The 57,671-nt window shown below is 69.6% G+C and carries 48 protein-coding genes and 2 pseudogenes (1 of these 50 running past the window's edge); 29 read left to right on the top strand and 21 right to left on the bottom strand.

The features are described from left to right. From AB0K35_RS15355 to AB0K35_RS15335, 5 genes are all read left to right on the top strand, one after another. Positions 1 to 583, top strand: partial view of a mandelate racemase/muconate lactonizing enzyme family protein gene (locus AB0K35_RS15355; protein ID WP_238666852.1) — the final stretch only. It extends 641 nt beyond the left edge of the window; the window shows 583 of its 1,224 coding nt (coding positions 642-1,224); its start codon lies off the left edge, out of view; its stop codon occupies positions 581 to 583. A gap of 106 nt (positions 584 to 689) precedes the next feature. Beyond that, a complete protein-coding gene (locus tag AB0K35_RS15350) occupies positions 690 to 1,715 on the top strand; it encodes an alcohol dehydrogenase catalytic domain-containing protein (protein ID WP_363885775.1) in 1,026 nt (341 codons plus the stop codon). Continuing rightward, a complete protein-coding gene (gene kduD / locus AB0K35_RS15345) occupies positions 1,712 to 2,473 on the top strand; it encodes a 2-dehydro-3-deoxy-D-gluconate 5-dehydrogenase KduD (RefSeq protein WP_357366962.1) in 762 nt (253 codons plus the stop codon). The genes AB0K35_RS15350 and kduD overlap by 4 nt, the downstream gene beginning before the upstream one ends. Further along, complete coding sequence (locus tag AB0K35_RS15340) at positions 2,470 to 3,348, top strand: amidohydrolase family protein (protein ID WP_363885773.1); 879 nt, start codon at positions 2,470 to 2,472, stop codon at positions 3,346 to 3,348. Before kduD ends, AB0K35_RS15340 begins: the two co-directional genes overlap by 4 nt. Further along, entirely contained in the window at positions 3,345 to 4,337 is a 993-nt protein-coding gene (locus AB0K35_RS15335; protein ID WP_238666856.1) for an aldo/keto reductase, read from the top strand. The genes AB0K35_RS15340 and AB0K35_RS15335 overlap by 4 nt, the downstream gene beginning before the upstream one ends. 88 nt (positions 4,338 to 4,425) lie before the next feature. On the opposite strand, the gene AB0K35_RS15330 is transcribed toward AB0K35_RS15335, so the two are convergent. Continuing rightward, positions 4,426 to 7,974 (bottom strand): ThuA domain-containing protein, encoded by a 3,549-nt coding sequence (locus tag AB0K35_RS15330; protein WP_363885771.1) that lies wholly within the window; start codon positions 7,972 to 7,974, stop codon positions 4,426 to 4,428. 508 nt (positions 7,975 to 8,482) lie between these two features. Here AB0K35_RS15330 and AB0K35_RS15325 point away from each other — a divergent pair. The 6 genes from AB0K35_RS15325 to AB0K35_RS15300 all read left to right on the top strand — a co-directional run bounded on the left by AB0K35_RS15325 (position 8,483) and on the right by AB0K35_RS15300 (position 16,612). Then, positions 8,483 to 10,009, top strand: coding sequence for a sugar ABC transporter ATP-binding protein (locus AB0K35_RS15325; RefSeq protein WP_238666858.1), 1,527 nt, complete (start codon positions 8,483 to 8,485; stop codon positions 10,007 to 10,009). A 114-nt stretch (positions 10,010 to 10,123) separates the two neighbouring features. Beyond that, entirely contained in the window at positions 10,124 to 11,095 is a 972-nt protein-coding gene (locus tag AB0K35_RS15320) for an ABC transporter permease (protein ID WP_238666859.1), read from the top strand. A 2-nt stretch (positions 11,096 to 11,097) separates the two neighbouring features. Then, a complete protein-coding gene (locus AB0K35_RS15315) occupies positions 11,098 to 12,081 on the top strand; it encodes an ABC transporter permease (RefSeq protein ID WP_238666860.1) in 984 nt (327 codons plus the stop codon). Positions 12,082 to 12,094: 13 nt separating this feature from the next. Then, positions 12,095 to 13,279, top strand: coding sequence for a substrate-binding domain-containing protein (locus AB0K35_RS15310; protein ID WP_238666861.1), 1,185 nt, complete (start codon positions 12,095 to 12,097; stop codon positions 13,277 to 13,279). A 7-nt stretch (positions 13,280 to 13,286) separates the two neighbouring features. Continuing rightward, complete coding sequence (locus AB0K35_RS15305; protein ID WP_238666862.1) at positions 13,287 to 14,138, top strand: sugar phosphate isomerase/epimerase family protein; 852 nt, start codon at positions 13,287 to 13,289, stop codon at positions 14,136 to 14,138. A gap of 80 nt (positions 14,139 to 14,218) precedes the next feature. Beyond that, positions 14,219 to 16,612: an RICIN domain-containing protein gene (locus tag AB0K35_RS15300; RefSeq protein WP_238666863.1), complete on the top strand. Its 2,394-nt coding sequence runs from the start codon at positions 14,219 to 14,221 to the stop codon at positions 16,610 to 16,612. Between the two features lie 65 nt (positions 16,613 to 16,677). On the opposite strand, the pseudogene AB0K35_RS15295 reads toward AB0K35_RS15300, so the two are convergent. Further along, positions 16,678 to 17,652 (bottom strand): annotated as a pseudogene (locus AB0K35_RS15295) (family 43 glycosylhydrolase); the annotation flags it as partial. Between the two features lie 55 nt (positions 17,653 to 17,707). Further along, positions 17,708 to 18,733, bottom strand: a complete 1,026-nt coding sequence (locus tag AB0K35_RS15290) for a LacI family DNA-binding transcriptional regulator (protein WP_238666865.1) — start codon at positions 18,731 to 18,733, stop codon at positions 17,708 to 17,710. Between the two features lie 411 nt (positions 18,734 to 19,144). Between AB0K35_RS15290 and AB0K35_RS15285 the strand changes: the two genes are divergently transcribed. From AB0K35_RS15285 to AB0K35_RS15250, 8 genes are all read left to right on the top strand, one after another. Beyond that, positions 19,145 to 20,461, top strand: a complete 1,317-nt coding sequence (locus AB0K35_RS15285) for an extracellular solute-binding protein (RefSeq protein WP_363885767.1) — start codon at positions 19,145 to 19,147, stop codon at positions 20,459 to 20,461. Then, positions 20,458 to 21,411 carry a sugar ABC transporter permease gene (locus tag AB0K35_RS15280; protein ID WP_238666867.1) on the top strand — a complete coding sequence of 318 codons (954 nt, stop codon included), beginning with the start codon at positions 20,458 to 20,460 and terminating at the stop codon, positions 21,409 to 21,411. Before AB0K35_RS15285 ends, AB0K35_RS15280 begins: the two co-directional genes overlap by 4 nt. Next, positions 21,408 to 22,232, top strand: a complete 825-nt coding sequence (locus AB0K35_RS15275) for a carbohydrate ABC transporter permease (RefSeq protein ID WP_238666868.1) — start codon at positions 21,408 to 21,410, stop codon at positions 22,230 to 22,232. The genes AB0K35_RS15280 and AB0K35_RS15275 overlap by 4 nt, the downstream gene beginning before the upstream one ends. 3 nt (positions 22,233 to 22,235) lie before the next feature. Then, complete coding sequence (locus AB0K35_RS15270) at positions 22,236 to 23,390, top strand: serine hydrolase domain-containing protein (protein ID WP_363885764.1); 1,155 nt, start codon at positions 22,236 to 22,238, stop codon at positions 23,388 to 23,390. A gap of 285 nt (positions 23,391 to 23,675) precedes the next feature. Continuing rightward, the gene (locus tag AB0K35_RS15265; protein ID WP_363885762.1) at positions 23,676 to 26,141 is read left to right on the top strand and encodes a glycoside hydrolase 43 family protein; all 2,466 of its coding nucleotides are present in this window, start codon (positions 23,676 to 23,678) and stop codon (positions 26,139 to 26,141) included. Between the two features lie 204 nt (positions 26,142 to 26,345). Continuing rightward, complete coding sequence (locus tag AB0K35_RS15260; protein ID WP_238668994.1) at positions 26,346 to 28,766, top strand: family 43 glycosylhydrolase; 2,421 nt, start codon at positions 26,346 to 26,348, stop codon at positions 28,764 to 28,766. Positions 28,767 to 28,794: 28 nt separating this feature from the next. Continuing rightward, positions 28,795 to 29,427: a hypothetical protein gene (locus AB0K35_RS15255; protein WP_238668993.1), complete on the top strand. Its 633-nt coding sequence runs from the start codon at positions 28,795 to 28,797 to the stop codon at positions 29,425 to 29,427. A 59-nt stretch (positions 29,428 to 29,486) separates the two neighbouring features. After that, a complete protein-coding gene (locus AB0K35_RS15250) occupies positions 29,487 to 30,566 on the top strand; it encodes a hypothetical protein (RefSeq protein WP_238668992.1) in 1,080 nt (359 codons plus the stop codon). A gap of 61 nt (positions 30,567 to 30,627) precedes the next feature. Here the strand turns inward: AB0K35_RS15250 and AB0K35_RS15245 are convergent, their stop codons facing one another. Next, positions 30,628 to 31,941, bottom strand: a complete 1,314-nt coding sequence (locus AB0K35_RS15245; protein ID WP_363885760.1) for a hypothetical protein — start codon at positions 31,939 to 31,941, stop codon at positions 30,628 to 30,630. 414 nt (positions 31,942 to 32,355) lie between these two features. Here AB0K35_RS15245 and AB0K35_RS15240 point away from each other — a divergent pair, with 414 nt between their 5' ends. Beyond that, entirely contained in the window at positions 32,356 to 33,909 is a 1,554-nt protein-coding gene (locus AB0K35_RS15240) for a polysaccharide lyase family 1 protein (RefSeq protein WP_238668990.1), read from the top strand. Positions 33,910 to 34,060: 151 nt separating this feature from the next. On the opposite strand, the gene AB0K35_RS15235 is transcribed toward AB0K35_RS15240, so the two are convergent. The 5 genes from AB0K35_RS15235 to AB0K35_RS15215 form a co-directional block, all read right to left on the bottom strand. After that, positions 34,061 to 35,371, bottom strand: a complete 1,311-nt coding sequence (locus tag AB0K35_RS15235; protein ID WP_238668989.1) for a radical SAM protein — start codon at positions 35,369 to 35,371, stop codon at positions 34,061 to 34,063. A 61-nt stretch (positions 35,372 to 35,432) separates the two neighbouring features. Further along, on the bottom strand, positions 35,433 to 35,837 hold the full coding sequence (gene sodN, locus AB0K35_RS15230) for a superoxide dismutase, Ni (RefSeq protein ID WP_238668997.1): 405 nt from the start codon (positions 35,835 to 35,837) through the stop codon (positions 35,433 to 35,435). 99 nt (positions 35,838 to 35,936) lie between these two features. Continuing rightward, complete coding sequence (locus tag AB0K35_RS15225) at positions 35,937 to 36,749, bottom strand: inositol monophosphatase family protein (RefSeq protein ID WP_363885757.1); 813 nt, start codon at positions 36,747 to 36,749, stop codon at positions 35,937 to 35,939. A gap of 70 nt (positions 36,750 to 36,819) precedes the next feature. After that, entirely contained in the window at positions 36,820 to 37,335 is a 516-nt protein-coding gene (locus tag AB0K35_RS15220) for a hypothetical protein (RefSeq protein ID WP_363885756.1), read from the bottom strand. Between the two features lie 119 nt (positions 37,336 to 37,454). Next, positions 37,455 to 37,901: a hypothetical protein gene (locus AB0K35_RS15215; RefSeq protein WP_363885754.1), complete on the bottom strand. Its 447-nt coding sequence runs from the start codon at positions 37,899 to 37,901 to the stop codon at positions 37,455 to 37,457. 207 nt (positions 37,902 to 38,108) lie between these two features. On the opposite strand from AB0K35_RS15215, the gene AB0K35_RS15210 reads away from it, so the two are divergent. Next, entirely contained in the window at positions 38,109 to 38,870 is a 762-nt protein-coding gene (locus AB0K35_RS15210) for a GNAT family N-acetyltransferase (protein WP_238668985.1), read from the top strand. Positions 38,871 to 38,914: 44 nt separating this feature from the next. After that, positions 38,915 to 39,634, top strand: coding sequence for a tetratricopeptide repeat protein (locus AB0K35_RS15205; protein WP_363885752.1), 720 nt, complete (start codon positions 38,915 to 38,917; stop codon positions 39,632 to 39,634). Here AB0K35_RS15205 and AB0K35_RS15200 read toward each other — a convergent pair. Genes AB0K35_RS15200 through AB0K35_RS15190 form a run of 3 tightly spaced genes read right to left on the bottom strand, consistent with a single transcriptional unit; the run spans position 39,631 to position 42,446 of the window. After that, positions 39,631 to 40,347: an NAD(P)-binding domain-containing protein gene (locus AB0K35_RS15200; RefSeq protein ID WP_363885750.1), complete on the bottom strand. Its 717-nt coding sequence runs from the start codon at positions 40,345 to 40,347 to the stop codon at positions 39,631 to 39,633. The genes AB0K35_RS15205 and AB0K35_RS15200 overlap by 4 nt on opposite strands. Before the next feature lie 28 nt (positions 40,348 to 40,375). After that, positions 40,376 to 41,404 (bottom strand): LLM class flavin-dependent oxidoreductase, encoded by a 1,029-nt coding sequence (locus tag AB0K35_RS15195; protein WP_238668982.1) that lies wholly within the window; start codon positions 41,402 to 41,404, stop codon positions 40,376 to 40,378. Then, on the bottom strand, positions 41,397 to 42,446 hold the full coding sequence (locus tag AB0K35_RS15190) for an LLM class flavin-dependent oxidoreductase (RefSeq protein ID WP_363885748.1): 1,050 nt from the start codon (positions 42,444 to 42,446) through the stop codon (positions 41,397 to 41,399). Before AB0K35_RS15190 ends, AB0K35_RS15195 begins: the two co-directional genes overlap by 8 nt. A gap of 108 nt (positions 42,447 to 42,554) precedes the next feature. Here AB0K35_RS15190 and AB0K35_RS15185 point away from each other — a divergent pair, with 108 nt between their 5' ends. From AB0K35_RS15185 to AB0K35_RS15170, 4 genes are all read left to right on the top strand, one after another. Next, complete coding sequence (locus AB0K35_RS15185) at positions 42,555 to 43,046, top strand: MarR family transcriptional regulator (RefSeq protein ID WP_238668980.1); 492 nt, start codon at positions 42,555 to 42,557, stop codon at positions 43,044 to 43,046. A 249-nt stretch (positions 43,047 to 43,295) separates the two neighbouring features. Continuing rightward, the gene (locus AB0K35_RS15180; RefSeq protein WP_238668996.1) at positions 43,296 to 45,164 is read left to right on the top strand and encodes an ABC transporter ATP-binding protein; all 1,869 of its coding nucleotides are present in this window, start codon (positions 43,296 to 43,298) and stop codon (positions 45,162 to 45,164) included. Between the two features lie 53 nt (positions 45,165 to 45,217). Then, the gene (locus AB0K35_RS15175) at positions 45,218 to 46,351 is read left to right on the top strand and encodes a sensor histidine kinase (RefSeq protein WP_363885746.1); all 1,134 of its coding nucleotides are present in this window, start codon (positions 45,218 to 45,220) and stop codon (positions 46,349 to 46,351) included. Further along, complete coding sequence (locus AB0K35_RS15170; RefSeq protein WP_363885744.1) at positions 46,348 to 47,010, top strand: response regulator transcription factor; 663 nt, start codon at positions 46,348 to 46,350, stop codon at positions 47,008 to 47,010. The genes AB0K35_RS15175 and AB0K35_RS15170 overlap by 4 nt, the downstream gene beginning before the upstream one ends. Before the next feature lie 85 nt (positions 47,011 to 47,095). Here the strand turns inward: AB0K35_RS15170 and AB0K35_RS15165 are convergent, their stop codons facing one another. The 3 genes from AB0K35_RS15165 to AB0K35_RS15155 all read right to left on the bottom strand — a co-directional run bounded on the left by AB0K35_RS15165 (position 47,096) and on the right by AB0K35_RS15155 (position 49,108). Next, complete coding sequence (locus AB0K35_RS15165) at positions 47,096 to 47,530, bottom strand: DUF6223 family protein (RefSeq protein ID WP_363885742.1); 435 nt, start codon at positions 47,528 to 47,530, stop codon at positions 47,096 to 47,098. Positions 47,531 to 47,684: 154 nt separating this feature from the next. Then, the gene (locus AB0K35_RS15160; RefSeq protein WP_363885740.1) at positions 47,685 to 48,173 is read right to left on the bottom strand and encodes a nitroreductase/quinone reductase family protein; all 489 of its coding nucleotides are present in this window, start codon (positions 48,171 to 48,173) and stop codon (positions 47,685 to 47,687) included. Between the two features lie 179 nt (positions 48,174 to 48,352). Continuing rightward, positions 48,353 to 49,108: a hypothetical protein gene (locus AB0K35_RS15155; protein ID WP_363885738.1), complete on the bottom strand. Its 756-nt coding sequence runs from the start codon at positions 49,106 to 49,108 to the stop codon at positions 48,353 to 48,355. Positions 49,109 to 49,262: 154 nt separating this feature from the next. Between AB0K35_RS15155 and AB0K35_RS15150 the strand changes: the two are divergent. Next, positions 49,263 to 49,364, top strand: a pseudogene (locus tag AB0K35_RS15150) (DALR anticodon-binding domain-containing protein); the annotation flags it as partial. 21 nt (positions 49,365 to 49,385) lie between these two features. On the opposite strand, the gene AB0K35_RS15145 reads toward AB0K35_RS15150, so the two are convergent. The 4 genes from AB0K35_RS15145 to AB0K35_RS15130 all read right to left on the bottom strand — a co-directional run bounded on the left by AB0K35_RS15145 (position 49,386) and on the right by AB0K35_RS15130 (position 53,957). Beyond that, on the bottom strand, positions 49,386 to 49,727 hold the full coding sequence (locus tag AB0K35_RS15145; protein ID WP_112585316.1) for a metalloregulator ArsR/SmtB family transcription factor: 342 nt from the start codon (positions 49,725 to 49,727) through the stop codon (positions 49,386 to 49,388). 189 nt (positions 49,728 to 49,916) lie between these two features. Further along, positions 49,917 to 51,110, bottom strand: a complete 1,194-nt coding sequence (locus tag AB0K35_RS15140) for an endo-1,4-beta-xylanase (protein ID WP_363885736.1) — start codon at positions 51,108 to 51,110, stop codon at positions 49,917 to 49,919. Between the two features lie 340 nt (positions 51,111 to 51,450). After that, positions 51,451 to 52,281 (bottom strand): PIG-L family deacetylase, encoded by an 831-nt coding sequence (locus AB0K35_RS15135; protein ID WP_238668973.1) that lies wholly within the window; start codon positions 52,279 to 52,281, stop codon positions 51,451 to 51,453. 23 nt (positions 52,282 to 52,304) lie between these two features. Beyond that, positions 52,305 to 53,957, bottom strand: coding sequence for an immunoglobulin-like domain-containing protein (locus AB0K35_RS15130; RefSeq protein ID WP_363885734.1), 1,653 nt, complete (start codon positions 53,955 to 53,957; stop codon positions 52,305 to 52,307). 162 nt (positions 53,958 to 54,119) lie between these two features. Here AB0K35_RS15130 and AB0K35_RS15125 point away from each other — a divergent pair, with 162 nt between their 5' ends. After that, positions 54,120 to 55,025, top strand: a complete 906-nt coding sequence (locus AB0K35_RS15125) for an alpha/beta hydrolase (protein ID WP_238668971.1) — start codon at positions 54,120 to 54,122, stop codon at positions 55,023 to 55,025. A gap of 4 nt (positions 55,026 to 55,029) precedes the next feature. Here the strand turns inward: AB0K35_RS15125 and prfH are convergent, their stop codons facing one another. Both prfH and AB0K35_RS15115 read right to left on the bottom strand, forming a co-directional pair. Beyond that, on the bottom strand, positions 55,030 to 55,659 hold the full coding sequence (gene prfH, locus AB0K35_RS15120; protein WP_363885732.1) for a peptide chain release factor H: 630 nt from the start codon (positions 55,657 to 55,659) through the stop codon (positions 55,030 to 55,032). Further along, positions 55,656 to 56,843, bottom strand: coding sequence for an RNA ligase RtcB family protein (locus tag AB0K35_RS15115; RefSeq protein WP_363885730.1), 1,188 nt, complete (start codon positions 56,841 to 56,843; stop codon positions 55,656 to 55,658). The genes prfH and AB0K35_RS15115 overlap by 4 nt, the downstream gene beginning before the upstream one ends. Positions 56,844 to 57,015: 172 nt before the next feature. Here AB0K35_RS15115 and AB0K35_RS15110 point away from each other — a divergent pair, with 172 nt between their 5' ends. Next, entirely contained in the window at positions 57,016 to 57,546 is a 531-nt protein-coding gene (locus AB0K35_RS15110; protein WP_238668968.1) for an adenylate kinase, read from the top strand. Positions 57,547 to 57,671: the final 125 nt, after the last annotated feature.

Here is a 57,671-nt window from a genome sequence, read left to right as displayed (position 1 = left end):
CATCTGGATCGAGGAGCCGGTCCGACGCTGGGACGCCGAGGGTCTGGCCGCGGTCAGCCGAGGCGTGTCCGCGTCGGTCGCCACCGGTGAGAATCTGACCGGGCTCGAACAGTACCGTCCGCTGATCGCGGCGGGCGCGGTCGACATCGTCCAGATGGCGGCCGTCTGGGGGGTCACCCACTTCCTGCGGGCGTCTGCGCTGGCCCACGCCCACGACCTGCCGGTCAGCCCGATCGGCAACAGCCCGGTCGGGCTGCTGCACGCCGCGACCTCGGTGCCGAACCACCTGACCAGCGAGTTGCAGGACCTGCACACACCAGTTGGTGTCTCCATCGACCTGCACGTCGAGGATGGCGCCTTCATCCTCGGCGACGCACCCGGGCTTGGGGTCCGGGTGGACGAGGAGCGGATCCGGGCGGTCAACCGCCGCCCGCAGGCGCAGATGGCCGACAGCCCCAATGTTCGGCCGGAGCGGGCCGGACGTCGGCTGCTGGCCGGAGTCGACGGGGTGATCCCCACCCGCCAGGTGCCTGTCGTGGCGCTGAACTCCCGCAACGAGGTGTCGCCGACCGTACGGCACTGAGCTGACCATTGGAACAGGAAGGGCGTGGGTGCATCGCGACGGCGGTGCACCCACGACCATGCCCGGTCGGCACGACCGACGTACCGACCGTCGAGACGGAGGAACGATGAAGGCAGTCGTCTACCGGGGAGCGCGAGACCTCGGAATCGAGAACCGCGACCCGGAGCCACCGGGCCCCGGCCAGGTACGGATCGAGGTGGCGTACACCGGGATCTGCGGTACGGATCTGCACATCTACCACGGGGACATGGACGCCCGGGTCGGTGACTCCGCGATCATCGGGCACGAGATGTCCGGTCGGATCGCGGCCGTCGGCGAGGGCGTGACCGGCTGGGACGTCGGTCAGGCCGTCACCGTGATGCCGACCCGACCCTGCGGACGGTGCGCCGCCTGCCAGCGGGGCAACTCCCACGTCTGCCACGCCATGAACTTCCTCGGCATCGACTCACCGGGTGCCATGCAGTCCTCCTGGACCGTGCCGGTGGAGCTGGTTCTGCCGCTTCCGGAGGAACTGCCCCTCGACCACGCGGCGCTCGTCGAGCCGGTGGCGGTGGCCGTGCACGACGTACGCCGGGGGAACGTGAGCGCCGACGACCAGGTGGTGGTGGTCGGTGGTGGACCGGTCGGCGTCCTGATCGCCACCGTCGCGCGGGGCCGTGGCGCGCGGGTACTCCTCGTCGAGCCGGACCCGTTCCGACGCGAGGTTGCCGAGGGGATCGGGATCGAGGCCGTCGATCCGCGAGCGACCGACGTGGTGGCGCTGGTGAATGACCGTACCGATGGCGCGGGCGCCGACATCGCCTTCGAGGTGTCCGGCTCCCCGGCCGGCGTCACCACGGCGGTGGACGTCCTCACCACTCGCGGGCGGCTGGTCATGGTGGCGATCCACCCTCAGCCCCGCGAGGTCAACCTGCACCGGTTCTTCTGGCGTGAGCTGGAACTCCTGGGTGCCCGGCTGTATCAGCGCGACGACATGGTGGAGGCGATCCGGTTGGTCGCCTCGGGTGCGATCCCGGCACAGCAGCTGATCTCCCGGGTCGAGCCGGTCGAGGCGGCCAGCGCGGCCTTCGAGGCGCTGGAGGGTGGCGGCGTCATGAAGGTGCTGCTCGATGTGCGGGAGGGTAACAAGTGACGGCCCTGTTCGACCTGTCCGGTCAGACCGCTGTCGTGACCGGGGCCCGGCGTGGCATCGGCCTCGCCATGGCCGAGGCCCTGGCCCTGGCCGGCGCCGACATCGTGGGCGTCTCCGCTCAACTCGAAGCGGAGGGTAGCGAGGTCGAACGCCGGGTGCGCGCCACCGGCCGCCGGTTCACCGCGCTGCGGGCGGACCTCGGCGACCGGGCGGCAGTGCACCGGTTGGCCAGCGACATCACCGCCCTCGGGCCGGTCGACATCCTGGTGAACAACGGCGGCACGATCGCCCGGACCCCGGCCGCGGAGCACCCGGACGAGATGTGGGACCACGTGATCGAGGTGAACCTCAGCAGCCAGTTCATCCTCAGTCGGGAGATCGGCCGGACGATGGTCGAGCGCGGCCGAGGGAAGATCATCTTCACCGCGTCGCTGTTGAGTTTCCAGGGCGGCATCACCGTCCCCGGCTACGCCGCGTCGAAGTCGGGCGTGGCCGGCCTCACCAAGGCCTTGGCGAACGAGTGGGCGGCCCGCGGGGTGAACGTCAACGCCATCGCGCCCGGTTACATCGCCACCGACAACACCCAGGCGCTGCGTGACGACCCCGACCGCAACGAGGCGATCCTCGGCCGGATCCCGGCCGGGCGGTGGGGCCGGGCCGACGATCTCGGCGGCGCCACAGTGTTCCTGGCGTCGACAGCGTCGGACTACGTCAACGGCGTCGTGCTGCCCGTCGACGGCGGGTGGCTGGGCCGATGACTGGCGCACAGGAGCCCGGGCGCAGCGGGATCGTCGACGCGCACCACCACCTCTGGGTCCGCGCCCGGCACCCGCAGCCGTGGATCGACCCGGTGACCATGGCGGCCATCGACGCCGACTTCGAACCCGCCGATCTCGCGCCGCCGGCCCGGGCCGCCGGGGTCACCGCGACAGTGGTGGTGCAGTCCGTCGCCTCCGACGCGGAGACGGTCGACCTGCTGGGGGTGGCGGCCGAGGACACAGTGGTCCGTGGGGTCGTCGGCTGGGTGGACCTGACCGCCGAGGACGTTGCGGACCGCCTCGACGGCCTGCGGGCAGCCCGAGGCGGGGAACGCCTCGTCGGCATCCGCCACCTCGTGCAGTCCGAGACCGACCCGGCGTACCTCGACCGTCCCGACGTCCGTCGGGGGATCGCGGCGGTGGGCGCCGCCGGCCTCGTCTTCGACCTGCTGGTACGCCAACACCAGCTGCCCATGGCCGCGCGTCTCACGCGCGACCTGCCCGAGGTGAGCTTCGTCCTCGACCACCTGGGCAAGCCCGCGCTCGGCAGCCCGGAGATGGCCGAGTGGAGGCGGGACCTGCTGTCGTTGGCGGCCTCACCCAACACGACGGCGAAGCTCTCCGGGCTGGTGACGGAGGTGCCGCTCGCGCACTGGACGCCGGCTGACCTTCAACCCGCCGTCGAGGACGCCCTCGACGCGTTCGGGCCGGACCGACTGATGTTCGGCTCGGACTGGCCGGTCTGTCTGCTCGCCAGTTCGTACCAGCGGTGGGTCGACACCCTGGCGGAGCTGCTGGAGGGCCAGGACGGTCCCGGCCGGGCGTCGGTCTGGGGCGGGACGGCACGCCGCGTCTACGGGCTGGGGCCCTCATGATGGCGCGCGCACTGCCGCGCCGCCCGCAGCTACGGCTCACCGAGCTGGGCTTCGGCGCGGCCCAGGGGGGCAACCTGTACCGGACGACGACGGACGAGGAGTTCGCCTCGGCGGTCGACGCCGCGTGGGAGGCGGGCCTCCGGTACTTCGACACCGCGCCGCACTACGGTCTCGGGCTGTCCGAGCGCCGCCTCGGTGCCGCGCTGCGCCAACGGCCGCGCGACGAGTACGTGGTATCGACCAAGGTCGGGCGACTCCTGGTGCCGACGCCTCAGGACGCGCACCGGCGCGACTCCGACGGGTTCGACGTGCCAGCGACCCACCGGCGGGTGTGGGACTTCAGCCGCGACGGCGTGCTCCGCTCCATCGAGGCCAGCCTGGAGCGGACCGGGCTGGACCGGATCGACATCGTCTACCTGCACGACCCGGACGACCACTGGGAGCAGGCCGCGCACGAGGCCGTACCCGCCCTGATCGACCTGCGGGACCAGGGCGTCGTGGGTGCCATCGGCGCCGGCATGAACCAGTCGGCGATGCTGGCGCGGTTCGTCCGGGAGACCGACGTCGATGTGATGATGTGCGCCGGGCGGTACACCCTGCTCGAACAGGGCGCGGCCACAGACCTGCTGCCGGCCGCCGAGAACCGGGGGGTGGGCGTGGTCATCGCGGGCGTCTACAACTCGGGGCTGCTCTCGCGGGACCGGCCGCCGGCCGACGCCGTCTACAACTACCAGCAGGCCCCGGCGGCGCTGATCGAGCGGGCGCGGCGCATCGCCACGGTCTGCGAGACGTACGGGGTGACCCTGCCGCAGGCGGCCCTCGCCTTCGTCCGCCGGCACCCGGCCGTGGTGTCGACGGTGGTCGGCGTCCGCGACGAGGCACAGGCGGTCGAGACGGTGCGACGCTCCGGGATCGTCGTGCCGGAGGAGCTGTGGGACGACCTGGCGGCGGCCGGGCTGCTCGCCGCGCCGCCCGGTCAGCCTGCCTGATCGACGACGACGTCCCGGCCGGGACCGGCTCCGACTTCCGGACACCGGTCCCGACCGGGACGTCATCTGTTACCGCGACAGCCGCAGATCAGAGTGCGGTGAAGCGCCACTGCTGGTTGGCCGCGTTGCTGCAGGTCCACTGCAACACCCGGGCGCCGTCGGCCGTGGAAGCACCGTTGACGTCCAGGCAGAGCCCGCTCAGCACACTCTTCACCGTGTACACGCCGGAGGTTCCCGTCGCGGTGGCGGTGAACTTCTGCTGGTTGCCGTTGTTGCAGGTGGCCTGCTGGAGGAAGGCACCCGCCGTGGTCGAACTGCCGACCACCTCAACGCACTTGCCGCTGTGCACCGCCTTGAGGTAGAGCGCGCCGTTACCGGCGTCGACGGCCTGCCACCGCTGGTTGTTGCCGCCGGTCGACGCCCACTGGGTGATCTGGGCGCCGTCGGCGGTGGAGACCCCGCTGACGTCCATCAGCTTGTTGCTGTGCTGCGCGGTGACCGTGTAGGTCTTGCCCGCCAACCCGGTGCCGGTGCCGGTGCCGGGTGTCCCGACGCCGTTCCCGCCGAAGGTGTGCGAGTCCAGGTCGAACGAGTTGTTGGCGTTCTTGAACACCATGTAGAGCGTCTGTGCCCCACTGCTGGCGGCGACGCTCACCGGTGTCGTGGACTGGTAGTTGTCCCAGCCACCGGTACTGGGCACCGTGGTGGTGGCCAGCAGCGTCCCGGTCGGCGAGCCGGACCGCAGTTCGATCGAACCGCCGCCGGAGGGCGACGACACCCGGTAGCTCACTGTGGAGATACCGGACAGGTTCATCGGGCTGAACGCGATCCAGTCGTTCGAGGAGATGTCACCGATGCGCTTGGTGCTCTCCGCCGCGGCCTGGTCGATGACCCGGATGCCGGACTGGCTGCTGAAGTACTCGGACTGCTTGTGCTTCGGCTGCAGGATCGCTTGTGCGGTGCCGGTGAGCGGGGACCCGCCGCCCGAGCCGCCGTTGTCGGTGTACCGCGCGTTCAGCACGTAGAACAGGTTGGCGCCATCGGGGTGCCCGCCGAGCAGGTCGGTGGAGATGGTGCCCGAGCAGCCCGGATACTCGGTGGTCTCGTGCGCGTGGTCGTCGTGACCCAGCGCCGGGTTGAGGAACACCTTCGAGCAGTCGACCGTTCCGCCGTCCGGATCGGTCACGGTGATCTGGTACGACACCTTGTCACCGAAGGTCAGCATGCCGCCGTTGCCCGGTGTGGTGATGGTGACCACCGGGGCGCTGTTGCCGACGGTGATCGGCACGTTGGCGAAGCCGGTCTTGCCGGTGCTGTCGGTGACCTTCAACTGGGCGGTGTAGTTGCCGTTGGAGGTGTACACCTTCGACGGGTTGGCCGCCGTCGAGGTGGTGCCGTCGCCGAACGTCCACAGGTAGCTCAGCGTGTTGCCGTCCGGGTCGGACGTGCCAGCGCTGCTGAACTGGACCGTCAGCGGCGCGCTGCCGCTGGTGGGCGTGCCGGTGGCCTTGACGATCGGGGACCGGCCGCCCCGGATGTAGTCGATCCGGTAGAGCCCGGAGTCGCTGTTGCCGCCGCCGAAGTTGGTGCCCCACTCCAGCAGGTAGAGCGAACCGTCCTTGCCGAACTCCATGTCCATCGGCTTGTTGAAGCCAGTGCCGGACAGGAACGGGTTGGTGCGGGTGACCGCCGAGGAGGAGTCGAAGTGCACCTCCTTGATGTAGTTGCGCGCCCACTCGTAGAAGAAGTGCACCCCGTCGTAGTAGGGCGGGAACTTCGTCGCGGACGGGTTCGACGCGTCGTACCGGTAGACCGGGCCGCCCATCGGCGCCGAGCCGCCGGAGCCGAGCTCCGGGAAGGTCGTCGAGGCCGGGTAGCCGTACCAGATGTTCGGCATGACGACCGGCTTCAGGCTGGTCAGACCGGTGTTGTTCGGCGAGTTGTTGACCGGTGCCGAGCAGTTGAACTTCGCGCCGACCACGCCGGTGTCCGGGTTGTACGGCGCGTACGGCTGGTTGTTGCCGTGGCAGAACGGCCAGCCGTAGTTGCCGGGCGTCTTGATGACGTTGAGCTCGACCAGGCCCTCCGGACCCCGGTTGGTGGTGGGCGGGTTGCGGTCCGGCCCGTAGTCGGCCAGGTAGACCCAGCCGTTGGCCGGGTCGATCGAGAAGCGGAACGGGTTGCGGAAGCCCATCGCGTAGATTTCCGGCTTGGTCTGGGCCGTGCCCTGCGGGTAGAGGTTGCCGCTCGGGATGGTGTAGCTGCCGCTGGCCCCGGGCCGGATGCGCAGCAGCTTGCCGCGCAGGTCGTTCGTGTTACCCGCGCTGCGGGCGGCGTCCAGGTTGGACTTGCCCGAGCGCCAGTCCAGCGGGGCGTAGCCCTGCCAGTTGGGGTCGAGGTTCGGCGGCGTGTCGTCGCCGGTGCCGATGTAGAGGTTGCCGTCCGGACCGAACTTGATGTAGCCGCCGGTGTGGCCGGGCTCGGGGAACGTCCGGTCCCGGTACGCCGGGATGTCGATGATCGTCACACCGCTCGACGTGTTCAGCGTGTCACCGCTGACCGTGTAACGGGAGACCCGGTTGACGTCGGTGCTGCTGCTCGCCGGCGAGTGGTACAGGTAGATGTACCCGTTCGTGGCGAAGTTGGGGTCCAACGCCATGCCGGTGAGGCCGTCCTCGCCACCGGTGTAGACGCTGAGGGTGCCGGCGGTGACGGTGCTGTTGGTGGAGGGCTTGAAGATCTTCACCTGGCCGCCGCGCTGGACGTAGAAGACGCGGCCGTCCGGGGCCACGCCCATCGCCATCGGGTCGACGGTGTTGTCGTCGAGGGTGCGCTTCTCGAAGTTGCCCCACACGGTGCCGCCGCAGTCTCCGGCGGCGTTACCGGCCGCCCACTTGATGCCGCCGAGCACGTGGTTCTGGAAGTTCGCCTCGCTGTAGGAGGCGATAGCGTGGCCCATCGCCGTGGCCCACACCCGCCCGCCGCCGGTGTCGCGGCACCAGGAGATCGGGTGGTCGTTGCCCATCGCCCGGGATCCCGGGTTGTAGGTGCGCTCGTCGGCGGTCACCAGCACGTGCACCTTGCCGCGCGGGTTGGCGTCGAAGTTGTACCACTCCTCGCTGCGGGTCCACCGGTCCGGCAGGCTGGCCGTCGACGGGTGCTTCTTGTCGGCGACGATGGCGGTGCCCTGGAGCACGCCGGGGGAATGCTCGGGCATGTGGGCGCCGGCGTTGATGGTCTGGTCCCACCACGGGTACTCGGACTCGATGCCCATGTCGAGGGCGTTGTGGATGGCTACGATGCCCTTGCCGCTGGCGAGGTAACCCTCCACCGCCTGGCGCTGCGCCGCCGAGGTCCAGACCATGCCGGAGGTCTGGAGCATGACGATCACGTCGAAGGTCGCCAGGTTGGCGGCGGTGAAGACGCTCGAGTCCTCGGTCGCCACCATCTCGAAGTTGTTCGCGGAGGCCTGCTGCTGGAGCATGCTGATCCCAGCCGGGATCGAGTCGTGCCGGTAGCCGGTGGTCTTGCTGAACACCAGGGCCCGGAAGGCCGGGGCCGCCGAAGCGGGTGGAGCGAGTCCGAGCGCCAGCAACAGGCCGGCGATCACTGAGATGAGCAATGTGTTGCGACGCATGCCGTCTCCTAGGTTGGGCGGGCGTAGGGATTGCGACCACGGGGCCCTACCACGCGTCAGGTTGACCCTGGACACGTGCGGGGACACGGGCGCGCTGGTCTGTCCTCATGCCGTTCGCCGCAACGGCAGTCAGACCTGCGAGACGTCACACAGCGTGATGGTGGCTGTGGTTCTCGTCCCGTGGTCCATGAGGTCAGGATGAGCCAGAGATCGATGGCTGTCAATCAACAAAGTAACGTCCGACGTCCTGCCCGGTGAACGACGTCCGTGCTCGGCTCCCTTGCTGCGGCGCCGCCTGTCGATCCCGGCCCGACCTGGCAGTCGGACTTGATCGAGGATTGCGGACCCGCATCCAAACATCTATCTTCATACGTGTGATGTTTCGTCGGTGTCAAGGGAATGTTTGCACCGCAAGAACGTAAGTCGTGGTTGTTGCCACGAAAGCTTGATGTTCAGCGCCTTGAAGCCGCCGTAGTGTGGCATCCAAATATATCTATCATTACTGTCTGTGAGGGCCTTCGGGATGTCAGATCCGCCGCCGACGCCGCTTCTCACCCTTCGGGGCATCGGCAAGTCCTTCCTCGGAGTCCGCGTTCTCGATGGTGTCGACCTCGATGTCGCGCCGGGCGAGGTGCACGCCGTCGTCGGTGAGAACGGTGCCGGGAAGTCGACCCTCATGAAGATCGTCTCGGGCGGGCACGCCCCGGACGGCGGCACTGTCGAGTTCGCCGGTGCGACGCGTACGTTCCGTGGTCCACGCGACGCGCAGCGGGCCGGCATCGGCATCATCCACCAGGAGTTCAACCTTCTCCCGGAGCGCACCGTCGCGGAGAACGTCTACCTGGGGCACGAGCCGGTCCGACGCGGGCTCGTCGATCGTCGCGGAATGCTCGACCGCACCACGCGGCTGCTGGCCTCGATCGGTGAGACCACGTTGCCGGCCGACGCCCGGGTGGGGCAGTTGGGCGTCGCACAGCAGCAGGTCGTCGAGATCGCCAAGGCCCTCGCCCTGGACGCGCGGCTGCTCATCATGGACGAACCGACCGCCGCGCTCGCCGACCACGAGGTCGAGTTGCTCTACGGGCTGGTGCGCCGACTCCAGGAGCGGGGCATCGGTTTGCTGTACGTCTCGCACCGGCTCGCCGAGGTCTTCGACCTGTCCGGTCGGATCACAGTGCTCAAGGACGGCCGCCGGGTCACCACTGTGGACACCGCGAGCACCACCGCAGACGAGTTGGTGCGGCACATGGTCGGCCGGGAACTGTCCAGCTACTACCCGGACCGGGCCGCTCCCGAGGACCGGGGCCCGGTGCGGCTCAACCTCCGCGACGCTGGCAACCGGAAGCTGCGCGACGTCAACCTCCAGTTGCGCGCCGGTGAGGTGCTCGGCATCGGCGGCCTCCAGGGCTCCGGACGCTCGGCGCTGGCCCGCGCGATCTTCGGGGTGTCGCCGTTCACGACCGGCGACGTCACGCTCGACGACCGGCCGGTCCGACTGCGCTCACCCCGCACCGCCATGCGGGCCGGCATCGCCTACGTCACCGAGGACCGCAAGGGCGAGGGGATCGTCCCCCGGCAGTCGGTACTGGACAACGCGCTGCTCGCCAGCCGGGCCGTCTTCGCCGCCCGGTCGGGCAGGGCCGCGAGGACCGCCCGCGTACGCGAGTTGCTGGCCGCCGTGGAGATCCGCGGCGCCGGCGACGACCAGGAGATCCGCTTTCTGTCCGGCGGCAACCAGCAGAAGGTCGTGCTGGCCCGATGGCTCGCGCTCAACCCGCGGATCCTGCTCTTCGACGAGCCGACCCGGGGCATCGACGTGGGCGCGAAGTCAGCCATTCACGACCTCGTCCGCCGCCTCGCCCGTGACGGCGCGGCCGTGCTGATGATCTCGTCCGATCTACCGGAGCTGCTGGGGATGAGTGACCGGATCGTCGTCATGCGGGACGGCCACGTCGCGGGCGAGCTGCCCGCCGGCGCGACCGAGGAGGAGGTCGTCGCGTTGGCGGTCGGCACCGTACGGGAGAAGGCCCAGTGAGCGCGAGGAGTGAGCCGGGTTTGCGAGCCCCGCAGTCGCGAACCGAGGTGGCCCAGTGAGCGCGAGGAGTGAGTCGGGTTTGCGAGCCCCGCAGTCGCGAACCGAGGTGGCCCAGTGAGCGCTCTGTCGCTGTTGCCGGCCCGGCGTTCGGTACCGGGCGTGTTCGTGGCCCTGACCCTGACCCTGGCGATCGGCTGGCTGGTCGTCCTGCTCGACGGTGGTCAGCTCTTCAACCAGTCGACGACTGTGAGCCTGCTGCACGTCGCCGCCGGCCTCGGGTTGGTCGCGGTGGGGCAGACCCTGGTCATCCTGGGGGGCTCGCTCGACCTCTCGGTGGCGTACGTGATCAGCCTCAGCACCCTCGTCGCGGCCGAGACGATGAACGGCAGCGACGGCGCGGTGCTGCCGGCGATCGGCCTGGTGCTCGTCGTCAGCGCCGGTGTCGGGCTGCTCAACGGGCTCCTCGTGACCAGGTTCCGGGTCAACGCGTTCATCGCGACTCTCGGCGTCGGGCTGCTGCTCAAGGGCTACCTCGACAACGGCTACGACGGCCCGGCCGGCACCACGGCACCCTCGCTGGTGCAGGCGCTCGGTTACCAGCGCGTCGGGCCGGTGCCGGTGTCGTTCCTGCTGCTGATAGCTGTCACCGCGGCGGCCTGGTTCGCGCTCTCGCGGACCCGCTTCGGTCACCACCTGGTCGCCGTCGGCGGGGATCCGGAGGTGGCCCGGCTCTCCGGCGTCCGCAACGACCGGGTCCTCGTCACCGCCCACGTGCTGTGCTCGATGTGCGCGGGGCTCGCCGGCATCTACCTCGCCAGTCGGCTCGGCTCGGGCGCCCCGCGCGTCGGCACCGAGGGCCTCTACGACCTGGAGTCGATCGCCGCTGTGGTGATCGGCGGTACCGCCCTCGCCGGTGGGCGTGGCGGTGTCATCGGCACTGTCGGTGGCGTGGTGCTGCTGGCCAGCATCGACGCCATCTTCAACCAGCTTGAGGTCGACGCCTTCTTCAAGCAGGTGATCCGGGGCGTCATCATCATCGCCGCGGTCGCCGTCTACGCCCGCCGGGCCATGCGAAAGGCGGCCTAGCCATGCAGACCGTCCAGCCCCGTTCCCTGCCGCTGCGTCTGCCGCGGATGCGTCCCGGTGGTGTCCTGCCGATCCTCGCGATCCTCGCGGTGCTGTTGGTGCTCGTCGGCATCCGGCAGCCCGACTTCCTGGCCCCGCAGTCGCTGATGTCCTTCCTCGGTCGTTCGGCGCCGATCATCCTGCTCGCCGCCGGCCAGTACTTCGTGATCGTGTCCGGCGAGTTCGACCTCTCGGTCGGTTCCCTGGTCACCGCTCAGGTGGTGGTCGCCGCCCGGCTGATCGACAGCGACCCGTCGCGTACCTGGCCGGTGGTGCTGCTCCTGCTCGCCTTCGGGGCACTGGTCGGGTTGGTCAACGGTCTGATCACGACACGGCTGCGGGTGCCGTCGTTCATCACCACCCTCGGCATGTTCCTGATCCTCGTCGGCGCTGTCTACCTGTGGTCCGACGGCGCACCGAAGGGCGGGCTCTCCGAGGAGTTCCGACGGTTCGGCCGGCGGGCCTTCGAGGACGTGCCTTTGCTGGGCCGTGTGCCGTACGCGCTGCTGGTCCTGGTGGTCCTGGCGGTGGCGGCCGTGCTGCTGATGCGTTCCGACTTCGGCCGGACGCTGGTCGCCGTCGGCGACAACCCGCGCACCGCCGAGCTCAGCGGTGTACGCGTGTGGCGTACCCGGACCTTCGCCTTCATCCTCAGCGGGCTCGCGGCGGCGGTGGCGGCGATTCTGCTGGGCGGCTACAGCGGCGTGTCGTTCCAGGCCGGCGCGGGTCTGGAGTTCGGCGCGATCACCGCTGTCGTCCTCGGTGGGGTGGCCCTCGGCGGGGGTCGCGGCGCTGTCGTCGGGGCGATGCTCGGCGCGCTGACCCTCGAACTGCTGTTCGCCCTCATGAATTTCTACGGCGTCTCCGGCGCCCTCAGATCGACCGTCCAGGGCGGGATCATCCTGCTCGCGGTGGCGGTCTCGGCAACGCGTTCTTCTTCGAGATAAAGGGGAAACCATAGTGCGACGTTCCATGGCGGCGATTGCCGCTGTCACAGTGCTGTCCCTCGCCGCCTGTGCCACCGACGAGCCGGCCGCCGGCCCGTCGGGAAGTGCATCCGCCGCCACTGGCTCCGGCACCGGGGACCAGTCGAAGTTCTTCGTGCAGGCCGACTACGACGCCGAGTTGGCGCTGCTGGACGCGGCACCGACGGGCCCTGCCGACAAGCCGTGGGAGCAGGTGCTCAACCCCACGATGGTCGACACCGCCAAGTTCAAGAAGGCCGGTCCACACAAGATCTGCTTCTCGAACGCGGCGCTGAACAACCCCTGGCGGCAGGTCGGCTTCAAGACCATGCAGGCAGAGGTCGAGGCGCAGAAGAGCCGGATCAAGGAGTTCGTGCACGTCGACGCCGAGGGCAAGGACCAGAAGCAGATCGCGGACATCAACGATCTGCTCGGTAAGGGCTGCGACGCGCTCATCGTCTCGCCGAACACCACCGCCACCCTCACCCCGGCCGTCGAGGCAGCCTGCAAGGCCGGGCTGCCGGTCGTCGTCTTCGACCGTGGGGTCGACACGAAGTGCCCGGTGACGTTCATCAACCCCATCGGCGGTTACGGGTTCGGCCACGTCGGGGCCGAGTTCGTCAGTCAGAAGATGAAGCCCGGCGGCAAGGTCCTCGCCCTGCGGATCCTGCCCGGCGTCGACGTCCTGGAGACCCGCTGGTCGGCGGCGAAGGTGGCGTTCGACAAGGCGAAGGTCGACGTCGTCGGTGTCGAGTTCACCGATGGTGACCCGGCCAAGACCAAGAAGATCGTCGACGACTACATCCAGCGGTACGGCACCATCGACGGGGTCTGGATGGACGCCGGAGCGGTGGCCGTCGCCGCGGTCGAGGCGTTCCAGGACGCGGGCAAGCCGGTTCCTCCGATGAACGGCGAGGACCAGCTCGACTTCCTGAAGATCTGGAAGGACAAGAAGCTCACGGCGATCGCGCCGACCTACCCGACCTACCAGTGGCGTACGCCGATCATCGCGGCGCTGCGGATCCTCGACGGTCAGCAGGTTTCCAACCCGTGGAAGCTGCCGCAGCCGACCGTCACCCAGGACAACCTCGACCAGTACCTCGACGCGGGCATGCCGCCGCTGCACTACGCAATGTGCGGCTGCACCGACCTGCCCGGTTACCCGCAGCGCTGGAAGTAGGAGTCCGATGTACGCCATCGGCGTCAACCCCTGGGTCTGGGCCTCGCCGGTCGACGACGAGGCCCTGGCCGAGCTGATTCCGCGGATCGCCGCGTTCGGCTTCGACGCGGTCGAGTTGCCGATCGAGCAGCCCGGCGACTGGGACCCGATCCGTACCCGGGACCTGTTGGCGGCGCACGGCCTCGTCGCCGCCGGTGTCTGCGCGGTCACCCCGCCGGGGCGGGAACTGGTCGACGCCGCACCGGCGGTCGTCGAGTCGACGGTGGCGTACCTCAAGGGCTGCGTGGCGAGCGCGGCGGCCGTCGGCGCTGGTTGCGTCGGCGGCCCCGCGTACGCCTCGGTCGGCCGCACCTGGCGGATGTCGGCGGCGGCCCGCGCGGCCTGCTACGCGGATTTCCGGCGGGCCCTGGCGCCGGTAGCCGAGCAGGCCGGCGAGGTGGGCGTGAGCATCGGTGTCGAGGCGTTGAACCGCTACGAGACGAGCGTCGTCAACACCATCGAGCAGACGATCGAGTTGATCGACGGGCTACCGCCGAACGTCGGCATCATGATCGATACGTACCACATGAACATCGAGGAGGCGGACCCCTACGCGGCCCTCGCGGTCGCCGGCCCGCACATCAAGCACGTCCAGGTCAGCGGCACCAACCGGGGCGCTCCCGGCGCTGACCACTTCGACTGGCCCCGCTTCTTCGCCGTCCTGCGGGACACCGGCTACCAGGGCGCGATCTGCATCGAGTCGTTCACGGCGGAGAACGATGCCATCGCCACCGCCGCGGCGATCTGGCGTCCATTGGCCCCCTCGCAGGACCGTCTCGCCACGGACGGCCTGCGTTATCTCCGGGAGATCCTCGGATGACCGCCTCGACCGGCCACCCCCGCGCCGGTCGAGGCCGTTCCACCACCCCCACCCCGTTCTCACGTCAGGAGCACCGTCCCGTGTCCTCGTCCCTTTCGTCGCTGCGCCGACTGCTGGCCGGCGCCGCCGCGACAGCGGTGACCGCAGTGGTCGCGGTGACCGCCTCGGCCTCCCCGGCCCTCGCGGCCACCACCACCCTCTACGCGTCGCCCTCCGGCACCGGCACCACGTGTTCCGCCAGCCAACCGTGTTCGTTGGGCGCCGCCCAGACCGCGGTGCGGGCGATCAACAGCGCGATGTCCGGTGACATCGTCGTCGAGTTGGCGAACGGCGCCTACCGGCTCTCGTCGCCGCTGCGGTTCACCGCTGCCGACTCGGGCAACAACGGCTATCAGGTGATCTGGCGGGCGGCCTCCGGCGCACGTCCGACGATCACCGGCGCCCGGGCGGTCACCGGCTGGTCGCTCGTCGACTCCGGCAAGAACATCTGGCGGGCCAACGTTCCCGCCGGGCTCGACTCCCGTCAGCTCTACGTCAACGGGGTCGTCGCCACCCGGGCACGCACGGCCGTGAACCGTTCCGACTTCACCTTCACCACGTCCGGCATGCGGTTCACCAACAGCGCGCTCAACTACCTCAACAACCTCGGCAACCAGAACCGGGTCGAGGTGGAGAGCGTCGGCTCGTTCACCGACCGGTACTCGCCGGTGCAGAGCATCAGCGGCAACTTCCTGACGATGCAGCAGCCCGCCTGGAACAACAACACCTTCGGCTTCGACACGCTGTCGCGCCCGCACCGGGCGGGCCCGTTCTACCTGGCCAACGCGTACGAGTTCCTGGACTCGGCGGGGGAGTGGTATCTCAACCCGACCAACGGCCAGCTCAACTACATTCCGCTCAGCGGACAGAACATGAGCTCGGTCAGCGTGGAGCTGCCGCAGTTGCAGTCCCTGGTGAACGTCGGCGGCACCTACGACGCGCCCGCGCACCACATCTCGTTCAGCGGGATCACCTTCACCGGCACCAGCTGGCTCGGCCCGAGTAGCAGCAACGGCTTCGCCGACCAGCAGACCGGCGCGCACATCGTCGGTTCCTGGGCCCGCCCGTCGGACGCGCTGACCTCCTGCCAGGAGGGTTGCCCGCTGTTCGAGGCCACCCGCCCGAGCTGGGCGCAGATGCCGGCCGCGGTGCAGGTCTCCGCCGCCAACACCATCAGCTTCAGTGACTCCCAGTTCGTCAACCTCGGGCAGACGGCCATCGGCATCGGCAACGACGCCAACGCCCACGCCAGCGGCGTCGGGCTGGGGGCCAACAACATCACCGTCACCCGCTCGGAGATCGCCCGCAACTCCGCCGGTGGCGTCGTGGTCGGGGGCGTACGCGCCGACGCCCACCACCCCAGCGACCAGCGGATGGTCAACCGCAACGTGACCATCAGCAACAACAAGGTGCACGATCTCGGTCTGGAGTACCGGGGTGTCGTCTCGATCCTGACGACCTACGTGAGCACCTCGCTGGTCTCGCACAACGAGGTCTACAACATGCCGTACACCGGTCTGTCGGTCGGCTACGGCTGGGGCGCCAACGACGCCGGAGGCAGCCAGCACTACGCCAACCGTGGCCTGTACAACTACCAGCCGCGGTACACGACGGCGACCACCGCTGCCAACAACCAGGTCGTCGGCAACTACGTGCACGACGTCATGCAGCAGATGACAGACGGTGGGTGCATCTACACGCTGTCGGCGAACCCCGGTGGGTCCATCACCCAGAACTACTGCCTGCGGACCAACGGCTGGTTCGGGCTCTACTTCGACGAGGGCTCGCGTTACTACACCGCCCGCAACAACGTGTTCTCCTCCACCGGCACCTGGGCGACCGCCAACTACTACTACGCCGAGAACATGGGCAACTTCACCGTTACCAACAACTGGTCGACCAACGGCAGCACGAACGTGACGAACGGCGACCGCGGCAACGTGGTCAACAGCAACGTCACTGTCAGCAACGGCAGTTGGCCGTCGGGCGCGCAGACGGTGATCAACACGGCTGGCGTGCAGAGCGGCGGCAGCACCAACCCGACGAACGTGCAGATCGTGGGCGCCCAGTCGGGCCGCTGCGCCGAGATCGGCAACTCCAGCACGACCAACGGCACGCAGGCCCAGATCTGGGACTGCATCAGCAACGTCGCCAACCAGCGGTGGACCCACACCGCGAGCCGGCAGCTCATGGTCTACGGCACCAAGTGCCTGGACGCCTCCGGCCAGGGAACCACCAATGGCACCGCAGTGGTGATCTGGGACTGCAACGGCGGCACCAACCAGCAGTGGAACGTCAACGCCAACGGCACGATCACGGGAGTGCAGTCGGGTCTCTGCCTGGACGCCAACGGCGCCGCTACGGCGAACGGCACGAAGTTGATCCTCTGGGCCTGCAGCGGCGGCACCAACCAGCAGTGGCAGCTGCGCAGTTGATCCAGTAGCTGGACACCGACGGGTCCGGGCCGGGGGCGTGACGCCTCCGCCCGGCCCCGTCCGGTTCAGCGCGCCACGTTCGCCCTCGCCGGGTCCACCGTCAACCCGGTGGTGGCCTCGTAGCGGACCGGGATGGGATCGGTGAGTTCCCCGACGAACGTTTCGTCGACGTGGTCGAGGAAGCCGATGAGGGACCAGCCGTCGGCGGGTCCGGGGACCAGCCGGGGCGCGTACAGGTGCGGGTGGGCGAACGGCTGGGCGGACGCGATGTCCCACGGCCCGAGGGTGGTCTCGCCGGTCGCCACCCAGATCCGGTGGTCGTCGTGCCGAGCGCTGCCGGTGGCCTCGGCGGAGAAGAGCAGCAGCGGCTGCCCGTCGAGGACCGCCACCTGGGGCACCTCCAGGTGACCGAAGCCGGCCGGAGTCGACAGCGGCGGCGCGACGGTCCAGGTGACGAGGTCGGTGGAGGTGGCGTGGCCGACGACGCCACGGGTGTTCGCCGGACCGGTGTTGGCGCGGGCGGTGATGAGCATGTGCCACCCCTCGCCGTCGGGGTCGGGAAACACCCACGGGTCACGCCACGCCTGCTCGTACCACAGCTCCTTGTCCAGCAGCTCGTACCAGGTGGGGTCGGCCTGGACGACCGGTTCGGTGCCGTGCCGGTGCCAGGTCATGAGGTCGTCGGAGACAGCCAGTCCGATGCGTTGGACGAGCCCGTCCTCCGCACGACTGACCCCGGTGTAGAACAGGTACCACCGTCCGTCCGGCCCGCGGACCGTGCAGCCCGTCCAGGTCGCCAGGTCGTCCCAGCTGGGCGCGTCGGCGGGGACCACGGCGTCGGCGACCAGGCGCCACGAGCGCAGGTCCGTCGAGACGGCGTGGCCGATGCCGGCCCGGCGGTGGCGGCGGTGCGGGTCGTGCAGGGCGCGGGACGCGCGCAGGAAGAACACGTGCCAGAGGCCGTTGTCGTCCCGCGCGTACCAGCTGTCCCACACCCAGTGGTCGGGTAGACGAAGCATGGACGGAAACCTAGCACTAAACCGTTTTAGCGTCGGTCAAAGCCCAAGCCGTCGGCACGGATCGGAGGGCCGGTGGTCAGCCGGCCGGTGGCGCGAGGGACCGGCGTCGGCGCAGGGGCATCGGAACGAGCGAGGGTTCGGCGGCACCCCCGTCCAGGAGTAGCTCGACAGCTCGCCGCCCCATCTGCTCGTGCGGTAGCGCGGTGGTGGCCAGGCTGGGACGCAACCAGGCGGCGATCGGGTCGTCGTCGAACGAGATGACCGAGATGTCCTCCGGGACGGTCAGCCCCGCCTCGCCGAGTGCCTGGTAGGCGCCGAAGGCCAGCCGGTCGTTCATGCAGATGATCGCGCTGGGTCGCTTCGGCTTGCTCAGCAGGCTGCGCATGGCCGCGTACCCGTGCTCGGGCAACCACTCGGTGCAGAAACACTCGGCCAGGAGGCGGACCTTCGCCTCGTCCAGCGTCTGTTGGATGCCGTGCAGGCGGGCGCGGGCGGCGAGCGAGACCTCCGGGTCGTCCTCCTTGAGTCGGTTGCGCCCGATGAGCGCGATCGCGTCGCGGTGGCCGAGCTCCAGCAGGGCGCTGGCGACGGAGCGTCCGGCCCCCTCGTCGTCGGGGACCACGCTGGGCAGGCCGTCGGGGCTGGTGGCGTTGAGCAGCACCACCGGGCCGCCGAGGATGGCCGCGGGCACCGTCAGCCGTCGGGTCGCCATCGCCGCGTAGATCACCCCGTCGACCTGCCGGTCCAGGACGGCCTCGATGGCGTACTGCTCGAAGGTGGCGTCCCCCTGCGTCTCGGTGATGAGCAGGACGTGGTCCCGTTCGCGGGCCGCGTCGAGGGCGCCGCGGATGAGGTCGCCGGCGAACCGGGTGGTGGCCACGATGTCGGAGACGAACGCGATGGTGGCCGTCTTGCGGGTGCGCAGGCTGCGCGCGGCGAGGTTGGGCCGGTAGCCGAGTTCCTCGGCGGCGGCGAACACCCGCTGGTGCGCCTCGGCCGAGAGCCGGGTGCCCTCCCTGCCGTTGAGCACCATCGACGCGGCGGTCTTGGACAGCCCGGCTCTGCGCGCGACGTCGGCGAGTGTTGCTCTGTTGCGGCCCATCAGTCCTCCGAATCAGGCGCGGTGCCACAGGCGCCGCTCCCGCCCATCATGATGCGTCGCCGTCCGGGAACGAGCGCCGGTCACGTCGGCGCGGTGTGAACCCGACGTTTCCGCACCGTTGCCAAGTTGTCCTTGACAGCTCCCCGCGCCACGCGCATGCTCTGCTAAATCAGTTTAGCGACCACTTCTGGTGCATCCAGAGGCGCCTTCGGTGGCCGTGCCGGGTTCTTTTCTGCTGACGGTACGGGTGCTGCGCCCGGGCGACAGGTCACGGCGTACGTGTCGTGGCGGCCACCCGGTCGCGGTGGTCCCGGTGGAGCCGTCGCGCGGCCATGGGTCGCGGGACGCGTGGAGATGTCAAGGAGTCATGAAATGACAGAATTGCTGACAAAGTTTCCGCGACGGAGAACTGTGCTCCTCGCGTCGCTGCTCGCGGTCGGGATGACCGCGACGGCCTGCAGCGCGCCGGGCGAGGACCGGTCGTCGACCCAGAAGTCCGATGCCGCCGTCAAGACGGAGCTGGGCACCGACCCGATCACCCTGGACATGTACGCCGAGACCGGCTTCCCGCTGGCCAAGGCGTTGGCCGACGAGTTCTCCAAGCAGCACTCGAACGTCAAGTTCAACATCCGTGAGGACCAGTTCACGGTGATCGTGGAGAACGCGCCCCGGGTGATGGCCTCGGACAACTCGCCCGACATCATCCGGCTCCCGACCATGGTCGACCTGGTCAAGGACGACCTGCTCAAGAACCTCGACCCGTACTTCACCGCGTACGGCTGGGACAAGTTCCCCGCCTCGCAGCTCATGCAGCTGCGCGTCGGCGAGAACACCCGGGGCACCGGCTCGCTGTACGGCATGGGGCTCGGCTACAGCGTCACCGGCGTCTTCTACAACAAGAAGCTGGCCAGTCAGATCGGCATGACCCAGCCGCCGACCACTGTCGCCGAGTTCGAGGAGCTGCTGGCCAAGGCGAAGACCGGCGGGGTCCAGCCGATCATGCAGTTCAACAAGAACACCGCGGGCATCAACTTCCCGCACCAGGCGCTACAGAACCAGTTCGGCGACCCGACCCAGGTCGCCGACTGGATCTTCCAGAAGCCGGGGGCCACGTTCGACACCCCGGCCGCCCTGAAGGCCACCCAGACCATCCAGAAGTGGGCCCAGGCCGGTTACTTCACCAAGGACGCCAACGCCCTTGACTACGCGGGCATGGTGGGGGAGTTCCAGAAGGGCAACGGCCTGTTCATGTTCAACGGCGACTGGGAGTCGGCCAACCTCGACAAGTCGATGCCCGGCAACGTCGGCTTCTTCCTCTTCCCCACCGAGTCTCCCGGTGGGAAGCACGTGGCGATGTCCGCCCCCAACACCTTCGGCGTCTCCGCCAAGGCCAAGAACCCGGACGCCGCCGCGTACTTCCTGAACTGGGTGCACACCAACGCCAAGGCCCGCGAGATCTCGGTGACCGTCGGCGGCTCCAGCCCCGGCGGCCCGAGTGACCTGCCGGTGCCGAGCGCCGCCCCGAACACGGTGCTGGCCGAGACCCTGAAGGCGTCGCAGCAACTCGGCGCGGAGAACGGCGCTGTGGACTTCACGGCGAACGCGACCGGCGGCATCTTCGCCGCCGCTATCACGCCGGAGATGCAGAAGCTGATCGCCGGTCAGCAGACGCCCGAGGGGTACGTGAAGGCGGTCCAGGCCGAGTATCAGAAGGAACTGTCCCGATGACGTCTGCCCTCGGCAGCGCACCAACCGGGCGTGACGATCGTCGCGCCCGCCCCACCCCCGCGCGGGCCCACCGATTCCGGTGGGCCCGCGCGGCCGGGACGGGCTGGTTGTACGTCCTGCCCGCCCTGGTGATGTACGCGGTGTTCGTGCTGCGCCCGCTCGTCCTGACGCTTCAGTACTCGCTCTACGACTGGAACGGCATCGGGGTGGCCCGCTGGGTGGGCCTTGACAACTACCTCACCGTCTTCACCGACAGCGACCTGCTGAAAATCATCGGCAACGCGATAGTGCTGATCGTCTTCTTCAGTTTCATTCCCGTAGCGCTCGGGCTGTTGGTGGCGAGCATGGTTCGCCGGATCACCACCGGCGCGTTCGGCACCGTCGTCCGGACCATCCTGTTCCTGCCGCAGGTCATTCCCCTGGTGGCGGCGGGCATCGCGTGGAGCTGGCTGCTCTCGTCGAACGGTCTGGTCAACCAGGCGCTGCGCGCGGTCGGGCTGGGTGGCGTCGCTCGTGCCTGGCTCGGCGACTTCGACACGGCGCTGCCTGCCGTCGGCGTCATCGGGGCCTGGGTCCTGCTCGGCCTCTGCACGATTCTGCTGGTCACCGGCATGAGCAAGATCGATCCGGCGTTGTACGAGGCCGCCCGCCTCGACGGTGCCGGTCCGGTCCGCGAGTTCCTCGCTGTGACCCTGCCCAGCCTGCGCCAGGAGATCGGCGTCTGCCTCACCGTCACGATCATCGCGGCGCTGGCGAGCTTCGACATCGTCTACATCTCCACCAGCGGTGGCCCCGGCCTCCAGACCACAGTGCCGGGCCTGGAGATCTACCGGCTGGCCTTCTCGCAGCGGCAGGTGGGGCTCGCCTCGGCGCTCGCTGTAGTGCTCATGCTGCTCGTGCTGGCGTGTGTGCTGCCGATCCAGCGCCTGAGCCGAGGGGAGAAGCCGTGAACCTGAGCCGACGCGAACAGCTGACCGGCCGGGTCTTCCTGATCGCCCTGATCGTCGTCACCCTGCTGCCGTTCGTGAGCATGCTCTCGGCGGCGTTGCAGCCCCGGGGCACAGTGCCCAGCGGCCTGGAGTGGCCGTCGGACCCACAGTGGGGGAACTTCGCCGACGCCTTCACCGCCGCGAACATGGGCGCCCTGCTCCGCTCCAGCCTGCTCATCGTGGCCGGTGTCGTACCGGTGTCGGTGCTCATCGCGACCATGGCCGGCTTCGGGCTCGGTCAGCTGCGGGTCCCCGGTGGCCGACTCGTCTTCGGTCTCTTCCTGCTGGGTCTGACCCTGCCGTTCGAGGCCGTGGTCACGCCGCTCTACTACCAGATGCAGGACCTCGGGCTGCTCAACACCCGCTGGGCCATCATCCTGCCGCTGATCGGGCTGTACATGCCGTTCGCGGTGTTCTGGATGCGGGCGCACTTCACCAACGTGCCTGTCGAGTTGTCCGAGGCGGCCCGGGTGGACGGCAGCAGCACGTGGCAGTTGTTCTGGCGGGTCCAGGTGCCGCTCGCCCGGCCGGCGATCGCCTCGCTGACGATCCTGATGTTCCTCTGGACGTGGAACCAGTTCCTGCTCGCCATCGTCCTCGTGGACGACGCCAGCAAACGCACGATGGCCGGGGCGCTCGGAGCGTTCCAGGGCCAGTGGGGCACCGACCTGGTGCTGCTGTGTGCCGGGTCGCTGCTGATCCTCACCCCGACCCTCATCGTGTTCCTGATCTTCCAGCGACAGTTCATCAAGGCCCTGATCCAAGGGTCAGTGAAGGGGTAGGCAGTGGTCACACAGCCGCAGATCCACGGCGACGTCGACGATCGCTTCGGGCGCGTCGCCGACGTCTTCCGCGACAACTTCACCTCCCGGGGAGAGGTCGGCGCCGCGGTCACCGTCTACGCGCGGGGCCGCAAGGTCGTCGACCTGTACGGCGGGGTGGCCGACACCCGTACCGGGCGACCGTGGGACGCGCACACGCCGGTCGTCGTCTTCTCCTGCACCAAGGGGATCCTGGCGATCTGCGCCTACCTGCTGGCCCAACAGGGCCGGCTCGACCTCGACGCTCCCGTGACGCGCTACTGGCCGGAGTTCGGACAGCACGGCAAGGCGGACATCAGGGTGCGCTGGCTGCTCACGCACCAGGCAGGTCTGCCCGCTGTGGACCGGCCGCTGACCCTCGACGAGGTGCTGGCGTGGGATCCGGTGGTCAAGGCGATCGAGGCGCAGGCCCCGCTGTGGGAGCCGGGTACGGCGCACGGGTACCACTCGATGACCTACGGCTGGCTGGTCGGCGAGGTGATTCACCGCATCACCGGCCAACTGCCCGGTGCGTTCTTCGCCGACATCGTCGCGGACCGGCTCGGGCTGCACACCTGGCTCGGGCTGCCCGCCGCCGAGAGCGACACCGTCGCCTGGGGCCTGGCACCGCCCCCGGACGCTGACCGGTTCGTGGACCCGGTCGCCGAACGCGGCATCACCATGGGAGGCGCCTTCGCCTTTCCCGCCGACGCCGACGGCCTGGTCAGCTTCAACGACGACGCCATCCGGGCCGCCGGTGTTCCCGGCGCGGGCGCGGTGAGCACCGCGGAGGGCCTCGCGCGCCTCTACGCCGCCTGTGTGTCGGACCTTGCGGGTGGGCCACTGCTCACGGCGGCGTCGGTGGACGACGCGGTGGTCGTCCGCTCAAGTGGCCAGCAGCGACACGGCCCGCCGGACTCGGGGCAGCGTTGGGGGACCGGCTTCCTGCTGCACTCGCCACCGGCGCGGCCGTTGCTGGGGGAGCGCAGCTTCGGCCACGACGGTGCGGGCGGGAATCTGGCCTTCGCCGACGCCGAGCACCAGGTGGGGTTCGGCTACGTGGTCAACCAGATGCGGGGGATGGGCGACGAGCGCGCCAACCGCCTCACCGCCGCCGTCCGCTCCTGCCTCGAAGCCTGACCTCCGGCGCCCCGCGCCACCTCGGTGATCATGAAGTTGTTGCCCTGACACGCCGTGCAAGGTGGCAACAACTTCATGATCACCGAGGCCGGGGGGTGGCGCGGGACCACGGCCCACTGTGGAGGGTCGGCGGTGTTACGGGGATAGTTCGGGCACGTTTCATTGATAGTCTTGACAGGCGTTGTTAGCGATAACACGATGGCCTTCACGCCGCTCTCGCGTTTGGAGCTCGTCTTGGTCGTGTCGGTCCGCTCGCGTGTCCTGAACATCGCCCGCGAATCCGCTGTGAACAGCCTGAACGCCGCCACCAACCACGCCAGCACCACGTTGACCCGACTGGCGTCCACAGTGCTCGCCGATCGTCTCCGTCCACTGTGCGCGCTCGCATCAACGGCCGTTCTCGTCGGTGCGATCCTGGTGGCCACCCCCGCCGCCGCGCACGCTGCCGACGGATGGTCGCCCCGATCGTCGTACACCTCGACCGACACCGGCGACGGCACCTACTCGGTGCCGCTGCTCAACACCGACGTGCCGGACATCAGCGTCGAACGGGTGCCGGCCGCCGAGAACGACGAGGGTCGCGACATCTACTACATGATCAGCACGACGATGCACCTGAGCCCTGGCGCGCCGATCATGAAGTCGTACGACCTCGTCAACTGGGAGATCGTCAACTACGTCTTCGACCGGGCGAGCATCGGCGACTCCTTCTCACTGCGCAACGGCCAGAACTCGTACGGCCAGGGCCAGTGGGCGTCGTCGCTGCGCTACCACGACGGCACGTTCTACGCGGTCTTCAACACCAACAACCTCAGCGGGGCGTACCTCTACCGCACCGACGACATCGAGAACGGCCCGTGGCAGCGCACCGCCCTCGGCCGCGGCCTGCACGACCCGTCGCTCTTCTTCGACGTCGACGGCACCCCGTACATCTTCTACGGCTCCGGCGGCACCAGCGCCGTACGCCTCAACGCCGGCCTGACCGCCATCGCGCAGGACTATCCGAACATCTTCACCGCCGGCAACTACGCCGGGCAGCCGTTCATCGGCGGTCTGTTCGAGGGCGCGCAGGTCTACCACATCGACGGCTGGTACTACGCCGTCATCATCACCTGGCCGTCCGGGCAGGGCCGCCAGGTGGTGATGTTCCGGTCGAAGGACCTGCTCGGGCGCTACACCTCGGCCGGTGGGGTCAACACCTACGAGGCGCGCGGAGTGCTCAACTCCAACGGCTTCGCGCAGGGCAGCCTGGTGCCGATCAGCCGCGCGGGCGGCGGGACCGACTGGCACGGCATGTTCTTCCGGGACACGTTCCCGATCGGTCGGATCCCGGCACTCATCCCCGCCACCTGGCAGAACGGGTGGCCGACCTTCGGCACCAACGGCGTCGTACCGGTCAACGGCCTGTTCGACAAGCCGATCCGGCTCAGCCCGGCCGAGGAGCTGTTCGAGCGGCAGAAGAGCATCGTCGCCTCGGACGACTTCGCCAACGACGCGCCGCACAAGGCGTACCAGGACGAGCAGTGGACGGTCCCCGCGCCGCTCGACCCGGCGGAGATCGCCCCCAACGGGTCGCGGCTGGACCTGGCGTGGGAATGGAACCATGCCCCGGACAACCGGTACTGGTCACTCACCGACCGCGACGGCTGGCTGCGGTTGACGGCCGGCTCTGTGGTCACCGGCCAGTACGTCTACACGAAGCTGTCCAACCGGGCCGAGCTGGCGTGGTTCGAGGAGGCACGCAACACGCTCTCGCAGCGGACGTTCGGGCCACGACAGTCGGTCCAGACCCGGATGGACATCTCCGGGATGAAGAACGGCGACGTCGCGGGCCTGGCGGCCTACAACCGCGGATTCTCGTACGTGGCGGTCAAGCGGGTCGGTGACGTCAACACCCTCGGCGTCGTGAACCGGTCGCAGCCGTTCGCGGTCGACCTCGACCAGTCGACGCTGGAGAACTTCCTCGCCGGCACGACAGTGTCGCTGGGCGACGCGACCGAGGTGCACCTGAAGGCGGACCTCGACTTCTCCTCGCCGGTCGGGCAACTGTGGACGACGTTCTACTACAGCCTGGACGGAATCCAGTGGACCCGGCTCGGCAACCGGGTGGGCCCGCAGGCGCTCGACGGCAGCCTCGCCCACTTCATGGGTCACCGGGTGGGCCTGTTCAACTACGCGACCCAGGAAACCGGCGGCCATGTCGACTTCGACGACTACCTGCTCAGCGATGTGCTGACCGCGCAGGCCCGGCCACTGGACACCACAGCCCTCGACGCGGCCGTCGCCCACGCGCAGACGCTCGACCCGCGCCACTACCCGGCCGACGCCTGGGCCGCGACGCAGTCCGCGCTCGCGGCGGCGACGGCGGCACGGGACGGCCAGTTCGGCACCCAGAACCAGATCGACGCACCGGAGCGGGCACTCAGCTACCAACTGGCCCGACTCGGAGTGCTGGCGGCGCTGCCGGTGACGGCCACCGCCGAGGCGCGTTGCCTGAGTGGCAGGACCTACCTGGCGGTGCAGGCGCGCAACGACTCGGACGAGCCGGTCGACATCACCGTCGAGACCCCGTACGGAAACCGGTCGTTCGCCGCCGTCGGGCCGGGAGCGACCGTCTACCAGTCGTTCAACACCCGCGCGTCGTCGGTGCCGGCCGGCTCGGCGACGGTCCGGGCCACCGGGGCGGTCGCCGGCCGGGACGTGACCACCGTCCACACCGCCCAGCACGCTGCCAACGCCTGCGGCGGATAGCCCCACCACGAGCCCTCGGCTCACCGACCAGCACCACCGGCGACGGCCGCGCGGCGCGGAACAGCGGGACCTGTCCCGCGCCGCCGGCCACTGTCGGACCGGTGGCGGCCGTCGACCCCCTGATGTCCGGACCACCCACGGAAGCGCACCCACCGATCCCCCGTACACCGATGACCGCACGTCAGAGATGAAGGAGGATGTCTCGTGGAACAACGAATGCGACGGGCGACCCGAGGACGGGTCGCAGCGCTCGCGACGGTCGGCCTGATGCTGACCACGGGGTTCGTCGCCCCGGCGGCGCCGGTCCAGGCCGCCGACACGAACCTCGTCGTCAACGGCGGCTTCGAGGACGGCCTGACCAACTGGTTCGTCAACAACGGAAACGCCGCCGACGGCGCCCAGTTGTCGGCCACGTCGGACGCCTACTCCGGCGCGAACGCGGCGCTGGTCACCAGCCGGACGACCACCGGGTCCGGCCCGATGCAGGACCTCAGCGGCAAGGTGCAGGCCGGCCAGGCATACACCCTCACGGCCCGCATCAAGTACGAGAACGAGAGCGGACCGGCGACGAAGCAGTTCTTCGCCACCATGCACTACGGCGGGGGCACCTACACCAACCTCGTCAGCGTGACGGCGACGAAGGGCCAGTGGGCGCAGTTCAACGGAACGTTCACGATCCCGACGACGCAGAGCGTGTCGACGGCGCGCCTGTTCTTCGAGACCCCCTGGACGAGCACGCCGTCCACCGACCCCGCAGTGCACCTGATGGACTTCAAGCTCGACGACGTGTCGGTGGTCGGCGCCGCGCCGCCCGCGCCCGCGTCGAAGACCATCGAGGTGGTCGGCAAACTGCCCGGGGAGCACAACCCGTTGATCGGGCACAAGTTCGGGGCTGACGGTTTCGGCCTCGTGCACGACGGCCGGGTCTACATGTACATGACCAACGACACCCAGGGCTACGCCCCGAACCCGACCACTGGCGTCTCGCCGGGGATCAACTACGGCGACATCAACCAGATCACGGTGATCTCTTCCGAGGACCTCGTGAACTGGACGGACCACGGTGAGATCCAGGTCGCCGGCCCGAACGGGGTGGCCCCGTTCACCGCCAACTCGTGGGCTCCGGGCATCACCAAGAAGGTGGTGAACGGGGTGGAGAAGTTCTTCCTCTACTACGCCAACGGCGGTGGCTCCAGCAACGTGATCACGGGTGCGTCGCCGCTCGGCCCGTGGACCAGCGAGCGCACCAGCACGCTGATCGACGGCCGTACGCCCGGCGCCGAGGCCGTCGCGTGGAAGTTCGACCCGGCCCCGTTCGTCGACGACGACGGCCAGCCGTACCTGTACTTCGGTGGTGGTCCCGCGTCGACGAGCATGCCGCCGTCCGAGCGCTTCAACAACCCGAAGAACATCCGGTCGATCGAACTCGGCGACGACATGGTCTCCACCGAGGGAACGGCCGCTGTGGTCGACGCCCCGGTCGCCTTCGAGGCGGGCCACGTCTTCAAGCGCCAGGGCAAGTACTACTTCTCGTACTCCTCGCACTTCGGCGGGAACGACTTCGGTGGCAGCCAGCAACCGCTCCCCGGTTACCCGGGGGGTGGCCAGATCGGTTACATGATCTCCGACGGGCCGATGTCGTGGCCGAAGGAGACCTACGCCGGTGTGCTCTTCCCCAACCAGTCGCAGTTCTTCGGGGCCGGCACCGGCGGTAACAACCACCAGTCGGTGTTCGAGTTCGGGGGCAAGTACTACTTCACGTACCACGCCCCGACGCTGAACAAGCGCATCAACGGCAACACCACCCAGGGGTACCGCAGCCCGCACATCCAGGAACTGACCTTCAACCCGGACGGCACCATCCAGCAGGTCGTCGGCACCTACGCCGGCGTGGAACAGGTCCGCGACTTCGACCCGTACCGCGTCTTCGAGGCCGAGACCTTCGGCTGGAGCAAGGGCGTCGCGACCACGAAGGTCGAGGGCAGCTCCGCCCAGTTCGGCGGCGCGGCACCCAACCTCGTGGTCCGTGACATCGACAACGGGGACTGGACGGCGCTGTCCTCGGTGAACTTCGGTGACAACGGCGCGCAGAGCCTGACGGCGCGGGTGCGTGCGCTCGCCGCCGGCGGGCAGATCCAGGTCCGGCTGGACGACGTCGACGGTCCCGTCGTCGGCACTGCCACTGTGGACAGCCAGGTCGGCCAGTGGGCCGAGGTGACCGCCGAGCTTGACGGTGTCAGCGGCGTGCACGACGTCTACTTCACCTACACCGGCCCGGCCGGTGTCGACCTCTTCGAGATCGACAACTGGGCCTTCGCGGCGGCCAGCCTCGACCTGCCCGTCACGCTCACCGCCTCCACCCGATGCGTGGGCGGCAAGGCGTACGTGACGGTGCAGGCGCGCAACGACCACGACGCGCCGGTCGGCATCACCCTCGAGACGCCGTACGGCGAGCGGTCGTTCACCGCCGTCGCACCGGGCGCGAACGCCTACCAGTCCTTCAACAGCCGTGCCGTGTCGGTGCCGGCGGGTTCGGCGACCGCCCGGGTGACCGGGGCGATCGGCGGACACGACGTGACGACAGTCCGCACCGTGCAACACCCCGCCGGCACCTGCGGCGGATAACCCCCTCATGGCGGAGAACGGAGATCACATGAACACATACAAACGGCGGCAGACACTCGCGGCCGGCGTCGTCGGCGCCGTGCTGACCGGGGCGGCGGTGCTGCCGTCGCCCGCACTGGCCGAGCCCGGTGACGACGCCAGCGTGCGGGTCACTGTCGACATCGACGAGATCAGGGAACCGGGCGTGCTCGCCCTGTCGATCGCCGGCGACGCCGTCGCGCTGTCCGAGGACGGCTCGACCCTGCTGGTTCGCCAGTTCGTCGGCACGCTGCCGACGGTGACTGTCACCGACACCCGTGTCGCCGACGAGGTGCCCGACGGCGCCAACTGGGCGGTGCTCGGCAGCGCTACCGACTTCGTGGGCACCACCGGCCAGGCGCCGATCACCGCCGACCACTTCGGCTGGAAGCCGCGCCTGCTCGACGGCGGGGAGACCGGCCTGGTCACCGAGGGCGAGGAGGTGGTGACCAGCCTGGACGAGGCGACCCAGCCGGGCAACAATGTCGGCCTCGTCGACCAGGAGCTGCTGGTCTCGGCCTTCGACTCCGAGGCCGTCGCCAGCGACTCGTACTCGGTGAACGCCGACCTGTACCTGCGGACCCCCGCGGAGGTCGCCGCCGGCGCGTACAGCTCCACGCTCACGCTCTCACTGTTCGAGTAGTGGCCTGGGCGGGGGCCCGGATCGGGCCCCCGCCCAGCCCCGTGCCGAAGGGCCGTTTCATGACCGTCACCCCGCTGCGCCGCGCGCTCGTCGTCCTCGCCGTCGCGTCCCTCGCGGTTGCGGCCGCGCCGAGCGCGGCGGCGGCGGAACCGGACCCGAAGGCCCTGACCTGGACGGTCCAACCGGCCACCGCGAGCGGGCCGGACCAACGCCGATGGATCAACGCGAGCCTCGACCCGGGGCAGGCGGTGACCGAACACCTGGCGGTACGGAACTTCAGCCGCACCGCCGTCGCCTTCTCCCTGAAGGCGGCCGACGGCTACCTCACCGACAAGGGCCGTTTCAACATGCTGTCGTCCGACCGCCCCTCCGTCGACGGCGGCACCTGGATCGACGTGCAGGAGAAGGTCACCGTCGGCCCCAACGAGACACGGGTGGTGCCGTTCACGATCACGGTGCCCCGGGGCGCCACACCGGGCGACCATCCGGCCGGCATCGCCGCTACCGTCACCAGCACCGGCGGCACTGTCAACGTCGAGAGCCGCGTCGGCTTCCGGGTGATGCTTCGGGTGAACGGCTCCGCGCAGGCTGCCCTGGCCGTCCGGGGCCTCGGGGCGACGTACTCCCCGTCGTGGAACCCCTTCGCCGGTGGCACGGTGCGGGTCCGCTACACAGTCGAGAACGACGGCAACGTCTGGGTCAGCGGAACGAGTCGGGTGGCGATGTCCGACCTCCTGGGCCGGAGCAGCCACGACGCCACCAGCGCCGTCGAGGAGTTGCTGCCCGGCGGCGCTCGGACGGTGCAGACCCGGGCCGACGGCGTCTGGGCCCTGGGGCGCCTCCGCACCACAGTCAGCACCTCGCCGACGCTTCTCGGCGACGGCCAGGCCGGGGCCGACCTCCGACCGGCCTCGGCCACCGTCACCACCTGGGTCGTACCGTGGGCGCAGCTCGCACTGTTGGGTCTGCTCGCCGGCCTGCTCCTCGGGCTGCGGGCGGCGTCCCGGCACCGGCGGCGTCGGCTGGCCGGGCTGCTGGCCCGCGCGAGGCAGGAGGGCCGGCAGGAGGGTCAGGAGTCAGTGCTCGTCGGGGGCGCGCCCGCTGCTGCCGAGCCCGACGCGAGCGACGCCCGCCGGTGACCCGGCGGCGCGAAGCAATCGCGCTGCCGGGTCGCGGCGAGGCGTCGCCCGGTCCGCGGCCTCAGGACCTGGACTGGCCCAGCAGCCAGCGCAGGATGCCGGCGTCCTCGTAGGTCGGCCCGAACGCCGCGTGGTAGTCCGGCAACGAGAAGGCAGCGTCGGCGTACTCGGTGTAGCGCACCAGGTCCGCTGCCTGCTCCGGCGTCTTGCCCCGGGCGGCGTACGCCTGCCGCAGCACCGACGTGGAGTTACGCGCGCCGGAGACGTTGAGCAGGTGGTCGTGCTCGCCGTGCGTGATCCACACCGGCACCTCGGCCGCCGCGATGGCGGTCACCTGGGTGGCGTTGACCGGGAAACCACCGGTCACCAACCCGCCGGCGAACAGGTCGGGACGCTTGGCGAACGCCTCCCAGAGCAGCTGGGAGCCGTACGAGACGGTTGTCGCGTACACCCGACGGGTGTCCACCGCGAACTGGCCGACGAACTGGTCGAGCAGCTTGACCAGCAGGTCCGCCTCGGCGACCCCACCGACCCGCTGGTGCTGGGGTGCCAGGACGATGACGTCCTCGGCGGTGCCGGTCCACTGCGGCTGGAGCCACGCTGTCGCCGGGATGTCGGCGGCGAGTTGGACGCCGAGGTTGTCACCGTCCCAGCCCATGCCGTGGCCGGGTAGGACGACCATCAGTGGGTATTTGCGGCCCGGCTGGTAGTTCTTCGGCAGGTGGTAGTGGTACGGCAGCACCATTCCGCCACTCAGGAACGAGCCGTAGGTGAACTCGTCGACCAGTTGGTTGACCGGCTTCTCGGTGACCGGACGCGATTCGCGCGGGGTGGCCCGGGCGAGCACCGGCCCCTTGCCGGCCCCACGGCCGGGCTGGCCGTGCACGTCCTTGCGCTGCACGACCCGGGTCGGCAGCTCCGGATTGACCTTCACCGTGCAGAGGAACGTCGGGCACTTGGAGACGATGACCGTCGAGCCGCCGGTGTCGGCGGGGTCGAGTTCGACGATGACGTACCGGCCTGGCGCCGATCGGTGGTCGGCACGGGTGCCTGGTGTCCCGTTGGTGTAGGTGTGGGTGACGGTCCGGTCGGCGAGCTTCGGCAGGTCCTCGATGGGGTTGAAGCGGAAGTTGTAGATGGTGTCGGTCACCGAGAACGTGGCGGTGTCGAGGGTGCGGGGGTTGACAGTGGCCCCGTACTCGATCGCCACCGCCGAGACCTTCTGGCCGTAGGTGTAGACGGTGGTGATCGGGGTGATGCTGCGGATTCCGTCGGTGGCGCCCCTGCTGTCGCTCGGGCTGCCGTACGCGGTGCCGGAGGCGCCGGCCAGGACGAGGGTGGCGGCGAGCGGGATCAGTCCTTTTCGCAGTCTCATGCGGGTCCTTTCTCGGGGGTGGAGCCCTCAGCCAGCGATCCGCCCGGGGACCGGGAGTGGGACGGGTCGGAGTCAGCCGGTCGCTAAACTGATTTAGCAGAGCATCGGTGGCGGGCTCGGCGGTGTCAATACCGAGCGCTGCAACAAACCTGCAAGCGTCAGCTATTGCGTTCAGGGAAACCGCTTTCCTACGATTGCGTTACATCGATGTTTCATATGACGGTCGGGCGAGCGATGTCACCGGGCGCACTCCGCTCACACGACACAACCCTGCTTCTACCAGGGCGCGAGAGACCTTGATGAAGACTCCGCGATTGACTGCCGCCAATTTCTGAATTCTGTCCGTGGGCGGGTGGGGTCGCGACGTCCGTCGATTCGAAGCCGGTAACGAGACGAATGCGAAGGTGAGACGACATGAGACGACCAGTTGTGCTGCGACGCCAGGCAGTGCTGGCCGCGGCGGCCGTGGTGATCGCGGTCGGGGTGGTGGCCCTGCCGACCCCGCAGGCCTCGGCGGCCGTCGGCAGCGCCACCGGCTACGCCACCCAGAACGGCGGGACCACCGGAGGCGCGGGCGGGCAGACGGTACGGGCCACCACCGGCACGGCGATCCACGCGGCTCTGTGCGGTCGGACCAGCAGCAGCACCCCGATCACCATCGAGGTCAGCGGGACCATCAACCACGGCAACACCAGCAAGGTGTCGGGGTCGAGCTGCAACACAGCGGCGGGCGTGATCGAGCTCAAGCAGATCAGCAACGTCACCATCATCGGGGTCGGCAGCGCCGTCTTCGACCAGCTCGGCATCCACATCCGCGACTCCAGCAACATCATCATCCAGAACGTGACGGTGCGGAACGTCAAGAAGTCGGGCTCGCCCACCTCCAACGGTGGGGACGCCATCGGCATGGAGAGCACTGTCCGCAACGTCTGGGTCGATCACGTCACCCTGGAGGCCTCGGGTGGCGAGTCCGAGGGGTACGACGGCCTCTTCGACATGAAGGACAACACCCAGTACGTGACGCTGTCCTACAGCATCCTGCGCAACTCCGGTCGCGGCGGCCTCGTCGGGTCCAGTGAGAGCGACCTGTCGAACGGCTTCATCACGTACCACCACAACCTCTACGAGAACATCGACTCCCGTACGCCGCTGCTGCGCGGCGGGGTCGCCCACATCTACAACAACCACTACGTGAGCCTGCACGAGTCCGGGATCAACTCCCGGGCGGGGGCCAGGGCCAAGGTGGAGAACAACTACTTCCGCGACTCCAAGGACGTGCTGGGCACCTTCTACACGAACGAGCGCGGTTACTGGCAGGTCGCCGGCAACGTCTTCGACAACGTGACCTGGTCCAGCGCCGGCAGCGAGAACTACCCCGCCGGCCCCAACCCGACCTCCAACACCACCGTCAGCATCCCGTACTCGTACCGCCTCGACGGGGCGAGCTGTGTGCCGGACGTCGTCCGCCAGACGGTCGGCGCCAACACGGGCCTGAAGGTGTCAGACGGCAGTTGCTCGCCGCAGACCCCGCCGCCCACCACACCGCCGCCGACCACGCCTCCGCCCACGACCCCGCCGCCCACCACGCCTCCGCCCACCGGCGGGACCAACCTGAGCCTCGGCGCGGGCGCCGACGGCTCCAGCAAGGCCAGCGGGACCAGCTACGGCAACGTGCGGGACGGCGATCTGAGCACCTACTGGTCGCCGGCCGGGTCGACCGGCACGATCTCGATCAAGTGGGGCTCCGCGACCCGGGTGTCCCGGGTGGTGATCCGCGAGCCGTCCGGCACCCAGGGCTCCATCGGGTCCTGGCAACTGATCAACAACGACAACGGAGCCGTCCTGGCCTCCGGCAGCGGAGCCGGTTCGATCACCTTCTCGGCCACCGCGATGAGCAAGATCAACTTCAGGATCAACAGCTCCAGCGGTACGCCACGGGTCGGTGAGTTCGAGACGTACGCCAGCTAGACGGGTGAGTCACAACCCTGCCGGTGTGAACCGGCGGGGTGTGGCTCGGCCGACTGCGGCGGTGAGCGGTATACCTCAGCGGTATGAACATGCCTCTGAGGTATACCGCTCCTCGGCGGATCGAACCGGGCGGGCCAGCCGAGGCCGTCCGTCACGAATCAGTGGACGGCAGGGTGTCCATGAAGGAGCTGACCGAGAAGACCGCCCGTCCGGGCCCGGCCGGGCCGTACCCGGGCGGGCTGGACAGGCCGTGGGCGTCCATCGTCGCCCGGTACGCCTCCAGCAGGCGGACGTGGTATTCGAGCGGCGCGCCCTGCGGGTTCGTCCGGCCCAGCGGTGTGGTGGGCTCCGGGCACCAGGTGGTGAACCGGGGCGTGATCCCCCGGGACATGAAGTAGTCAAGCCCTTCGGTGGTGGACGCGATCGCCTCGTCGACGCTGGTGAAGCCGTGCGGGGCGGCCATCTCCACGCCCGCCACGAAGTTCGGGATCACGTTGCGCGGGCCGAACACCTCGGCGGAGTCGAGGATGCGCCGGTGCCACTCCTCCCGACCGACGTACCGCTCCTTGCCCGGGCAGTACAACTCGAACAGCCGCTTGTCCCACACCTCGTAGTTGGGGTGGTAGATGCGGATTCCGTAGTCGTGGAACCGCTGCACATCGGCTCGGGGCAGCGCCTGGGCCACCACCTTGCCGATCCACCGTCCCGGAAACCGCTCCTCGATCGCCTGCGCGTACCGGCCGTAGAAATCGGCCTCGGCCAGCCCGTTGACCTGCGAGGTGATGCTGCCACCGGTCAGCGTGTACGCCTGCGACGCGCGATCGACGTCGTGCCGGTCGATGATCTCCAGGGCCTCAAGGACCTCGTCGACGGGCTTGACCCCGGTGTAGGGCCGGCCGGCCTGCTTGTGCTGGCGCCAGTTGTGGTTGATGTCGCAGTACTGGCACTCCTCCTTGGCACCGAAGTACTGGCAGACCCGAAACGCGGTCAGGTAGATCAGGTAGCCCCACTGGATCGTCGGGGCGACCTCCATCACCGACTTGCCGTTGGCGAGGGTGTGGCGGTAGTACGCCGGCATGGGGGGCAACCCGACATCGGCGATCGGCTGTCCGTCCAGGAACAGGCGCAGTCGACCGTCGCTGTCGGTGCCGACGCGGTACGGCGAGCTGGGGTTGGTACGGACCGACACGACGGTACGACGCAGGTCGTACGGGCCGCCGGTGAGCACGATCTCCTCCGGTGGCCGGCGCAGCGCCGCCGTCCCCAACTCCGGGAGCGTCCGGTGGTCGAAGGAGAAGATGAAGTACGACTTCGGCTTGACGTCGCCGTGCTCGTTGTCGGTCAGTGCCGCGTCGTCGAAGGCGAGCCCGCCCCGCAGCAGGTCCTCCTTGAGGACCGCCTCCCGTGGCACGTGTGGGAAACGGCCCATCAACTCTTCGACGAGGTCGGTGCGCGACGTCATGCGGTTCCTCCCGAACGCGGTACGCCGAACCGGGTGGCCGGTGCCACCGGGTGCCGGTTGATCAGTTCTGCTTGGTCTCCCAGAAGATCTTCGAGATCTCCTCGATCCTGCCGAGGAGCTGCTCGGCGACCGCCGGGTCCGCAGCGCCCTTCGCGCCGCCGGCACCCGCCAGCTTCGTCGCCTCGTTGAAGAGGCTGTGCAGCTGGGGGTACTTCTCGAAGTGCGGCTGCTTGAAGTAGTCGGTCCACAACACCCAGAGGTGGTGCTTCACCAGCTCGGCTCGCTGCTCCTTGATGAGCAACGCGCGGGTGCGAAACTCCGGGTCGTCGCTGGCCTGGTACTTCTCGGAGATTGCCTTGATCGACTCGGCCTCGATGCGGGCCTGCGCCGGGTCGTAGACGCCGCAGGGGAGGTCGCAGTGCGCGCTCGCGAGGGTACGCGGGCGGAGAAGGCGGGACAGGAACATCGGAATCCCTTCGACGGTGGTGCTCAGCTGACGTACGTCCGGGCACGGCGGCCCTGACGTGATCATCTAGGGACGCTAGAACCTCAACCGCACTTCATGTCAAGGCCGGGTCGATAGCGAGCCCTGTTTCCGGACGAGCGTCAGCAGGGCGGCGTGCGTCCGCTCGTCAGCGGCAACGACGAGACCGTCCCCACCGGTGTGCAGCGGCTGACCGTCGAGCCCGGTGACCACGCAGCCGGCCGCTTGGCAGAGCGCGATTCCGGCCGCGAAGTGGACGCTGTTCCGCAGGTCGTGGCGGTCGGTCACATAGGCGGCGCGGCGACCGGCGGCGACCCAGGCCACGGCCAGGCTGGTGGAGACCACCCGGGGCCGGAACCGTTCGAGGAAACCCTCGTCCGTGAGCAGGCGGGCGGCCAGGAAGCCGTCCCGGTTGGGAAAGGGCGGGTCGAGATTCAGGTCGACGAGCGTCGACTCGGCCGAGGGGACGAGTCGCTCGTCAGTCCCCGCGCTCCGGACGTACGCGGCGGTGCCGTCGGCCCAGAACACCTCGGCGGCGAACGGGTCCACCGAGGCCGCCACCGTGACGTCCGACCCGACCCGCAGGGCTACGTTGACCGAGGCCAGCATGGTCCGCGCGGCGAAGTTCAACGTGCCGCACAGCGGATCGACCAGCCAGGTGCGCCCGTTGTCGCCGGTACCCGTACGCCCGCTCTCCTCGGCCACCACCGCGTCGTCCGGACGCGCCGCGCGCAGGACGTCGAGGATGGCCCGCTCGGCCTCGACGTCGGCAGCGGTGGCGAAGTCACCGCCGCTCTTCATGACGCGCGTCAGCTCCGAGCCGTACCGGGAGCGGACGACTGCGCCCCCAGCTTCCGCCGCCTCGATGGCCAACGCCTGGTCTGTGATCGACATGCCCGAACCATAGGAGCCGTCGGCAACGTCGATGACAGCCCCACACCCGGGCCGTGGGTCACCGGGCAGGTCAGTCCGACAGTTCGATGATCGGTAGTTGACTGACGACCGCCGTCATGATCATGGGAGCGTCGCCGTCACACTGGTTGACCGAGACAGCGACCCACCGACCCTCGGTCACCGTCGGCCCCCAGACCGTCAGATCGCCGAAGCAGTCCCTGTCGCTGAGCGACTGGAACAGCGCCGGCATTGGTGCACCTGCCTGATGCCGAAACAGCGGCACCCGCATGCAGACCCTGCGGTGCGCACCCCACCTCCGGTCCAACTCCCGTACGACGAGGGCCAGGTTCGCCTCGGCGGCCTCCTCGGCCTGGTTCCATTCGGCGCCGTACACACCCGTCAGCGCCTCGCTCTCCCAGAGCGGAGCGATCCGGAAGCCCGCACCCCGGGTGCCGGTCCACTCACCGGTGGCCGGGTCTCCCTCGTCGACCGGGACACCGTCCGTGGGCAGGTCCGCGGCGAGCAGCGACTCGATGTCGGACACCGTCCGACCAGCGTCGAACACCTCGCCGGCCCGGCCGGTCATCGGGGGACTCCTCGTACCGCTGGCGGCCTGTACCGCATCGTCCGCACCACCCGTCTCCGTCGGCTCTCCGGCCCTCGATCATCGCACCGTGGGCCAGCCGACGAGGGGGCGGGCATCGGTCAGGAGATCGCCTTCTGCACCAGCTCGGTGATCTTCTTCTCCACGGCCGGGCTCCACTGCTGCAACGCGTACGCCACCGGCCAGAGGTCCCCGTCGTCGAGGTTGGCCGGGTCCTGGAAGCCCACTGTCGAGTACCGGTAGTTGAACTTGCCGGAGTCCTGGAAGAAGACGACGATCTTGCCGTCCTCGTTCGCGTAGGCGGGCATCCCGTACCAGGTCTTCGGCGTCAGGTCGGGGGCGGCGGCGGTCACCGTCACGTGCACCCGCTCGGCGAGCGCGCGGTCCTCCGGCTCCATCTGCGCGATCCGGTCGAGGACCGCTTGCAGCCCGTCCGCCTTCTTGGCGCCCTTCTTGCCCTCGGCGCGCAGCTCGGCGGCGCGTTCCTTCATCGCGGCCCGCTCCTCGGCGCTGAAGCCGTCGGACACGGTAGTGGTCTTCGCGGACATTCTCGGGCTCCCTATCGTCGTGCAGGTCGGCATGCTGCCGTCCACCTGGGGAAAGGCTAGGGCGCTCGGCCCAGGCGGGCTTCTCGATTCCTGATCGGTTCGAGACCGGACAGCAGGTGGCGGGCCTCGTGCCAGTGATTTGCCGGTCCGCGTGATCGGTGGCTAGGTTGTCGACCGAAGCAGAACGACCGGTCTAGGGAGTCCGTGATGAACATCAGCGCCGATCGGATGGCGGCGGCGTACTTCGACGCCTTCGAGACGCTGTGCACAGTGACCCCGAAGGGCGGGTACGCCGAGATGGGCACCGCCCGCGCGGGGGTGACGCAGGCCGGCGTCGCGACGCTCAACGCGGCCTACGACAGGTCCACCCAGCCCGATCTCGGTTCACTCGACGAGATGGCGACCGAGGTCGGCAGGCAGGCCGCGCACTGGTCGATCATCGTCAGGGGCGAGGCGGACGACCAGGTCGCTGGCCTCGCGGCCCGGCACGGCCTCCTTGAACGCGCCGAGCTGCCCCTGCTGGCCTGCGCGGCGGACGATCTCACCTTCCGTGCCGGCTCGGCAGAGCGACCCTCGGTGCGTCAGGTCGGCGCCGCCGAGAACGACCTCTACACCGACGCGCTCACCCGGAGCTTCGAGGTTCCCGAGGGCCTCTTCGGATCGCTGACGGGCGGTGCGGTGCTCGACGCCGAGCCCATCACCGGCTACCTGGCCGAGGAGTCGGGCCAGCCCGTCGGCACCGGGCTCGGGATGCTGACGTCCGGGGTGGTCGGCGTGTTCAACATCGCCGTGGTTCCGTCCGCCCGGGGCCGTGGCCTCGGCCGGGTGATCACCGAAACGGTTCTGCGGGACGGCATCGCTGCCGGCGCGGATGCCGCCTACCTGCACACCAGCGTGATGGGTCGCCCGCTCTACGAGTCGATGGGCTTCACGCTCGTGGAGACCTGGACCATGTTCCACGCGCGGTGACGGACGATGTCGACCGGGCGGTGCCAGTGACGGGGGAGAGGGCCATGACCTTCAGTGAGAGCGTGCGTTCGGCGTTTCGGCGGGGCAAGACCGACGCCGTGGTGCGGATGAGCGAGGCCGAGATCGAGCGGGCGCAGGCGGCCGGCGACCCGGCGGGCGAGGTCGAGGCCCGGTACAGCCTCGCCCGGGTCGCCATTCGCGGCGGTGACCTGCCGGGCGGAGAGGCCCGGGCCCGGGAGGCACTGGAGGTGGCGCTGCGCTCCGGCGACCGCAGCCTTGAGGAACGGCCGAGGCACGTGCTGGCTGGCGTCGCGCGGATGTCCGGCGACCTGCTCCGCGCCCGGGACCTGTACCGGGAGAGCATCGCGCTCAACGAGGCGCTCGGCCAACCCGAGACGGTCAACTCCGAATATCACAACCTCGCATTCTGCGAGCTGGGGCTGGGCAACCTCGACGTGGCGCGGACGCTGTTCGCCGAGAACCGCGAGCGGGTGTTCGACAACGGGTGGGCCGACTTCGTGCCGTACGTCTGCGTCGCCGGCGCCGCGCTCGCGACCGCCGAGGGGGACCACTCCCGCGCGGCCCGGATGATCGGCGTCGCGGACGCCGCGTTCGCGGCGCTCGGCCAGGTGCCGGACCCGGACGACGCGGCGGACCTCGCCCGGATGCGCGTCGCAGCGACCGAGGCGCTCGGCCCGACCGACTTCGACCAGCAGTACGCCGTGGGCCAGCACCTCGAACCGCGGGCGGCCTTCGACGTCTAGGCGGCCTCGGGTGCGGTCGAGGCTCGGGCGGCGGTGATGGTCCGTCCCCGCTCCGACTCCGGGAAGCGGTCGAGCATGGCGCGTACCTCGTCGGCGCTCACGTTGGCGCCGAACAACTCGCTGCCCGGTTCGAGTCGTACCCCCTCGGCCAGCGGGCCGGCGACGACCGGATCGAAGCCGAGCGCGTCCACCAGGGCCGCGACCTCGGTGAGGTCGGCGTCGTCGTCGCCGGCGATCGCGATGGCCTTGCGGCCGCTCGTCCCCGCCGGCCGCGCCTCGTCCTCCAGGTCGTGATAGCCCATGTGGTTGAACGCCTTCACGACGCGTGAGCCGGACAGGAACGCCTGGACGGTCTCGCTCGACGAGGTACGCGGGTTGGTGAGGTCGTCACGGATGCCGTCGATCTCCCACCAGTAGTTCATGGCGTCGACGACGAGCTTGCCGCGCAACGCCTCGGCGGGAACGCTGCGGTACTTGCCCAGGGGCAGGGCGAGGATGACGACGTCGGCGTCGGCTGCCGCGTCGACAGCCGTGGTGGCCTCGGCCCCCGGCGCGAGGACCTCGACGGTGAGGGCGATCTTCGCCGGGTCGCCGGAGCCGGCCACCCGTACCCGGTAGCCGGCGGCGACGGCGAGCCGGGCGAGCACCGTGCCCACCTTGCCGGCCCCGAGGATGCCGATGGTCGCCGGCCGGCTCCGGTCGTTGTCGAACATGGTCGTCCTCTCGCGTGGGAAGTGCTGATCAGGCCAGCAGGTCGCGGACCATGGGGATCACCTTGGAGCCGTAGAGTTCCACGGCGCGCATCCGGGCGCTGGCCGGTTGCGCTCCGGCCGAGTAGATGAGGTCGAACCGGCCGACGCCGAGGCTGCGGATCGCACGGGCCATCCGGCGGGCCACCGTCTCCGGTGAACCGATGTAGAGGGAGCCGTTCTCCACCTCGGAGTCGAACTCCTGACGGCGGATCGGCGGCCAGCCCCGCAGTTTGCCGATCCGGTCCCGCATGATCCGGTAGTGCGGCCAGTAGATCTCCTTGGCCTGCTCGTCGGTGTCGGCGATGAAGCCCGGCGAGTGCATGCCGACCGGGTGCGCGGTCGTGCCGAGCTGGTCGGCCGCCCGGCGGTACAGGTCGATGTAGGGCGCGAAGCGCTCGGGGGCGCCGCCGATGATGGCCAGCATGAGCGGCAGCCCGTACTGGGCGGTGCGGACGACCGACTGCGGTGAGCCACCCACACCGACCCAGGTGTCCAGGTGACCCGATTCGGTCTTCGGGAACACGTCGGCGTTCTCCAGCGGGGCACGCAGGGTGCCGCTCCAGGTGACCGGCTTCTCGTCCAGCAACTTGACGAACAGTTCGATCTTCTCCTCGAACAGCGTGTCGTAGTCGCGCAGGTCGTAACCGAAGAGCGGGAAGGACTCGGTGAACGATCCGCGACCGAGGATGACCTCGGCTCTGCCGTTCGACAGCGCGTCCACTGTGGCGAAGCGCTGGAACACCCGTACCGGGTCGTCCGAACTCAGCACTGTCACGCCGGAGGCCAACCGGATCCGTGAGGTGCGGGTGGCGATTCCGGCCAGCACCGTCTCCGGCGTGGAGACCGAGTACTCCGGCCGGTGGTGCTCGCCCAGGGCGATGACGTCGACCCCGAGTTGGTCGGCGAGCACCGCCTCGTCGACGACCTGCCGGATCGCCGCCGCGTGGGAGACGAGCTTGCCGGCGTCGTCCTGCGGTACATCGCCGAACGTGTCCAGGCCGAACAGCAGATCAGACATGGTTGGGCTCCTTAGCCAGCAGCTCCCGGACCCGCGGCGCGACCTCACTGCCCAGCAGTTGGACGGTGCGCGCGCGTGCCTCGCGGGGCAGGTGCATGATGTCGTACTTCAGGTCGAAGCGGCTCAGCCGCAGGTCGCGAGCGACAGTGGCGATCTTCTGCGCCACCGTCTCGGGTGAACCGACGAAGAGCGCCCCGTGGTCGATTTCGGCCTCGTAGCGCGCGCGGTCCGGTTTGTAGAAGCCGCGTTCGGCGGCCAGGGCCGCCACGACCGGCTGCCAGTATCGCCACCACGTCTCCACCGCCTCCTCGTCGGTGTCTGCGACAAGGCCGAGTGAGTGCTGCCCGATTGGCTGCAGGGTATGCCCGAATTGTTCGAGCGCCCTGGTGTAGAGGTCGACGTGGCCGGCGAAGCGCTGGGGACGCCCGCCGATGATCGCCAGCATGAGCGGACGTCCGTGCCGGGCGGCGCGGATCACCGAGTTCGGGCTTCCCCCGACACCGATCCAGGTCGGGATGCCGCCGGGCCGCATCCGTGGGTGCAGGCGCTGGGCGGTCAGTGGGCTTCGTACCGTGCCGGACCAGGTGACCGGTTCGTCCTGCTGGAGTCGCAGGAAGAGGTCCAGCTTCTCCTCGAACAACCGCTCGTAGTCGGCCAGGTCGTAACTGAACAGCGGAAACGACTCAGTAGCGGATGCGCGCCCGAGGACGATCTGGGCGCGGCCGCCGGAGACGGCGTCGAGGGTGGAGAACTCGTGGTAGAGCCGTACCGGGTCGTTGGTGCTGAGCACTGTGACCGAGGTGCCGAGGCGAATTCGCTCGGTCGCCGTAGCGACCGCCGCCAGCAGCACCGGTGTCGCGGAGTCGTTGTGGCCCTCGCGGTAGTGCTCACCGACGCTGAACACGTCGAGTCCGGCCGACTCGGCGAGCCGTGCCTCGTCCACCAGTAGCCGTACGGTCTCGGCGTCGCTCAGCACCCGGTCGCCGTCGGTGGCCACCTCCCCGAACGAGTTGAGCCCCAGCTCGAAGTCTGCAGCTGCCATCGTCTCCTCCTCGTGCAATCCGCCGGCGACCCACGGGAGCGGACCTACCGGTTGACGTGTCAATGATGCTAACTTGACGATTGACACGTCAATTCCCGGGAGAGTGCGATGACGGAGGCCACACCCGGCCGGCGGGGCGGACGCCAGCTTCCGACCGCCGACGAGCTACGAATCTGGCGGGACTTCATCGAGACGACGGCAGCGCTCGGCTCCCGGCTCGAGTCCCGCCTACAGGGCGACTCCTCGCTCTCGAGCGGGGACTACTCGGTGCTCCTCGCCCTCAGCGAGGCGGAGGGCGAGGCGATGCGGTCGTCCGAACTCGCCTCGCACATCGGGTGGGAGCGGAGCCGGCTCTCCCACCACCTCGGGCGGATGGAGCGGCGCGGCCTCATCCGCCGCCAGGAGTGCGCCACGGTTCCCCGTGGGGCGGAGGTGCTGCTCACGACGGCGGGCGCCGAGGCGTTCAGGGGAGCCACCTATCCCCACCTGCGCGCCATCCGGGAGCTCTTCGTCGACGCCCTCACCCCGGATCAGATCGTCGCGGCGGGCGAGATCGCCGCGGCGCTGCGAGCGCAGCTCGACGCTCTGCGCACGCAGTGACGCACCGGGACACCTTCCCGGCGATATCGCATCCATAACGGCGAGTGTTCGGGCGATTGCCGAGAGCTATGTTCGGGTGGTCCAATCCTCCAGGAACCCGCCAATCCGCCTGCCCTGGCTGAGACGGCGACGGGTGCCGCCCCGGGAGGTACGACCATGATCGAGACCGCCACCGCAGAGGCTCGCCGCGTTCGACCGGGCCAACCCGGCCCTGCGCGCACGGAGTCGGTGCTGCCGGAGCTGCGGGAGATGTGGTGGGAGACGGGGGTGCGGGCGCGCGCGGAGGCCGGCGTCTTCGCCGTCTTCGCGGAGCTGCCCAGGCTCGTCTGGACAGCCATCGGTATCAGTTGGCGCGCGGACCGGCTCCGTACCGGTGTGGTGGCCGTGGCCACCGTCGGCGCGGGGGTGATGGCCGCCTTCGGCCTGTTGGCTACGCAGCGGGTGTTGGTGGAACTGTTCGCCGGAGGACCCACCGCCGACAAGGTACGGGCGGCGCTGCCCGCGCTGGCCGTGCTGGCGGCGACGGTCGCGCTCCGCGCCGGGATGGGCATCGCCACCGGGTACGCGCAGAACGGGTTGACGCCCCGGGTGAGCCGTGAGGTGGAGCGGGGCCTGTTCGAGGTGTCCACAGCGGTCCGGTTGGAGGCGTTCGACGCCGACGCGTTCGCCGATGACATGGAACGCGCCTCGCGGGGCACCGAGTCGACGATCGGGCTGGTGCAGGCGTCGATGAACCTGCTCGCCGGGCTGGCCGGGCTGCTGGCCGTGGCGGCCGCCGTCATCGTCATCCATCCGTTGCTGCTGCTGGCGCTGCTTGTCGCCACGGTGCCCAACGCGTGGGCGTCGTTGCGGGCCGGGCATCTGCGCTACCAGACGTACACCACCGGATCGGTGCGCCGACGTCGACTGTGGCTGCTGCACAAGTTGATGGCCGAACGTGCCTCGGCCCCGGAGTTGCGCTCCTACGGGCTGCGCCGGTTCCTGCTCGACCAGTACGACCGGGTGATGCAGGTGGAGACCGACATCCAGCTCGCCCTCGCCCGGCGGGTCACCACGACCACCACTGTCGGCGCCATCGTCGGCGGCCTTGCGACCGGCACCGTCTACGCCCTGCTCGGAATGCTGCTCCTCGACGGGCAGATCCCGCTCGCCGCCGCCGCGACCTGCGTCATCGCGGTGCAGTCGGCGCAACGGTCCCTGGCCATCGCCACCTTCCAGGTCGACCACGTCTACACCGAGGGGCAGCACTTCGGCGACTACACCGGTTTCATGACCCGTGCCGACGCGTACCTACCGACCGGCACCGGGCCCGTTGCCGCCGCCGATCCGGACCGGCTGCGGGAGTTGACGGTCGACGAGGTCAGCCTGCGCTACCCCGACCGGGACGACCCCGCCGTCGACGGCGTCACGTTGACGATCACCGCCGGGCAGACTGTCGCGTTCGTCGGGGAGAACGGCTCGGGCAAGACGACACTCGCCGCGATGATCGCCGGCCTTCGCGCCCCCACCGAAGGCAGCATCGAGTGGAACGGCCGCCCGTTGTCGGACTGGAACGTCGACGGGCTGCGTGCCCGGATCGCCGTGGTGACGCAGGAATACCACAAGTGGCCGTTCACCGCGGCAACCAACATCGCCATCGGCGACGTCGACAGCGAGGCCCGGCAGGATCGCATCGAGGCCGCCGCCGGCCGCGCCGTCGCCCACGACATGATCAACGAGCTTCCGCACGGGTACGAGACACTGCTCGACCGGACCTTCGCGCGCGGCCAGGACCTCTCCGGTGGGCAGTGGCAGCGCATCACCGCAGCTCGCGGGTTCCTGCGCGACGCCGAACTGCTGATCATGGATGAGCCGTCCTCAGCGCTCGACCCCCGGGCCGAGGACGCCCTGTTCCAGACCATCCGGGACCGGAAAGGTCGCGCCACCACGATCCTCATCACGCACCGGCTCGCCAACGTCCGGCACGCCGACCGGATCTTCGTCCTGCACCACGGCCGGCTGGTCGAGGCGGGCACACACGCCGACCTGGTCGCCACCGGCGGTCGGTACGCCGAACTGTTCGCCCTCCAGGCTGCCGGCTACGACGCGAACCTGGCCGAGGGCAACCAACACACCTGAACCGTCCAGTCGGACCTTCTCCCGCTGGATCGCGGGAGGCTAGGCTTCGGCCCATGTCAGGGTGGCGGGGCCGGACGGCGGACGTGGCCCTGGTGCCCGCCGTCGGTCTGGTCGCCGTCACGGGCCTGGTGGTGCAGGCGCGCGGCATCGACACCGCCCCCGAATGGGCGGCGCTGCTGGCGGTGCTGCTCTCCACCGGCGCGTTGTACGTCCGGCGGCGTCATCCGGTGCCGGTGGGCGTCGTGGCGCTGGCTGCCATCGGCGCGTACGGGGCGTTGCTGCACCGGCCCGGTCCGATCATGGTGGTGTTCGTCGTGGCGCTCTACACAGTCGTCGACGAGGGACATCTCGCGGTCGCCATCGGGCTCGGTCTCGCCTCGGTGATCGCCTTCGCCGTTGCGGACAGCTACAACCGGTCCCCGAACACCATGAACGGGGCGACGCTGCTGCACGCCGGTTGGCTCGTCGCGGTCATCGTCGGCGTGACCCGCAACCGCCGTGCCTACCTCGCCGAGGCGCAGGCCCGAGCGGTCGTCGCCGAGCAACGGATGGAGGAGGAGGCCCGGCGGCGGGCCACCGAGGAGCGGCTGCGCATCGCCCGGGAGTTGCACGACGTGCTCGGCCACCACCTGTCGTTGATCAACGTGCAGGCCAGCGCCGCGTTGCACAGACCCGATCCGGTCCGGTCCGAGCAGGCCCTCACCGCGATCAAACAGACCAGCAAGGAGACGTTGAGTGAGTTGCGCGCGACGCTGGGCGCACTGCGGCAGGCCCCGACGGTCGTGCCCGCACCAGGTCTGCACCGCCTCGGTGATCTGATCAGGACGGCCGCCCGGCCGGAGTTGGAGATCCGCACCGAGCTGGCCGAGACGCTGTCGCTCCCGCCGGAGGTCGACCTTGCGGTGTATCGGATCGTCCAGGAGGCGCTCACCAACGTGGCGCGTCACGCGCGTGCCACCGCCGCCGTGGTCAGGGTCCGGCCCGATCACGACGACGTGCTCGTGGAGGTCGAGGACGACGGGACCGGCCAGCCGGGTTCGCCGGGCAGCGGGATCCTCGGGATGCGGGAGCGGGTGCGGGCCCTCGGCGGTTCGCTGACGACTGGCGCGCAGCCGGACGGGGGCTTTCGGGTCTGTGCCCGTCTGCCGATGCGACACGACCCGGCGCCGGTGGGGGAGCAGATGTGATCCGGCTGCTGATCGTCGACGACCAGACCCTGGTACGCGCCGGTTTCCGATCCATTCTCGACGGTGAGGACGGTCTCGAGGTGGTCGGCGAGGCTGCCGACGGATTCGAGGCGGTGCGGCTGGCCCGGCAACTGCGACCCGACGTCGTCCTCATGGACATCCGGATGCCCGGGCTCGACGGCCTGGCCGCCACTGGTGAGATCGTCGCGAACTCCGATGCCCGCGTCATCATTCTGACCACGTTCGACCTTGACGATTACGTCTACGACGCGCTGCGGGCCGGGGCCAGCGGCTTCCTGGTCAAGGACACCGAGCCGGCGGAGTTGATCCACGGGGTGCGGGTGGTGGCCCGGGGCGACGCGCTGATCGCGCCGTCGATCACCCGACGGTTGATCGCCGAGTTCGCGGCCCGAGCCAGGCATCCCGACCCCGGGCCACGACTGGGTGTGCTCACCGAGCGGGAGCGTGAAGTGCTGGCGCTGGTCGCCGCCGGCCTCTCCAACGACGAGATCGCGGCGCGGTTGGTGCTGAGCCCGGCGACCGCCAAGACACATGTCAGCCGGATCATGACCAAGGCCAATGCCCGGGACCGAGCCCAGTTGGTGATCCTCGCCTACGAGTCCGGTCTGACAGTCCCTGGTTGGCTCACTCGCTCCTGACCACCGCCGTCGGGTCGTCCGGTACGGCCGCCGACGGGGCAGCCTCCGGGTGGGACGGGATCAGCCAGGCCGGAACCGGTCAGCGTCAGCCCGCCAGGCGGCCGGTGCGGCGCGCGCGAAGCAGGGCCAGCCCACCGAGCACCACGCCGGCCAGCCCGACCACAAGCGCCACGTAGGCCCCGCCCCGCCCGTTGCCCGTGCCGATGCCACTGTCCGAGGTGGCCACCACCAGCCCGCCGAGCGCCATGCTGATCAGCCCCGTCACCAGGGCCAGGACGCCGCCGAGGCTTCCCGAGCCGGTACCGAGGCGACTGGCGGGGCGGGCCAGGGCCCGTCCTCCGATGACAGTGCCGACCAGCCCCAGCAGGGCGGCCACACTGGCACCGAGACGCCCGGAACTCATGGAGAGAGCAGTTGCGGCGGTCGGTTGGGCGGAGAGGTGCGTGGCTGCCGGTGCGGCCAGCTCGATCAGTGCGAGCGGAGCGGTTACGGCGGTGGCGAGCAGGTGACGGACGGACATCGTGGATCCCCTCGGTCGCGTGACGGGTACGAGAGGCAGCCTAGGAAGCAAACCCCTGCTGAGTCGTCATGCCGGAGTTGCCGATGGGCCTACCACCCGGGATGTACGCGCTCGGGGCGTCGTACCGCAGCGGTTGTCTCTACCGTCCAGCGCGTCACGGCGTTGGGGAGCCGCCCTCCGATCTGGGCTCCAGCACCACCACTGTGGTTTCCGACGATCGCCGCGCCGCGTGGGCGTCGAAGTTCTTGTCGGAATCGCGCCAACGGGGCCACAGCCGCGACCGCTCGTCGTCGGTGGCGACGCGGGCGCGGACCAGTCGCCGCCCGTCGGGCAGATCGACTGACGCATCCGGGCGGGCCTGGAGGTTGAGCCACCAGGCGGGTGCGCCCTCGCCCCACCCGTTCATCGCCACCCCGACCAGGTTCGGACCATCCTCGAAGTAGGCGATGATGACGCTGCGCTGCTGACCGGTGCGGCGGCCGACAGTGGTCAGCCGCAGCGTGCCCCACCGGTGCTCGCGCGGTCGCCACAACCCGACCCGGCTGCCGGTGACCCGGTACAGGCCCCGGTGCACCGACCATGCCAACCGGATGAACCACCGCGGCGGAAGCCACGGTGCCTTCGTTGCCTGACCGTCCGACATGACGACCTCCTCCACCGACCGACGATGACGGCCCGACTGGCTGCCGCCGAGTTCGGCGACGCCCACTGTGGACCGTGATCCTCAAGTCTTCCGGCGGGAGCGCGACTCGCGTCCGGGTGTCCAAGATTCGACTGAGGATCGAACCGATCGGTGGAAGCCCCGCTTCGATGGCGGGCCTGTCACCCCTGCCAGGCGTCGATGGCGCGGACGCCGTCGCGGACGACCCGGTCCAGGATGGCGGGGTTGCCGCTGGCGCCCTCCCACCCCTGGTCGTCGAAGACCGTCACGGTGCTGTCGACCCGGGCCACGGCGATCTGGCTGGACGCGGTGCCGCCGGTGCGTTCGCCGTTCAGGCTCGTCTCGGGCCAGGTGCGGGTCAGCAGCAACGCCTCGTCGCCGACCCCGGGCAGCGCCTGACTCTTGACGGTGACGCGGTTTCCGGACTGGTCGTACGAGGGACACGCCTGCACCGCGGTGCGGAGCCGGCCCAGGTAACCCGAGGCGCCGTCGCCGTCGAAAGTGAAGATGGTCTGGTGGATCATCCCCTGCGGCACGTTGCTGGAGGGCTCGCCGGCCTTCTGGTAGGTGACTGTCATTGCGGCGCTCGCGGTGACCTGCCGGCCGCCGGTGCCGAACTCGTTGTCGCACAGCTTCGGCAGGGCCTCCTCGACCGGCGTCGTCCGTCGAGGAGACTTGCGCAGCTCGGCGGGCAACTCGACGAAGGCCGAGGTCGGGATGGTCACCGGGGTGCTCGCGCTCGGCGATGGCGCGTCTGTCGGGGACGCTGACGCCGACGCGGTCGCCGGTGCGGTGGTCGCCGGGGCAGAGCCGGGCGGGTCCTCGGTGGCGGTGCAGGCGGCGGCCAGCGCGACGGTGCCGAGCAGCGCGAGCGCGCGTCGCGTACGGGCCATCGGCAGTGGTGTGTATCGGCTCATCATCACCCCTCGTCTGTCCCGAGGCAGTTCCCTGCGCCGAGTCGACCGAAACGACGTCCAGGTCGGTGCGGGGCGACGTCGGCGATCCGTCGCCCGAGCGCGCTGACCTGTTTCCCGCGACCGACGGATCGAGCCGCCGCTTCGTCACTGGTCTGATGAGCTACGGGAGAGCCGGCTGCTGCTGGCCGAGCTGACCGCCCGGACCCTGCGGCAGGGGCTGCACCTGCTGGGCATCCGCACGTTGGAGCGGATGTGACGAGCCGGCCTTCCGGCCCGGTCAGCGGGCCCTCTTCGTGGCCCGCTTCCTGGGCGGCGTCAGGAGGTCGGCGATCTGCGCGATCGCGGCGGGCACCAGGCGGTAGTACGCCCAGACCCCGCGCTTGTCGCGTTCGAGTAGGCCGGCCTCGGTGAGGATCCGAAGGTGATGACTCACCGTCGGCTGGGAGAGATTGAGCGCCGCGGTGAGGTCACTCACTGACGCCTCACCTTCCGGCGCGGACTGGATCAGGCTGAGCAACCGGAGTCGCGCCGGATCGGCGAAGGCCTTCAGCACCCCCGCTAGCCGCTCGGCATCGGCCCGCTTGATGGGATCGCCGGTGAGCGGCGAGATCGCAGGCATGGCAGTTTTCGCAGTTCCCACGCCTGCCATAGTGACACCAACACCATCAATAAACCGGCAGATCCGGCACCAGCCCTCCGATGGCGTCCGGATGGCGCAACGGAACCACCGAACGTGAGTCGAACCTCGACGTCCGTGGTGGCACACGGGCCGTGTGGGGCTTCGGGAAGCTCCACACGGCCCTGGGCGTCAGCGGCGGGGTTTGGGTGCGATGCGGGGCAGGACGTACGGTGGCCCCGCGAAGATCAGGTCGGACTTCAACTCCTGGTACGCGCGCTTGGGCTGGTAGTTCTCGTCGTAGATGGTGGCCAGGCCCTCCGGCGGGTCGTCGAACCAGCCCGGCACCCACGAATGGTTGTCACTGAAACCCCAGACCGTGTACGACAGGCAGCTCCGCACGGCGAGGCACGCCTTCATCAGCACACTGAAGTTGGCGGCCGACGCCTGTAGCCGGGGGTTGATCTCCTCCGAGTTGCCCGCCTGGACGCCCTCGGTCAGCTGGCTGCGGACGTCGACCTCGGTGAACGCGGTCGCGACGCCGAGCCCGCTGAACTTCTTCAGCGCGGCGGTCACCTGGAGGGTGTCGAAGTTGCCGTACTGGGTGCCCAGGTGGCCCTGGGAGCCGACGCCGTCGATCGGGACGCCCTGGGCGCGCAGGCTCTTGGTCATGTCGTACACGAACTGGGTCTTGTCGTCCGCCGGGTTGCCCGAGCCGAACGCCTCGATGTTGTAGTCGTTGTAGAACAGCAGGGCCTTGGGGTCGGCGGCCCGCGCCCAGCGGAACGCGTCGGCGATGTAGCCGGGCCCGAGGTTCTGCGCCCAGAAGCCCTTGTAGTGCAGGGTCGACGGGGTGTCCCAAGGATCGCTGACCGCCTCGTTGACCACGTCCCACTGCCAGATCTTGCCCTTGTAGCGGTTCACGACTGTGGTGATGTGCTTGCGCAGCAGCTCGCGCAGCTCCTGCTTGCTGATGGAGCCGTCGGCGACGCCGCTGGTCAGCCAGGCGGGCAGCTGGTTGTGCCAGACCAGCACGTGACCGCGCACGCTCTGCCGGTTGCGCTTGGCGAAGTCGACGAACTCGTCGGCCGGCCCCCAGTTGTAGCTGCCGCGGGTCGGCTCCAGGCTCTCCCACTTCATCACGTTCTCGGCGGTGACCGAGGCGAACTCGGAGGAGGCCAGCTTGCGGTACTGCGGGTCGCTGGCGTCGTTGAGGGCATCCATGTTGACCGCCGTGCCGACGTGCAGGCCGTGGCGCAGGCCGAGGGTGCCGAGGCTCTGCGTCGTGGGGTCGTACTGTCGACTCGCTGTCGCCGGCACCGTGTTCAGCGTGGCGATGGTCGCGACGGCGACCAGGCCGACTGTCGACCACTGTCTCAACTTCATGTGCCTTCCCTTCCAGACGATCAATAGATAAAGGTCGATCTAGGAGGTGAGGGTCCGGTATTGGTGGGGTGGAGACGCGAGCTGGTGGGGTGACGCCGGTAGTTCCGGCCGGAAACCGGAAACTCGCTCGAAACGTTAAGCCGATCTATGTCTGGGCGTCAACGCTGAAAACTTCCGGAAATTCATCACATGACCTGCGTACCGCTGAGCGGCTGGCGGTCGAAACTTCCGGAGGCCGGCGATCGGCGACGGGTTCGCGTGGTGAGGTCAACGCGGCGCACGACACCAGGCACCGTCGACCCGGTGGCCGACGATGCCTGGTGGCGCTACGGAAGAGTGATCAGCGCAGACCGGCGAAGAGGTCGTCCTCGGGGGTCGGCGCGCCCGTCCGGTCCCGGACCCGCACGAAGGTCTCCACGCCCATCAGCTCGGTGAACCGCTCCTGGCCCAGTTGCAGGAAGAAGATGTTCTCGGTCTGACTGGCGTGAGTGGCCAGCGCGTCGAACTTCTGCGCGCCGTACTTGCTCGTGTCGACCCAGGTGGTGATCTCGTCGTCGGGCAGGCCGAGCTGCGGCACCGGCTCCCCTGCCGAGTCCGGCTCGGCCCAATCGACGCCGAGCTCCTTCATGATCCGACCGAACTCCGCGAACGCCGTACGCGGCACGGTGGTCCAGTAGACCTTCGCGGGGACGTCCGTCTGCTCGACGGCGGCCATGGTGATCCGATGGGCCTGGATGTGGTCCGGGTGGCCGTAGAAACCGTTCTCGTCGTACGTGACGATCACGTCCGGCTGGTACTGCCGAATCAGCTCGGCGAGTCGGGCCGCCGCCTCCGCCACCGGCGTCGTCCAGAACGCGCCGGGCTGGTCGTTGGTGGGCCAGCCCATCATCCCGGAGTCGGCGTAGCCGAGGGTCTCCAGGTGGGTGACGTTCAACGTGGCGCAGCTGGCCTCCAGCTCGGCCTGGCGCATCGCCACCACAGCGGCCGGGTCGTGCCCCTCCTCGCCCGGCTTGACCCCACCCGGACCGTCCCCACATCGCCCGTCGGTGCAGGTCACAAGGACTGTGGTGACCCCCTCGGCGGCATAGCGGGCAAGCACGCCGCCGGTGCTCGTCGCCTCGTCGTCGGGGTGGGCGTGCACCGCCATCAGGGTCAGAGGTCGCTCAGCCATGCCACCACCCTACGGTCATCCGGCTACGGCCCCACGACCTGCACCGGGAACGAGGCGGTCCTCGTCACACCGACCACCGAGTAGGACACGATGACGGTCCGCGCACCTGCGGTGGTGCTGTCGTACCCCGAGAGCGTGTACCCGCCGTGGCCGTGCTCCAGCACCTCGTCCCGCATCCCGTCGGTGTAGTCGGCGGTGACCACGAGCCCCGTGCGGTCCAGGGGCTCGCCGACGGCGTACGTGGTCCTGGTCGGTGGCTTCCGCACCGCGACGCTCGTCGGGTCGGCACCCCGCATAGCGGCATGCTCCGCCTGGGTGAGGGCGAAGACGGTCCCGTGGCGCAGCACGCCGTCCGCCAGGTCGTATGCCGGCTTCCGACTCCAGTCGATGGGCGTCCAGTCGCCCGACGCGAGGTCCGCGCTCCAGTACGGGTGCAACTGCTCCTCCAGGTGCCCACCGGAGGGCGAACCGGCCCAGATCTGGTCGGCCCAGAGGTAGTAGCCCTCTCCGCGTACGTCACAGGGGTTCGCCTTGACCACCATCGGCGCTTCGGCGTAGGTGGTGTTCATCCTCCGGTGGGTGATGCAGCTCGACACCAGTTCCCACTCGTCAGGGGGAGCGAGGATGGCTGTCGACCGCTCCTGATAGATGTCCTGCGCGCCGCACGACGGGACGTACGGTGTGACCCCGATGCCGGTGGCCGTCCGGTCGCTGACGAAGCGGTGGTAGGACCCGTCCGTGTCGTCCCGGATGATCATCGCGTCCAGCGCCCCGTGGTGGGGCCGGCCGCACATCACCTGCGCCGGGGTGAACGTCACGAAATCTCGCGTGGTGCTGTAGAGGGTCTGGTTCCTCGTGAGCGGGAAGCGGCCACGCGGGTCGGTGCGCTCCGGTGTGTAGTAGGTGCCGGGGGCGTACATCGACGACGTCCAGTAGACGACGTAGGCGCCGATCGACTCGTCCCAGATGGCCTCCGGGGCGAACGCCATGCCTGCCTCTTCCGGGGCGACCAGCACGTGTCGCTGCTCGGACCAGGTCCGCAGGTCGGTGGACTCCCACACCTCGATGTGCCGGCTCGCGCCGCTCTGCGCCCAGTCCCAACCCCGCCACCCGTACGACCGGCCATCGACGTTCAGGTCGGTGGCGACGAGGTAGAACCGGTCCCCCTCCGGGGAGCGGACGATCGACGGGTCGCGGATGGCGTGCATGCCAGCGCGGGACCGCAGCACCGCCTGCCCGTCGTTGACGGCTGCCCAACTGGTCGGATCGTTTCCGATGCTCGCGGCAAGGTAGAGCTGTTGCCCCGCCTGGCTGTTGGATCGGGCGAAGTTCGCCATGCCGTAGCGCGAGAACGGAGCCAGCGCGACAGCGGGGCGCACTGTCAACACGAAGTCCCGGCGCGCCTCGACGGCGTCGACCCGGATCCGGGCCGTCATGGTCACCTCCGTCGCGGAAGCCCCGACCGGCGGACGGGTGACGACACCAGCGGCGCTCGCGCCGTCCGCCCGATCGGACACGACGTCGGGATTCGACGACGTCCATCCGATCGCAGCACCAGTCGCCGTCGCCGTCGGCAGCGTCACGTTCCCGCGTACGTCGTCAGCGTTGCGGATCGTGATCTCGGCCAGCGCCCGGTCCGCGCCCGCGCCCGCGGTGGTCTCCTCGCCCCGTGCCACCCGGACCCCCCTCCGCCACCACCTGACGCACCAAAGCGGGCATCGTACCCAGTTCGGCATCCGTCGGGCGGTCCTCGTGTGAACGGCTCTCACGCTCCGGGCAGGTCGTTAGATTCGGGCGTGATCGGCACATCCGAGCAGGTCCGGACGCGGGGGAAGTCGATGGCAAGGACCGCTGGCGGGTTCACTGACCTGCGACAGGTCGAGGCCGGTGTGCTGAACGTCGGATACGTGGACGCCGGGCCGCCCGACGGGGACGCGGTGATCCTCCTGCACGGGTGGCCCTACGACATCCACAGCTTCGCCGACGTCGTGCCGCTGCTCACCGCCGCCGGTCACCGGGTCGTCGTACCGTACCTGCGGGGCTACGGCACGACCCGGTTCCTCTCCGACGACACCATGCGAAACGGCGAACCGGCGGCCATGGGTCTCGACCTCATCGCCCTGATGGACGCCCTGAACATCGACACCGCGAAGCTCGCCGGGTTCGACTGGGGCGCGCGGACCGCCGATGTCGTCGCCGCGCTGTGGCCCGAACGCTGCCGAGGGCTGGTCTCGGTCAGCGGTTACCTGATCGACGGGCAGAAGTCGGGCACGGTCCCGTTGCCGCCGAAGGCAGAGTTCGCGTGGTGGTACCAGTACTACTTCGCCACCGAACGCGGTCGGGAAGGCTACGACAAGAACCGGCGCGACTTCGCCAAGCTGATCTGGCACACCGCGTCGCCCAGATGGACGTTCGACGACGCGACGTTCGACCGCAGCGCGGCGGCGTTCGACAACCCCGACCACGTCGACATCGTCATCCACAACTACCGCTGGCGGTTGGCCCTCGCCGACGGTGAGCCGCAGTACGAGGAGATCGAGGAGCGCCTGGCCGCGAAGCCGAAGATCACGGTGCCCAGCATCTCCCTGGAGGGGGATGCCAACGGCGCGCCGCACCTGGAGCCCACCGTCTACGGCAAGCAGTTCGCCGGCCCGTACGAGCACCGGACCGTCGGGGGCGGTGTCGGGCACAACCTGCCGCAGGAGGCGCCGCAGGCATTCGCGGACGCGGTGCTGGAGGTCTGAGTCGCTAGCCTCCCGGTCGCCGGGGCGTCGGGCGTTCCACCCGCACCGGATCGCCACGGACCAGCCCGTCGTGGATGCGCCACCGGGCGGTGGTGACGGCCCGCCGCGCAGCCTTGTCGCCCTGCTTGATGCGGTGGCGCAGCAGGTCCAGGGCGATCCGGCGGTTGAGGCCGAACTGCCGCTCCTCGTCCACCACGACCACCAGGCCCGAAGGACGGTGCGTCGCGCGTACCGCAGTGCTGGCCTTGTTCCGGTGCTGACCACCCGGCCCGCCGGTGCGGCAGGCGACGATGTCGACGTCCGCCTCGCGGAACGTCGTCGGCCGAGCGGCGCGTTCGGGCGGCTGGGCGGTGACGTACCAGTTCTTCCGGCCGATGCCCGACCGGTACGGGCTCGGGGCCTGCCAGCACAGCGTCCCGGTCCACGAGGCCGCGAACGCCTCGGCGTCGACGCCGGAGATCCGGATCAGCACCGACCGGTAGGTGCCGGCGCGGTCGCCGGGGACCGCCTCAACCTGCTGGATCGTCAGACCTCGGCCGACGCCCTCGCCCCGCAGGCGGTGCAGCAGTTGACTCAGTGCCCAGGCGCACTCCTGCGGCCCACGCCCGGCTGACAACAGCAGCAACGCGGTCACGAGCGGCCTCGCCGGCCGCGGTGGCCCCGCCGGTCCGGGCGTCCGGCGAACCCGAGGTCGGGCGTCTTGTAGGTGACCACTGGCGTCGTGCTGACCACCGGCGTGGCCAGCCGGTGTTCGACCAGGTCGGCGATCACCTGCTCGATGCGCTTGTACGCGGTGGGCGCCTCCTCGAAGAGCAACTGCCGGTCGCCGCACACCACAAGAGAACCCACAGGGGTACGGCGTAGCTCCTCGACAGTGTGCTTGGCCCGGCCCCGCCGCAGCGCGTCGGCGCGCGACATCTTGCGGCCGGCGCCGTGGGCCACCGAGAAGTTGGCCTCCGGCCCGGCGTGGGCGGCCACCAGATAGGACGCCGTTCCCCGGGTACCGGCGATCAGGACATCGCGCCCGTCACCCGACGCTGCGCCCTTGCGGTGCAGGTAGACCCCGTCCCGAACCTCGACCAGGTTGTGGCACTGGTCGACGATCGGCGCGGTGGGCTCGGCCCCCAACGCGTGCGCCACCCGGGCGGCCAGCACCCGTCGGTTGAGCGAACCCCAACGCACGGCGTCGTCGTGCATGCCCAGGTAGGCGTCGGGGTCGGGTGCCGCACCAGCGCCGTGGACCTCGGTGTGCGCCCGCAGGATCCGCTCGCCCAGACCACGGGAACCGCTGTGCACGATCAGCACGAGATCGCCCGCGTCGAGCCCCAGCCGGCCTGCGTGCCGTACGTCGAAGACGGTGTCGACGCGGGCCAGTTCCACGAAGTGGTTGCCCCGGCCCACCGTCCCGAGGCCGTCCAGGTGGCCGGCCGGAACGGCATCGTCGACGGCGGCCCAGGCGGGGTCGTCGGCGTCGCGCACCGGGTCGAGCGCCTGGTCGAGGTCGGGGAACCGGGTGGCGAGCCGTTCCGGTACGGCCCGCTTGAGCTTGATCGGAAACACGGCGATGCCGCAGCCGATGTCGGAGCCCACCAGGAACGGGTACAGCACTGTCGACGCCATGGCCGCGCCGATGGGGGCGCCCTTGCCGGGATGCAGGTCCGGCATCGCGGCGACGTGCCGCATGCCGTCCAGGGCGGCGACCTGTTGGCACTGCGCGAGCGCGTCGGACTCGATCCAGCTCGCGGGAGAGGCGAACACCGTGACGGTGGCCGGGGCGGGCGGGGGCAGGGGCTCCCGAGGGAGATGGTGCTGGGACAAGGAGGCTCATCTCTGGCTGCGAACGTGAAAGCGGACGGCGTCACGGCCCCCGGGAGGCATCACCGGTGGCGCGGAGCAGGGGGTGGAGTCCGTCAGTACGTCATGCACGTCACTCTGGCCGAGGCGCGCCAGGCACGACAACCGATTTTCCTTCACGACGTACGCTGCCGCGATGAGCGCACCGCGTCGCATCCTGGTCTACGGGGTGTACGGCTCCGGCAAGTCCACCCTCGCGGCGCGGTTGGCCGAACACCTCGGACTGCCCTGGTATCCGGTGGACGATCTGCTCTGGCAACCGGGCTGGGTCGAGGTGCCGGTCACCCAGCAACGTGGCCGGATCGAGGAGATCTGCCGACGGGACCGCTGGATCATCGACGGGGCGTACCACGGCTGGCGGGATGTCCCGATGGCCCGCGCCGATCTGGTCGTCGGCCTGGACTATCCACGATGGCGTTCGTTCGGGCGGTTGCTCCGTCGTACCGTTCGCCGGGTGGTCACCGGCGAGGTGATCTGCAACGGCAACCGCGAGTCGCTGAGCAGCGTGCTGTCCCCGGACTCGATTCTGGTGTGGCACGTCACGGCCTTCGGCCGCGCCCGGCGGCGAATGCGGGCCTGGCAGGCCGACCCGTCCGCGCCGCCGGTGGTGTTACTGCGCTCCCCAGCGGAGCTGGACGTCTGGCTGGCCGGGCTGCCTCGGCGGTGAGGCCGCGCGAGGCGCGGACGGCCGCCGCGACAGTCAATGGCGAACGCGTCGTCGGCCCGCTCCCGGTGGGCTGACGCCGGCCGCACCGACCCGAGGGCTGCGAGCCGAGGTCTGGCGGCTCGGCG

It is taken from the genome of Micromonospora sp. NPDC053740, assembly GCF_040677775.1.
GTDB lineage: Bacteria > Actinomycetota > Actinomycetes > Mycobacteriales > Micromonosporaceae > Micromonospora > Micromonospora alfalfae.
This window is presented reverse-complemented; position numbering and strand designations above follow the sequence as displayed.

Bases quoted from the DNA above. Each gene is read 5' to 3' on its own strand.
- AB0K35_RS15250 (WP_238668992.1), top strand. From the start codon at position 29,487: ATGACCGTCACCCCGCTGCGCCGCGCGCTCGTCGTCCTCGCCGTCGCG.
- AB0K35_RS15185 (WP_238668980.1), top strand. From the start codon at position 42,555: ATGACGGAGGCCACACCCGGCCGGCGGGGCGGACGCCAGCTTCCGACC.
- AB0K35_RS15350 (WP_363885775.1), top strand. From the start codon at position 690: ATGAAGGCAGTCGTCTACCGGGGAGCGCGAGACCTCGGAATCGAGAAC.
- AB0K35_RS15200 (WP_363885750.1), bottom strand. From the start codon at position 40,347: ATGTTCGACAACGACCGGAGCCGGCCGGCGACCATCGGCATCCTCGGG.
- AB0K35_RS15175 (WP_363885746.1), top strand. From the start codon at position 45,218: ATGTCAGGGTGGCGGGGCCGGACGGCGGACGTGGCCCTGGTGCCCGCC.
- AB0K35_RS15340 (WP_363885773.1), top strand. From the start codon at position 2,470: ATGACTGGCGCACAGGAGCCCGGGCGCAGCGGGATCGTCGACGCGCAC.
- AB0K35_RS15205 (WP_363885752.1), top strand. From the start codon at position 38,915: ATGACCTTCAGTGAGAGCGTGCGTTCGGCGTTTCGGCGGGGCAAGACC.
- AB0K35_RS15240 (WP_238668990.1), top strand. From the start codon at position 32,356: ATGAGACGACCAGTTGTGCTGCGACGCCAGGCAGTGCTGGCCGCGGCG.
- AB0K35_RS15165 (WP_363885742.1), bottom strand. From the start codon at position 47,530: ATGTCCGTCCGTCACCTGCTCGCCACCGCCGTAACCGCTCCGCTCGCA.
- AB0K35_RS15225 (WP_363885757.1), bottom strand. From the start codon at position 36,749: ATGTCGATCACAGACCAGGCGTTGGCCATCGAGGCGGCGGAAGCTGGG.
- AB0K35_RS15190 (WP_363885748.1), bottom strand. From the start codon at position 42,446: ATGGCAGCTGCAGACTTCGAGCTGGGGCTCAACTCGTTCGGGGAGGTG.
- AB0K35_RS15235 (WP_238668989.1), bottom strand. From the start codon at position 35,371: ATGACGTCGCGCACCGACCTCGTCGAAGAGTTGATGGGCCGTTTCCCA.
- AB0K35_RS15155 (WP_363885738.1), bottom strand. From the start codon at position 49,108: ATGAGCCGATACACACCACTGCCGATGGCCCGTACGCGACGCGCGCTC.
- AB0K35_RS15110 (WP_238668968.1), top strand. From the start codon at position 57,016: ATGAGCGCACCGCGTCGCATCCTGGTCTACGGGGTGTACGGCTCCGGC.
- AB0K35_RS15145 (WP_112585316.1), bottom strand. From the start codon at position 49,727: ATGCCTGCGATCTCGCCGCTCACCGGCGATCCCATCAAGCGGGCCGAT.
- AB0K35_RS15160 (WP_363885740.1), bottom strand. From the start codon at position 48,173: ATGTCGGACGGTCAGGCAACGAAGGCACCGTGGCTTCCGCCGCGGTGG.
- AB0K35_RS15220 (WP_363885756.1), bottom strand. From the start codon at position 37,335: ATGACCGGCCGGGCCGGCGAGGTGTTCGACGCTGGTCGGACGGTGTCC.
- AB0K35_RS15210 (WP_238668985.1), top strand. From the start codon at position 38,109: ATGAACATCAGCGCCGATCGGATGGCGGCGGCGTACTTCGACGCCTTC.
- AB0K35_RS15290 (WP_238666865.1), bottom strand. From the start codon at position 18,733: ATGGGCCGCAACAGAGCAACACTCGCCGACGTCGCGCGCAGAGCCGGG.
- AB0K35_RS15180 (WP_238668996.1), top strand. From the start codon at position 43,296: ATGTGGTGGGAGACGGGGGTGCGGGCGCGCGCGGAGGCCGGCGTCTTC.
- AB0K35_RS15280 (WP_238666867.1), top strand. From the start codon at position 20,458: ATGACGTCTGCCCTCGGCAGCGCACCAACCGGGCGTGACGATCGTCGC.
- AB0K35_RS15135 (WP_238668973.1), bottom strand. From the start codon at position 52,281: ATGGCTGAGCGACCTCTGACCCTGATGGCGGTGCACGCCCACCCCGAC.
- AB0K35_RS15335 (WP_238666856.1), top strand. From the start codon at position 3,345: ATGATGGCGCGCGCACTGCCGCGCCGCCCGCAGCTACGGCTCACCGAG.
- AB0K35_RS15330 (WP_363885771.1), bottom strand. From the start codon at position 7,974: ATGCGTCGCAACACATTGCTCATCTCAGTGATCGCCGGCCTGTTGCTG.
- AB0K35_RS15255 (WP_238668993.1), top strand. From the start codon at position 28,795: ATGAACACATACAAACGGCGGCAGACACTCGCGGCCGGCGTCGTCGGC.
- AB0K35_RS15215 (WP_363885754.1), bottom strand. From the start codon at position 37,901: ATGTCCGCGAAGACCACTACCGTGTCCGACGGCTTCAGCGCCGAGGAG.
- AB0K35_RS15140 (WP_363885736.1), bottom strand. From the start codon at position 51,110: ATGAAGTTGAGACAGTGGTCGACAGTCGGCCTGGTCGCCGTCGCGACC.
- AB0K35_RS15305 (WP_238666862.1), top strand. From the start codon at position 13,287: ATGTACGCCATCGGCGTCAACCCCTGGGTCTGGGCCTCGCCGGTCGAC.
- AB0K35_RS15125 (WP_238668971.1), top strand. From the start codon at position 54,120: ATGGCAAGGACCGCTGGCGGGTTCACTGACCTGCGACAGGTCGAGGCC.
- AB0K35_RS15245 (WP_363885760.1), bottom strand. From the start codon at position 31,941: ATGAGACTGCGAAAAGGACTGATCCCGCTCGCCGCCACCCTCGTCCTG.
- AB0K35_RS15195 (WP_238668982.1), bottom strand. From the start codon at position 41,404: ATGTCTGATCTGCTGTTCGGCCTGGACACGTTCGGCGATGTACCGCAG.
- sodN (WP_238668997.1), bottom strand. From the start codon at position 35,837: ATGTTCCTGTCCCGCCTTCTCCGCCCGCGTACCCTCGCGAGCGCGCAC.
- AB0K35_RS15315 (WP_238666860.1), top strand. From the start codon at position 11,098: ATGCAGACCGTCCAGCCCCGTTCCCTGCCGCTGCGTCTGCCGCGGATG.